This is a genomic window from Chlorobaculum parvum NCIB 8327, from assembly GCF_000020505.1.
Classification (GTDB): domain Bacteria; phylum Bacteroidota; class Chlorobiia; order Chlorobiales; family Chlorobiaceae; genus Chlorobaculum; species Chlorobaculum parvum_A.
Genome location: NC_011027.1, coordinates 120,001 through 175,164, shown reverse-complemented (window position 1 = coordinate 175,164; position 55,164 = coordinate 120,001). Strand labels below are relative to the sequence as shown.

The 55,164-nt window shown below is 55.9% G+C and carries 64 protein-coding genes, 1 tRNA gene and 1 pseudogene (2 of these 66 cut by a window edge); 22 read left to right on the top strand and 44 right to left on the bottom strand.

Annotation, left to right across the window (positions count from 1 at the left end; genetic code table 11):
- The 9 genes from CPAR_RS00860 to obgE all read right to left on the bottom strand — a co-directional run.
- Positions 1-8, bottom strand: partial view of a glycosyltransferase family protein gene (locus CPAR_RS00860; RefSeq protein WP_012501425.1) — the 5' end (the start) only. The gene continues 2,371 nt to the left of window position 1, outside the view; the window shows 8 of its 2,379 coding nt (coding positions 1-8); its start codon is at positions 6-8; its stop codon lies off the left edge, out of view.
- Positions 5-1,501, bottom strand: a complete 1,497-nt coding sequence (locus tag CPAR_RS00855) for a flippase (protein ID WP_012501424.1) — start codon at positions 1,499-1,501, stop codon at positions 5-7. Before CPAR_RS00855 ends, CPAR_RS00860 begins: the two co-directional genes overlap by 4 nt.
- A complete protein-coding gene (locus CPAR_RS11215; protein ID WP_232203920.1) occupies positions 1,498-2,841 on the bottom strand; it encodes a glycosyltransferase in 1,344 nt (447 codons plus the stop codon). Before CPAR_RS11215 ends, CPAR_RS00855 begins: the two co-directional genes overlap by 4 nt.
- Positions 2,801-3,382 (bottom strand): methyltransferase domain-containing protein, encoded by a 582-nt coding sequence (locus tag CPAR_RS00845; protein ID WP_012501422.1) that lies wholly within the window; start codon positions 3,380-3,382, stop codon positions 2,801-2,803. The genes CPAR_RS11215 and CPAR_RS00845 overlap by 41 nt, the downstream gene beginning before the upstream one ends.
- Positions 3,379-4,236 (bottom strand): glycosyltransferase family 2 protein, encoded by an 858-nt coding sequence (locus CPAR_RS00840; RefSeq protein ID WP_012501421.1) that lies wholly within the window; start codon positions 4,234-4,236, stop codon positions 3,379-3,381. Before CPAR_RS00840 ends, CPAR_RS00845 begins: the two co-directional genes overlap by 4 nt.
- Complete coding sequence (locus CPAR_RS00835; RefSeq protein ID WP_232203919.1) at positions 4,233-5,333, bottom strand: glycosyltransferase family 4 protein; 1,101 nt, start codon at positions 5,331-5,333, stop codon at positions 4,233-4,235. Before CPAR_RS00835 ends, CPAR_RS00840 begins: the two co-directional genes overlap by 4 nt.
- Positions 5,334-5,408: 75 nt before the next feature.
- Positions 5,409-5,675 carry an HPr family phosphocarrier protein gene (locus CPAR_RS00830; protein ID WP_012501419.1) on the bottom strand — a complete coding sequence of 89 codons (267 nt, stop codon included), beginning with the start codon at positions 5,673-5,675 and terminating at the stop codon, positions 5,409-5,411.
- Positions 5,676-5,690: 15 nt separating this feature from the next.
- Positions 5,691-6,164 (bottom strand): N-acetyltransferase, encoded by a 474-nt coding sequence (locus CPAR_RS00825; RefSeq protein WP_012501418.1) that lies wholly within the window; start codon positions 6,162-6,164, stop codon positions 5,691-5,693.
- Positions 6,151-7,158 (bottom strand): GTPase ObgE, encoded by a 1,008-nt coding sequence (gene obgE, locus CPAR_RS00820; protein ID WP_012501417.1) that lies wholly within the window; start codon positions 7,156-7,158, stop codon positions 6,151-6,153. The genes CPAR_RS00825 and obgE overlap by 14 nt, the downstream gene beginning before the upstream one ends.
- Before the next feature lie 83 nt (positions 7,159-7,241).
- On the opposite strand from obgE, the gene xseB reads away from it, so the two are divergent.
- Positions 7,242-7,544, top strand: a complete 303-nt coding sequence (gene xseB / locus CPAR_RS00815; RefSeq protein ID WP_012501416.1) for an exodeoxyribonuclease VII small subunit — start codon at positions 7,242-7,244, stop codon at positions 7,542-7,544.
- A gap of 6 nt (positions 7,545-7,550) precedes the next feature.
- Here the strand turns inward: xseB and gatB are convergent, their stop codons facing one another.
- From gatB to CPAR_RS00800, 3 genes are all read right to left on the bottom strand, one after another.
- Entirely contained in the window at positions 7,551-8,978 is a 1,428-nt protein-coding gene (gene gatB / locus CPAR_RS00810) for an Asp-tRNA(Asn)/Glu-tRNA(Gln) amidotransferase subunit GatB (protein WP_012501415.1), read from the bottom strand.
- A 50-nt stretch (positions 8,979-9,028) separates the two neighbouring features.
- Positions 9,029-9,556, bottom strand: coding sequence for a lipid-binding SYLF domain-containing protein (locus CPAR_RS00805; protein ID WP_012501414.1), 528 nt, complete (start codon positions 9,554-9,556; stop codon positions 9,029-9,031).
- Between the two features lie 298 nt (positions 9,557-9,854).
- Entirely contained in the window at positions 9,855-10,112 is a 258-nt protein-coding gene (locus CPAR_RS00800; protein ID WP_012501413.1) for an FmdB family zinc ribbon protein, read from the bottom strand.
- Between the two features lie 123 nt (positions 10,113-10,235).
- Between CPAR_RS00800 and recO the strand changes: the two genes are divergently transcribed.
- Together recO and hemL are read left to right on the top strand one after the other, a co-directional pair.
- Positions 10,236-11,018: a DNA repair protein RecO gene (gene recO / locus CPAR_RS00795; protein ID WP_012501412.1), complete on the top strand. Its 783-nt coding sequence runs from the start codon at positions 10,236-10,238 to the stop codon at positions 11,016-11,018.
- 105 nt (positions 11,019-11,123) lie between these two features.
- A complete protein-coding gene (gene hemL, locus CPAR_RS00790) occupies positions 11,124-12,419 on the top strand; it encodes a glutamate-1-semialdehyde 2,1-aminomutase (protein ID WP_012501411.1) in 1,296 nt (431 codons plus the stop codon).
- A gap of 106 nt (positions 12,420-12,525) precedes the next feature.
- Here hemL and CPAR_RS00785 read toward each other — a convergent pair whose 3' ends face one another.
- From CPAR_RS00785 to CPAR_RS00775, 3 genes are read right to left on the bottom strand one after another with little or no spacing between them, the layout of a single operon-like run.
- On the bottom strand, positions 12,526-13,482 hold the full coding sequence (locus CPAR_RS00785) for a HipA domain-containing protein (protein WP_012501410.1): 957 nt from the start codon (positions 13,480-13,482) through the stop codon (positions 12,526-12,528).
- Positions 13,483-13,485: 3 nt separating this feature from the next.
- Positions 13,486-13,809: a HipA N-terminal domain-containing protein gene (locus CPAR_RS00780; RefSeq protein ID WP_012501409.1), complete on the bottom strand. Its 324-nt coding sequence runs from the start codon at positions 13,807-13,809 to the stop codon at positions 13,486-13,488.
- A 3-nt stretch (positions 13,810-13,812) separates the two neighbouring features.
- The gene (locus tag CPAR_RS00775) at positions 13,813-14,019 is read right to left on the bottom strand and encodes a helix-turn-helix transcriptional regulator (RefSeq protein ID WP_012501408.1); all 207 of its coding nucleotides are present in this window, start codon (positions 14,017-14,019) and stop codon (positions 13,813-13,815) included.
- A gap of 146 nt (positions 14,020-14,165) precedes the next feature.
- Between CPAR_RS00775 and CPAR_RS10880 the strand changes: the two are divergent.
- Positions 14,166-14,309, top strand: a pseudogene (locus tag CPAR_RS10880) (aspartate aminotransferase family protein); the annotation flags it as partial.
- Between the two features lie 92 nt (positions 14,310-14,401).
- On the opposite strand, the gene CPAR_RS00770 reads toward CPAR_RS10880, so the two are convergent.
- The 11 genes from CPAR_RS00770 to CPAR_RS00720 all read right to left on the bottom strand — a co-directional run bounded on the left by CPAR_RS00770 (position 14,402) and on the right by CPAR_RS00720 (position 22,426).
- Complete coding sequence (locus CPAR_RS00770; RefSeq protein WP_041466084.1) at positions 14,402-15,220, bottom strand: SDH family Clp fold serine proteinase; 819 nt, start codon at positions 15,218-15,220, stop codon at positions 14,402-14,404.
- A gap of 337 nt (positions 15,221-15,557) precedes the next feature.
- The gene (locus CPAR_RS00765) at positions 15,558-15,893 is read right to left on the bottom strand and encodes a DUF190 domain-containing protein (protein ID WP_012501406.1); all 336 of its coding nucleotides are present in this window, start codon (positions 15,891-15,893) and stop codon (positions 15,558-15,560) included.
- Entirely contained in the window at positions 15,890-16,264 is a 375-nt protein-coding gene (gene crcB / locus CPAR_RS00760) for a fluoride efflux transporter CrcB (RefSeq protein WP_012501405.1), read from the bottom strand. Before crcB ends, CPAR_RS00765 begins: the two co-directional genes overlap by 4 nt.
- Before the next feature lie 13 nt (positions 16,265-16,277).
- On the bottom strand, positions 16,278-16,523 hold the full coding sequence (locus CPAR_RS00755; RefSeq protein ID WP_012501404.1) for a hypothetical protein: 246 nt from the start codon (positions 16,521-16,523) through the stop codon (positions 16,278-16,280).
- 88 nt (positions 16,524-16,611) lie between these two features.
- Positions 16,612-17,430, bottom strand: coding sequence for a metal ABC transporter permease (locus tag CPAR_RS00750; protein WP_012501403.1), 819 nt, complete (start codon positions 17,428-17,430; stop codon positions 16,612-16,614).
- Complete coding sequence (locus CPAR_RS00745) at positions 17,423-18,202, bottom strand: metal ABC transporter ATP-binding protein (protein ID WP_012501402.1); 780 nt, start codon at positions 18,200-18,202, stop codon at positions 17,423-17,425. Before CPAR_RS00745 ends, CPAR_RS00750 begins: the two co-directional genes overlap by 8 nt.
- Positions 18,199-19,065, bottom strand: a complete 867-nt coding sequence (locus tag CPAR_RS00740) for a metal ABC transporter solute-binding protein, Zn/Mn family (RefSeq protein WP_012501401.1) — start codon at positions 19,063-19,065, stop codon at positions 18,199-18,201. Before CPAR_RS00740 ends, CPAR_RS00745 begins: the two co-directional genes overlap by 4 nt.
- 193 nt (positions 19,066-19,258) lie before the next feature.
- A complete protein-coding gene (leuA, locus tag CPAR_RS00735) occupies positions 19,259-20,947 on the bottom strand; it encodes a 2-isopropylmalate synthase (protein ID WP_012501400.1) in 1,689 nt (562 codons plus the stop codon).
- Positions 20,948-21,285: 338 nt separating this feature from the next.
- Positions 21,286-21,723: an META domain-containing protein gene (locus tag CPAR_RS10580; protein WP_012501399.1), complete on the bottom strand. Its 438-nt coding sequence runs from the start codon at positions 21,721-21,723 to the stop codon at positions 21,286-21,288.
- 260 nt (positions 21,724-21,983) lie between these two features.
- Positions 21,984-22,298, bottom strand: a complete 315-nt coding sequence (locus CPAR_RS00725; RefSeq protein WP_232203915.1) for a GIY-YIG nuclease family protein — start codon at positions 22,296-22,298, stop codon at positions 21,984-21,986.
- A gap of 56 nt (positions 22,299-22,354) precedes the next feature.
- Positions 22,355-22,426 (bottom strand) — tRNA-Asn (locus CPAR_RS00720).
- A gap of 169 nt (positions 22,427-22,595) precedes the next feature.
- Here CPAR_RS00720 and CPAR_RS00715 point away from each other — a divergent pair.
- The 9 genes from CPAR_RS00715 to rnc all read left to right on the top strand — a co-directional run bounded on the left by CPAR_RS00715 (position 22,596) and on the right by rnc (position 29,770).
- Positions 22,596-23,114 (top strand): YceD family protein, encoded by a 519-nt coding sequence (locus tag CPAR_RS00715; protein WP_041466217.1) that lies wholly within the window; start codon positions 22,596-22,598, stop codon positions 23,112-23,114.
- 25 nt (positions 23,115-23,139) lie between these two features.
- Entirely contained in the window at positions 23,140-23,331 is a 192-nt protein-coding gene (gene rpmF / locus CPAR_RS00710) for a 50S ribosomal protein L32 (protein ID WP_012501396.1), read from the top strand.
- 28 nt (positions 23,332-23,359) lie between these two features.
- A complete protein-coding gene (gene plsX, locus CPAR_RS00705) occupies positions 23,360-24,379 on the top strand; it encodes a phosphate acyltransferase PlsX (RefSeq protein WP_041466216.1) in 1,020 nt (339 codons plus the stop codon).
- Between the two features lie 122 nt (positions 24,380-24,501).
- Positions 24,502-25,491 (top strand): beta-ketoacyl-ACP synthase III, encoded by a 990-nt coding sequence (locus CPAR_RS00700; RefSeq protein WP_012501394.1) that lies wholly within the window; start codon positions 24,502-24,504, stop codon positions 25,489-25,491.
- Positions 25,492-25,521: 30 nt separating this feature from the next.
- On the top strand, positions 25,522-26,433 hold the full coding sequence (gene fabD / locus CPAR_RS00695; protein WP_012501393.1) for an ACP S-malonyltransferase: 912 nt from the start codon (positions 25,522-25,524) through the stop codon (positions 26,431-26,433).
- A gap of 33 nt (positions 26,434-26,466) precedes the next feature.
- On the top strand, positions 26,467-27,204 hold the full coding sequence (fabG, locus tag CPAR_RS00690; protein ID WP_041466215.1) for a 3-oxoacyl-[acyl-carrier-protein] reductase: 738 nt from the start codon (positions 26,467-26,469) through the stop codon (positions 27,202-27,204).
- 162 nt (positions 27,205-27,366) lie between these two features.
- Positions 27,367-27,606 (top strand): acyl carrier protein, encoded by a 240-nt coding sequence (gene acpP / locus CPAR_RS00685; protein WP_012501391.1) that lies wholly within the window; start codon positions 27,367-27,369, stop codon positions 27,604-27,606.
- 62 nt (positions 27,607-27,668) lie between these two features.
- Complete coding sequence (gene fabF, locus CPAR_RS00680) at positions 27,669-28,922, top strand: beta-ketoacyl-ACP synthase II (RefSeq protein ID WP_012501390.1); 1,254 nt, start codon at positions 27,669-27,671, stop codon at positions 28,920-28,922.
- A 17-nt stretch (positions 28,923-28,939) separates the two neighbouring features.
- Positions 28,940-29,770, top strand: a complete 831-nt coding sequence (rnc, locus tag CPAR_RS00675) for a ribonuclease III (RefSeq protein ID WP_012501389.1) — start codon at positions 28,940-28,942, stop codon at positions 29,768-29,770.
- Between the two features lie 275 nt (positions 29,771-30,045).
- Here the strand turns inward: rnc and CPAR_RS00670 are convergent, their stop codons facing one another.
- Genes CPAR_RS00670 through CPAR_RS00655 form a run of 4 tightly spaced genes read right to left on the bottom strand, consistent with a single transcriptional unit; the run spans position 30,046 to position 32,881 of the window.
- Positions 30,046-30,429 carry a response regulator gene (locus CPAR_RS00670; RefSeq protein ID WP_012501388.1) on the bottom strand — a complete coding sequence of 128 codons (384 nt, stop codon included), beginning with the start codon at positions 30,427-30,429 and terminating at the stop codon, positions 30,046-30,048.
- A complete protein-coding gene (locus CPAR_RS00665; protein WP_012501387.1) occupies positions 30,410-31,027 on the bottom strand; it encodes a hypothetical protein in 618 nt (205 codons plus the stop codon). Before CPAR_RS00665 ends, CPAR_RS00670 begins: the two co-directional genes overlap by 20 nt.
- A gap of 2 nt (positions 31,028-31,029) precedes the next feature.
- Positions 31,030-32,112: a hypothetical protein gene (locus CPAR_RS00660; RefSeq protein WP_012501386.1), complete on the bottom strand. Its 1,083-nt coding sequence runs from the start codon at positions 32,110-32,112 to the stop codon at positions 31,030-31,032.
- Between the two features lies 1 nt (position 32,113).
- The gene (locus CPAR_RS00655) at positions 32,114-32,881 is read right to left on the bottom strand and encodes a hypothetical protein (RefSeq protein WP_012501385.1); all 768 of its coding nucleotides are present in this window, start codon (positions 32,879-32,881) and stop codon (positions 32,114-32,116) included.
- A 399-nt stretch (positions 32,882-33,280) separates the two neighbouring features.
- Between CPAR_RS00655 and gcvPB the strand changes: the two genes are divergently transcribed.
- The 8 genes from gcvPB to pheS all read left to right on the top strand — a co-directional run bounded on the left by gcvPB (position 33,281) and on the right by pheS (position 42,892).
- On the top strand, positions 33,281-34,741 hold the full coding sequence (gene gcvPB / locus CPAR_RS00650; protein WP_041466082.1) for an aminomethyl-transferring glycine dehydrogenase subunit GcvPB: 1,461 nt from the start codon (positions 33,281-33,283) through the stop codon (positions 34,739-34,741).
- A gap of 158 nt (positions 34,742-34,899) precedes the next feature.
- A complete protein-coding gene (locus CPAR_RS00645) occupies positions 34,900-36,705 on the top strand; it encodes a glycoside hydrolase family 3 protein (RefSeq protein ID WP_232203914.1) in 1,806 nt (601 codons plus the stop codon).
- Between the two features lie 99 nt (positions 36,706-36,804).
- Positions 36,805-38,211: a chlorophyllide a reductase subunit Z gene (bchZ, locus tag CPAR_RS00640; RefSeq protein WP_012501382.1), complete on the top strand. Its 1,407-nt coding sequence runs from the start codon at positions 36,805-36,807 to the stop codon at positions 38,209-38,211.
- A gap of 360 nt (positions 38,212-38,571) precedes the next feature.
- Positions 38,572-40,545: a threonine--tRNA ligase gene (thrS, locus tag CPAR_RS00630; protein WP_041466214.1), complete on the top strand. Its 1,974-nt coding sequence runs from the start codon at positions 38,572-38,574 to the stop codon at positions 40,543-40,545.
- Between the two features lie 33 nt (positions 40,546-40,578).
- Positions 40,579-41,217: a translation initiation factor IF-3 gene (gene infC / locus CPAR_RS00625; RefSeq protein WP_012501380.1), complete on the top strand. Its 639-nt coding sequence runs from the start codon at positions 40,579-40,581 to the stop codon at positions 41,215-41,217.
- 47 nt (positions 41,218-41,264) lie between these two features.
- Entirely contained in the window at positions 41,265-41,459 is a 195-nt protein-coding gene (gene rpmI / locus CPAR_RS00620) for a 50S ribosomal protein L35 (RefSeq protein WP_012501379.1), read from the top strand.
- A 32-nt stretch (positions 41,460-41,491) separates the two neighbouring features.
- Positions 41,492-41,839 carry a 50S ribosomal protein L20 gene (gene rplT / locus CPAR_RS00615; RefSeq protein ID WP_012501378.1) on the top strand — a complete coding sequence of 116 codons (348 nt, stop codon included), beginning with the start codon at positions 41,492-41,494 and terminating at the stop codon, positions 41,837-41,839.
- Between the two features lie 27 nt (positions 41,840-41,866).
- The gene (gene pheS / locus CPAR_RS00610; protein ID WP_012501377.1) at positions 41,867-42,892 is read left to right on the top strand and encodes a phenylalanine--tRNA ligase subunit alpha; all 1,026 of its coding nucleotides are present in this window, start codon (positions 41,867-41,869) and stop codon (positions 42,890-42,892) included.
- 141 nt (positions 42,893-43,033) lie between these two features.
- Here the strand turns inward: pheS and CPAR_RS00605 are convergent, their stop codons facing one another.
- The 8 genes from CPAR_RS00605 to CPAR_RS00570 all read right to left on the bottom strand — a co-directional run bounded on the left by CPAR_RS00605 (position 43,034) and on the right by CPAR_RS00570 (position 47,946).
- A complete protein-coding gene (locus CPAR_RS00605) occupies positions 43,034-43,435 on the bottom strand; it encodes a DUF6858 family protein (RefSeq protein ID WP_012501376.1) in 402 nt (133 codons plus the stop codon).
- Between the two features lie 202 nt (positions 43,436-43,637).
- Positions 43,638-44,126, bottom strand: a complete 489-nt coding sequence (gene rplI / locus CPAR_RS00600) for a 50S ribosomal protein L9 (RefSeq protein WP_012501375.1) — start codon at positions 44,124-44,126, stop codon at positions 43,638-43,640.
- Positions 44,127-44,173: 47 nt separating this feature from the next.
- Complete coding sequence (gene rpsR, locus CPAR_RS00595) at positions 44,174-44,437, bottom strand: 30S ribosomal protein S18 (RefSeq protein ID WP_012501374.1); 264 nt, start codon at positions 44,435-44,437, stop codon at positions 44,174-44,176.
- Positions 44,438-44,511: 74 nt separating this feature from the next.
- On the bottom strand, positions 44,512-44,985 hold the full coding sequence (locus CPAR_RS00590; protein WP_012501373.1) for a single-stranded DNA-binding protein: 474 nt from the start codon (positions 44,983-44,985) through the stop codon (positions 44,512-44,514).
- Positions 44,986-45,057: 72 nt separating this feature from the next.
- Positions 45,058-45,453, bottom strand: a complete 396-nt coding sequence (gene rpsF / locus CPAR_RS00585; protein WP_012501372.1) for a 30S ribosomal protein S6 — start codon at positions 45,451-45,453, stop codon at positions 45,058-45,060.
- A gap of 194 nt (positions 45,454-45,647) precedes the next feature.
- Positions 45,648-46,409: an exodeoxyribonuclease III gene (locus tag CPAR_RS00580; RefSeq protein WP_012501371.1), complete on the bottom strand. Its 762-nt coding sequence runs from the start codon at positions 46,407-46,409 to the stop codon at positions 45,648-45,650.
- Positions 46,406-47,443 carry a glycosyltransferase family 9 protein gene (locus tag CPAR_RS00575; RefSeq protein ID WP_156773334.1) on the bottom strand — a complete coding sequence of 346 codons (1,038 nt, stop codon included), beginning with the start codon at positions 47,441-47,443 and terminating at the stop codon, positions 46,406-46,408. The genes CPAR_RS00580 and CPAR_RS00575 overlap by 4 nt, the downstream gene beginning before the upstream one ends.
- Positions 47,422-47,946: a tetratricopeptide repeat protein gene (locus CPAR_RS00570; RefSeq protein ID WP_012501369.1), complete on the bottom strand. Its 525-nt coding sequence runs from the start codon at positions 47,944-47,946 to the stop codon at positions 47,422-47,424. The genes CPAR_RS00575 and CPAR_RS00570 overlap by 22 nt, the downstream gene beginning before the upstream one ends.
- 194 nt (positions 47,947-48,140) lie before the next feature.
- Between CPAR_RS00570 and CPAR_RS00565 the strand changes: the two genes are divergently transcribed.
- Positions 48,141-49,310 (top strand): Fic family protein, encoded by a 1,170-nt coding sequence (locus tag CPAR_RS00565; RefSeq protein WP_012501368.1) that lies wholly within the window; start codon positions 48,141-48,143, stop codon positions 49,308-49,310.
- Positions 49,311-49,320: 10 nt separating this feature from the next.
- Here CPAR_RS00565 and CPAR_RS00560 read toward each other — a convergent pair whose 3' ends face one another.
- The 6 genes from CPAR_RS00560 to CPAR_RS00535 all read right to left on the bottom strand — a co-directional run.
- The gene (locus CPAR_RS00560) at positions 49,321-49,734 is read right to left on the bottom strand and encodes an acyl-CoA thioesterase (RefSeq protein ID WP_012501367.1); all 414 of its coding nucleotides are present in this window, start codon (positions 49,732-49,734) and stop codon (positions 49,321-49,323) included.
- A gap of 29 nt (positions 49,735-49,763) precedes the next feature.
- Positions 49,764-50,675, bottom strand: a complete 912-nt coding sequence (locus CPAR_RS00555) for an electron transfer flavoprotein subunit alpha/FixB family protein (RefSeq protein ID WP_012501366.1) — start codon at positions 50,673-50,675, stop codon at positions 49,764-49,766.
- A complete protein-coding gene (locus tag CPAR_RS00550) occupies positions 50,672-51,463 on the bottom strand; it encodes an electron transfer flavoprotein subunit beta/FixA family protein (protein WP_012501365.1) in 792 nt (263 codons plus the stop codon). Before CPAR_RS00550 ends, CPAR_RS00555 begins: the two co-directional genes overlap by 4 nt.
- 27 nt (positions 51,464-51,490) lie before the next feature.
- Positions 51,491-52,657 (bottom strand): M24 family metallopeptidase, encoded by a 1,167-nt coding sequence (locus CPAR_RS00545; protein WP_041466213.1) that lies wholly within the window; start codon positions 52,655-52,657, stop codon positions 51,491-51,493.
- A 39-nt stretch (positions 52,658-52,696) separates the two neighbouring features.
- Positions 52,697-54,685: a (Fe-S)-binding protein gene (locus tag CPAR_RS00540; RefSeq protein ID WP_012501363.1), complete on the bottom strand. Its 1,989-nt coding sequence runs from the start codon at positions 54,683-54,685 to the stop codon at positions 52,697-52,699.
- 149 nt (positions 54,686-54,834) lie between these two features.
- Positions 54,835-55,164 carry the 3' end of a baeRF3 domain-containing protein gene (locus CPAR_RS00535; RefSeq protein WP_012501362.1) on the bottom strand. 816 nt of this gene lie beyond the right edge of the window, so the window shows 330 of its 1,146 coding nt (coding positions 817-1,146); the start codon falls outside the window, past its right edge; its stop codon occupies positions 54,835-54,837.

Sequence of the window (55,164 nt, the reverse complement as noted above, 5' to 3'; positions counted from 1 at the left end):
TGCTTCACGGGTTTTCGTTCTTGCTTTGAGTGTTCAGAAAAGGCATGAATTTGAAAATAACCTCCAGCTCCTCCTGTTCCAACCGGAACGCACGGATGAGCAACACATACACCGCCGCTCCCGTCAAGCCTGCCATGGCGAGCAGCATAAACAATGGCTGCGGAGAGAGGGCGGAGCTTACGGCAAGCATGGCTACGCCTGCCGCTACGCCTGCCGCAAGCGGCTTCCAAAGCTTGATGGAGAAAAATGGGATGTCGAGTACATAGCGCAATTCGACCATCCGCACGACGGTCAGCAGCGCCATGACGATCAGGGTCGAAAGTGCCGCGCCATTCAACCCGAAACGTGGAATCAGCAACCAGTGCAGCAGCACCTGCAAAAAGAGCGCCACGGCCTGATTGACCATGCTCAGACGCTCCCCGCCGCTCATGGCGAGCACCGTGCTGCCAAGCCCGAACGAGGCGTGCAGCAACGAAGCAGCGGCAAGCAGCACCAGCGCCGTCGATCCCGCGCCGAACCCTTTGCCGAACACCGAAAGCACCTCGGCGGGAAAAAGCGCAAGCAGCAGAAACGGCACCATGACAATCATCACGATCCAGCGATTGACCATCTCGTAGGTAGCCCGTATTCCGTCGTGTTCCTGCCGCCCGTAATACCCGGCGATCATCGGCGCGGCGATGCTGGAAAATGCCACCAACACGGAGCGCAGCAGCCCTGCCGTCCGGGCTGCGGGCTGGTAGATGCCCACGGTACGCACGTCGGTCAGCAAGCCCAGCATCACCACATCGATCCAGTGTGAAAGAATCGAGAAGAGCGCAATAGCAAGCAGCGGCAGGGCAAACCGGCTGAGCTCTCGGCTCCGTTCAGCCTGCAGCACCGTTGGCAGCCCGATGCCGGTCATCGATCTGAATCGCGGTACAATCCACAAAAGAGCAAGCAGCGGAGCCACAAGAAAAGGCAACGCCAGCGCGGCCTCGCGTCCCCAAAGATAGCGTGCAGCAAGCATGGTGAGCAAAAACAGTCCAGGCACGATGATCTGGGTCGCCATCATTTTGGGCATGAGACGCCGCTGGGCCTGAATGGCAAACCCGGCCATGCTGGTCGTCACCGACATCGGCAACGCCACAGCGACCGCGAGCAGGGTCATGCGCAGCACTCCGTCGCCGTGTAACAACGAGGTGAGCGATCCGGAGAAGAGCACGATCAGCAACCCAGCAACAAGGGATGCAAGCGAGGTTCGTTTTATAGCCGCAGCGATCACCTGGCGCTGCTCCTCACCCTCCCGCTGGTTGACGAAGCGCAGGAGTCCGGAATCGTAACCACCAATCGCCAACACTTCGGCCACCTGCTGCACCGCGACAACGAGCGCATAGGTGCCAAGCGCATCGACCCCGAGCAGCCGCGCAGCGAGCAGGTTGTAAGCGAAGCGCACCACCTGCCCAAACACGAAACCGACCATCGAAATACCGGCCTCCCGCGCAATCGTCACCTCGCGTTTCACGACCGCCTCCATTGCATGGCGTCACGCAACTCTCGCACCATCGCGGCAGCAAGCGCGTCCCAACTGTGCGCCCGGGCGAACGCATGTCGCTCACCCTTCCGACAATCGGCAAGCGCATCGGGTACGAGCCGGACAAACTCCTCAGATGTCGAGACGACGTGCACCACATCGCTCGCCTTCCGGACGGCATCGCAGTAATCGATGGCGAGAATCGGCACGCACGCCGCCGCGTACTCGTAGAGCTTGTTCGGATTGGAAGCCCGTTTCAAATCGCTCCGTTCGAGCGGCATCAGCGCCAGATCGAACTGCTGCACCCACGCCGGAAGCTCGTCGTAATCGATCTTGCCAACCCAGTGAACATTCGGCAAGCAGAGCAAATCGGCGTGACGCTCCGCCCAGTCGCTCGCATACGCCGGGCCAACGAGCACGACGCTGAACTCCGGCCACGCTTTGGCGACCGACGCGACGAGATCGGCGTCGAGCCAATCCATCGCGCCCGCGTAGCCCAGAATCGGCCTGGGCAACCCGGCAAGTTGCGACGGCGTTTCGCGACGAGGCGTTGCGAAGTGGTCGAACTCGACGCCGTTGCCGAGTTCGACGCATCGCTGCTCCGGTAGCGTGTCAAGCAAAAAATGACGGATATTCGTCATCGCGAGTCCCGACCTGTCGGTACGTGGCGATCCATCTTTTGTTGATTTCGCAGGGTTCGCATGGATTGCCGCGTCGCGATGCTCCTCGCAATGACGGGGAATACGCCAGACTGTTTGGTATTGACTTGACACTAGTCTCGGCATGAGTTTGTCGAGCAACGGATCACTCACGTAAAAAATCAGGTCGGCCTTTTCGACAAACCGGCGCATCGAGTCGTGCAGCCACGGCTGGCCGGGCGTAAAGGCGAGGTGGTCGTCGTTGGCGTCGTAGAACCGCAACCGGCAAGGCATCACAGCCGCCGCGTCGCCCCAGTAAATATTGCTCAGTCCGATGATCCGGTCGGCGGATGAAAATCCCAACAGACGAAACCAGAATGCGGCAAGCGTTCGACCGACAAGCGTAACAAACCAGCGGATAAGCGGGTTGTCGAAAAGCTGCGGCTTTCCGAGCGGAATGGTTTTGAGGAACGGCACCGTCACCACCGTTACACGCCCACGTTTGGCCGGCAGCCAGTGCTGCTTACGACCAAGCGTGAAGGGCTCGATGAAAAGGATCCGCCACTCCTCCGGAAAGCGGGCGAGCAACCGCTGCTTGCGGGTCGAAAGAAAGTCCCACTGGATTTCGGAGAACCAGATGAGGTCGATGTGTTCACCGCCGCGCCGCAAGCTCGTAAATCCTGATTTTTTCAAAGATGCAGCGCAGCATCGGCCTGATACCATGCAGACAGAAAAGCGGAGAGCGGATGCCGAACTCCGCGCTCCGCACCACCTCGAATCCGGCCCTCGCAACGAGCGCGTCAAGCGAGCGCTTCGGCATTTCGTGGAAATGATCGGGGCTTTGCAGGAAGCCCGGCTTCCACGCCGGAGTGGAGAGGAACAGGCGCGACGACGGCGCAGGATCGAGCGCGTCGCGAACCTGAAGCAACAGGTGAAGCGGATTGTAGAGGTGCTCGATAACCTCGAACGCCGTTACCACCGGATAGCGCGCAGCCACATCGAGCGGCTCGGTGTCGAGATCAACCGAGGTCGTGTCGAAGCGGCAGCCGAAGTGCGCTTCGAGCATCGCGGTCGCAGGCGTGCGGTCGCCGATGTCAAGTCCCGCCCGCGCCGGAAGCGAGATCGCGTCGGACGCTGCGACGAACGCAAGACTTTTCTCCCACCGCATCCGGTGCGCGGGATCGGCGCTCCACGTCTGGTCAACGACCGTCCGAAATGGTTGTCCGACCGTCATGCATCCTCCCGCTCTTGCGATGACGCTCGCCGGAACAGTTGGAAGCGCAACAGACCGAGCAGAGCCCGGAACGGCAGCAGCAGCGGATAGAGCACGAGGCTACTGAACATGCCGTGCTTTGCGAACAGCGTCATAGCTGCGCCGCTCTTTCGGAGCTGCTTTCCGAAGTTCATCTCCCCGCCGGACGAGGCTGACACACGATGCCAGATGCGCGACGCGGGCTGATACATGACGGCGAGGCCGCGCTCGCGCACCTTCATCGAGAGATCGACATCCTCGCCGTACATCCGGAACCGCTCGTCGAAACCACCGACCTCATCGAACACAGGGCACCTCATTGCCAGGCAGCAACCGGTGGCGTACCCGACCGGCTTCAGCGCGTCGAAACGCGGGCCATCGGACTGGCGGATGCCCGTGTGCTCGATCAGCCCCGTCGCAGGGTTGACCGCACCGCCCGCATACCAGATGCGCGCCGGATCGTCTATGTAGAGAATTTTCGGAGCGACGATGCCAACCCACGCATCGCGCAGGGTTTCGATGAGCGGCTGGAGGAAGCCGGGATCAACGATGGTGTCGTTGTTCAGGAACACCACGTTATCGAAGCCGCGCCCTCGCAGCGAACGGAATGCTGCGTTATTGCCTCCCGCAAAGCCGAGGTTGCGCCCAAGTTCGAGAATTTCGACCTCCGGAAAAGCCCGGCGGACGAGCGCGACCGAGCCGTCGGTCGAGCCGTTGTCGGCCATGATGACAGTGAACTCCGGCTGGCGCACCTTCCCGAGCGACGCCAGACAGACGAGCGTGTCAGCCGCACCGTTCCAGTTCAGCACGATGACTGCCGTTTTTTCGCCGTTCATGCCGACCTCCGGGAACATCGCTCAAGAAAAGTGGCCGATTCCGATGCGAACGCACTCCACGAAAGCTTGCGGCAAACTTCGGCGATCCCCTCCTCCAGCGGCAATTGGTCGCGCTCGCGGAAAAATTCAACGATCCCGTCGGCCAGTGCCGAAGCCCCCTCTTCGCGGACGATCCAACCGGTCTTCCCGTGCTCGACCTGTGCATCGAGACCTCCGGCGCTGCAAGCTATCACCGGCACGCCGTGGCCGAAAGCGAGCGGCGCAACGCCTGACTGCGTGGCCGAACGGTAAGGCAACACTACGGCATCGGCGGCGGCCATCAGCATGGCAACCTCACTGGCAGGCACGTACCCTTCGCGAAACTCGACAGCGCCGTCGATGCCGAGCTGCCGGGCCTCGTCACGGAAGCGCGCCGAATCGAGCATGAACTCCCCGGCAACAACCAGCTTCGCCGACGGCTGTTCGCGCACTACGGCAACCATCGCATTAAGCAGCGTATCGAGGCCTTTGTACTCACGAACGTAGCCGAAAAAGAGCAGCACCGGCGCATCCTCCGGCAAACCCAGCGTGCGCCGCGCTTCGATCTTGGCGGGAGCAGGCGTTTGCGACTCGTAGAGAGGATGAAACAGCGAACAGGTGCGCGCGTCAGGGCTGAAGCCGAGCAGCTCCGACTCGACGCTGCGGGAGAGGGTGATGAAACCGTCGGACGATGAAACCAGCAAGCGCTTCAGCATCGGTTCCCCCGGAATGGATTCATGAGAAGTGAAATTGTGTAGCAGCACCACGCTCGGCAGGCCGCTGATCCAGCGCAAGATCGTGATTAGTGGCGCAAGGACAGCACTCCAGTAGGCAACGAGCAGCACGTCAGGGCGGCTCTGGCGAAGCTGGCGAGCCACCGAAAACCAGGTGAAGGGATTCATCAGATCGATGGAGAACGGCGTCGATGCCGGTAGTTCGACGCCGGGTTCGACCGCCGGACGCCCCTTCAGCAGCCAGCGAGGCCAGAGGCGGCGGTAAGGCACGGCCGTCACATCGCAACCAGCCACGCCCAGCGCCTGCCGTAGGCTTTCGCTAAAGCGTGCAATCCCCCCTTTCAAGGGAGGAAACGGGCTGATCAGGGCTATCCGCAAAGGCTTCAAGGGAGCGGAGTCCGGCTTGGGGGCAACCGGGAGTTACTTCTCGCCGAACCCCTGTTCGAAAAATTCGATAAGCTGCCGCGCGGCTTCCGCCTCGTCCTCCCCTTCCAGGCGGAGCACAAGGCGCGAACCCTTGGGGGCAGCCAGGCTCATCACACCGATGATGGATTTGGCATTGATGGCAGAGCCCTCCATCTCGATGAAAAATTCGGACTTGAATTTGGAGGCGAGTTTGACGACAGCCGCCGCAGGCCGGGTATGGAGTCCCGCACTGTTGGTTATGGTCACTTCCTGGACGATCACGGATACTGGTCGGTTTTAATGGTTAAGAGTTCTTACCATCGCGATTTCATCGCACGCCATGAGTTTCGGGCAGTTGGTGCAATCGCGCCAGATTTTCTGAGGAAAATACTCTTTTTCAATCTGCTTATACCCCATTTTATCGAAAAATCCGGGACTGAGCGTCAGCACGAACACCTCCTTGACCCCCTCTTCGGTCAGCACAGATTCGGCTTTTCTGACCAGAAGACTTCCGATGCCTCTGCCGCGGAACTCATCAACCACGGCAAGCGAGCGGATTTCAGCCAGCTTGACCGAGTAGAAGGCCACCGCACAACAGCCGATAAGCTGTCCCTGGTATTCGGCCACAAAGAAATTACGAATATGCTCGATGATGCTCTCGACAGGCCGCTTGAGCATGATGCCCTTCCCGGCATAAGCGTCCGTCATCCGGGAAATCTGTTCAGCCTCATTCAGCCGCGCGTTGCGGATGATGGTCTCAGTTGCCGGCATCGTCAACGGTGATCTGGGTTGAAGTGGAAATCTGTCTCCACAATTCATCCTTGAGCGCTTTGAGCCCCTGACCGGCCACGCTTGAAATAGCGATAACCTTGATGCCCGGCTCAAGCTCCGGTATGGCAAAATCTTCCGGCGCGATGTCCATCTTGGTGATCACCGCAAGCCTCGGTTTGGAGAGCAGCGAGGCATCGAACTTCTCGAGCTCACGAAGCAGGGTTGCGTACTCGGCGGCAATATCGGCCGAATCGGACGGCACCATGACGAGCAGGGTTTTGGTGCGCTGGATATGGCGCAGAAACTGAATTCCAAGACCGCGCCCTTCGGCAGCCCCCTCGATAATGCCGGGAATGTCGGCCATCACGAACGACTTGTAGTCATCGTAACGTACGATGCCGAGATTGGGCACCAGCGTGGTGAAAGGATAATCGGCGATCTTCGGACGTGCGGCGCTGAACACCGAGATCAGGGTCGATTTACCCGCGTTCGGGAAGCCCACGAGGCCAACGTCGGCCATCAGCTTCAGTTCCATCTCAAGCTCGATCTCATCGCCCTTTTCACCGGGCTGTGCGAATCGCGGTGCCTGACGGGTGGCCGTGGCAAAATGCTGGTTGCCCTGGCCGCCACGTCCGCCCTTGGCGATCATGATCTCCTGGCCGTCTTCGACCATATCGCAGAGCACTTCACCGGTTTCGGCATTGCGCACCACCGTACCGCAGGGAACGCCGATCACGACGTCATTGCCGTTCTTGCCACTCTTGCGCGCGCCCATGCCGTGTTCGCCACGACCGGCGATGTAGGACTTGCGGTACTTGAAGTCGAGCAGAGTGGAGAGCTGCCGGTTGGCACGCAGATAAACATGGCCGCCGCGCCCGCCATCACCGCCATCGGGGCCTCCCTTGGGCACGAACTTTTCTCTTCTGAAACTCACGCATCCCCGTCCGCCGTCACCAGCCTTGACCGAGATTTTCGCACTATCGACAAACTTCACGCTTCCGTCCTTTTTGTAAGAATCCTTTTTGTAGGAATCGCCATCGTTACCTAAGTTATTCTGAACTTAACCCTGCACTAACAATGCCTGCTGCACGTAAAACCAAGAAGAATCAGACTTCGACCATCGAAGAGCTGATCCAGCGTCTCGAAGAGCTTACCGGCCAGATCGAAGATCCCGACACCGGGCTCGAGAACTCCATCGAACTTTACGAGGAGGGCCGCTCGGTTGCCGAAGAGTGCCGCAAGCGCTTGCAGGAGACCCGCAAGAAACTCGAAACAATCACTCCTGACAAGCCCGCTCAGGCCACACTGCCTGCTCAGTCCGAGAAGCCTGCCAAACCGGAGCCACCGAAAGCGGCCGGCCTGTTCGACATGGAGAGCTGAGAATTCTCAGGCGTCCAGCAGCTTTTTGAGAATTTCGTTGACCACCTTCGGGTTGGCCTTCCCCTTCATCTTCTGCATGCACTGACCGACAAAAAAGCCGAACAGCTGCGTCTTGCCGCTGCGGTACTGTTCGAGCTGCTTCTGGTTTGCGTCGAGAATCTCCTTGATCGCCGCCTCGATCGCACCCGTATCGGAGACCTGCGCCAGCCCTTCGCGCTTGACGATCTCCTCCGCCGTCGCTTCGTCCTGCTGCATGATCTCGAACACCTGCTTGGCGATGGTATTGCTGATCGCGCCCGCACCGATGAGCTTGATCAGGCCGCCGAGCCGCTCCGGCAAAATGGCGAATTCATGAATATCGAGGTACTTCTCTTTCAGCGTGCGCATCACCTCGCCCATCACCCAGTTCGACGAGGCTTTGGCGTCGCCTGAAACGTTCACGGTCGCCTCGAAATAGTCGGCCAGCTCGCGCTCCACGGTGATGACGCCAGCGTCATACGCAGGAATGCCGAACTCCGAAACGAAACGCGCCGCGCGATCTTCCGGAAACTCCGGCAGCTCTTCGCGCATCCTGTGCATCATGCCGTCATCGACCAGCACCGGCACGAGATCCGGATCGGGGAAATAGCGGTAGTCGTGGGCATGCTCCTTGCCGCGCATCGAGCGGGTTTCGAGCTTGTCAGCGTCCCACAGGCGCGTCTCCTGAACGATCACGCCACCGCCCTCGATCACCTCGATGTGGCGCTTGGCCTCGTACTCGATGGCGCGCTCGACGTTGCGGAACGAGTTCATGTTCTTGATCTCGGTGCGGGTGCCGTACTCGGTCGCGCCCACCGGCCTGACCGACACGTTGGCGTCGCAACGAAGGCTGCCCTCCTCCATGTTGCCATCGGAGATGCCGAGGTACTTGACGATCTGGCGCAGCTTCTGCAGATAGGCCGAGGCCTCTTTAGGCGTGCGCATGTCGGGGTAGCTCACGATCTCCAGCAGCGGCACGCCGCAACGGTTCACGTCGATGTAGGTGTCGTCACCGATGTCGTGAATCGACTTGCCCGCATCCTCTTCGATGTGAATTCGGACGAGACGAACATCCTTGCGCCCCTCTTCGAGTTCGACGTGAATCATACCCTCCGAGCAGATCGGCTCCTCGAACTGCGAAATCTGGTAGCCCTTCGGAAGGTCGGGATAGAAGTAGTTCTTGCGCGCCATGATGGAGTGGCGTGCAATGGTGCAGTTGGTGGCGAGGCCGAGCTTCACGGCGTCCTCCACCACACGGGCGTTCAGCACCGGCAGCGCGCCGGGCAACGCAAGGCAGACAGGGCAGACGTTGGTGTTGGCCGCCTTGCCGAAGGTTGCTGAACAGCCGCAAAAGGCCTTGCTTTCGGTATTGAGCTGACAGTGGACCTCAAGGCCCACGACAATTTCATAGTTCATTGAAGCAGAAACTGAAAAAGTGAAAAAACCTTATCGAAACCAGCTGGAGCTTACCGTCCCGGCTTGAAGCTGAACTTCTGGCCGCCAATGGTCGCCTCACCCATGATACCGGCATTCGGCATCGCAAACACGGCAACGCCATCCGAATAATCGGTATTGGTAGCCATGCCCGCCTGAACAAGCACCACGCCAGCCTGTGCGCTCAGCTCGAAATTGCCTTTCGTAAAATTGGCAAGTGCGGCCTGATCCTTGAAGAAAATGATCTCGGAAAACGCCTGTCCACCAAGCTGCGGACCAACATTGACCAGCGTCACCGTTGACCTGCCGATAGGCACGCCGTGCTCATAAACGATACCTTTACCGTGACCTCCACCGATCACCATAAAGCCGCCCTTGTAAATATCCGAAAAGACCGCGTAACCGTAAGCCCTTGAAAAGAAACGCTCAAGAGAAGGATCCTCTTTCCTGAACTTTCCGATTGTCCGCTCGGCATTCGCCTCGTCAGCCGGATCCCATCCGGCACGAGCCGTTCCGAACATCATCATAACCGCCGCCAAAGCAATCAGCAGCGTCCGCATCGTTTGTACCCTCTTCATCATGGCAACATATTTTTCGTTGGACAAATAAAACCAAACCGGCAACAAGTTGCAATGCAACGCCAGCCTGCAATGTACGATTTTCCCATCTGAAAACCCGCAGATGGCTGCACCTGAACGGTCTCAAGAAGTTGGACGCTGAAGCGGTCTGAATCTTTTGGCGTTCACAGAATCCTCAGGACAAGCTGGATGTCTTAAATTATACGTTACGGCTTGATGAGACAAAAAAGCCTCCCGGTTAGGGAGGCTTTTGATCTGCTGCTTTTGTGGACTCTGTCGCTTACTGCGCAAAGGGGCAGGAGCCGGTCGAGCAACCGCCGCTTGGTGCGGAGCCTTTGGACGATGACGATTTGCTGCCGCAGTAGTCGGTGCTGTAGAAGCCCGAACCTTTGAGCACAAAACCGCCGCCAGCACTGATGACGCGCTCGTAGCTCTCCTCTCCGCATTTGGAGCATTTGGTCAGGGCGTCTTCGGTCATGCGCTGAAAAATATCCTCTTCATGACCACACTTGCTGCAACGGTAATGGTAAGTTGGCATATCTCTTTTCCTCCGTTCTAACGTCTATTCTGGATATGTTGATCTGTTCTGCTCGGGTTGCAAAAACCCGGAAAATTGGATTGCATATATAACTATATTTAAATTCAAAAAAAAGTTTCACCGGTGATCGTAAAAACGCGGGCGGTCGTACTCCGCGACATCAAGTATCGCGACCAGTCCAAGATATGCCTGCTCCTGACAAGGGAGTACGGCCAGGTGTCGGTGATCCTGAAAGGCGGCCGAAGCGCGAAGAGCAAAACCGGAATGCTGTTTTCGCCAGGCAACCTCATCGATGCGGTACTCTATAAAAAAGGCAACCGCGACCTTCAGCTTGCCAGTGACGCCAGCCTGGTGAAAAGCCCCCTCTCCGAAACGCCCGACCTCGAACGCTTCAGCGTGCTCTACCGGGTGCTCGACCTCGTCCGCTACGCTTCCGGCCCCGAAGAGAAAAACGTGCCGCTCTTCACGCTTGTTGCCGCCACCATCGAACGGCTTTGCGACACCGAGCGGGACTTCCAGCCGATTCTCGCCGGCTTCCTGTTGCGTCTCGTCAGCGTGCTCGGTTTCACCCCGGCGCTGAAACGGTGCGTGTTCAGCAACTACGACCTACTGGGCAGCATCGAAGAGATGCAGCTCGACGAGCTGCTCTTTGTGCACGACCCCGGTGGCTTCGCCCTGCCGGGCAGCGCCGTACCGATGGGCGCGACGATCCAGCGCGTACCGGTGAGCCACTATCTCTTCATCCGTGCCCTTGCGGCAACCGGCAGCCAGGCGGCGTGCCCGGAAGCCTCGCCCGAGGAGGTCTCAGCGGTCACGGCACTTCTGCAGGAGTACTGCGCCTGCCACCTTGGCCGGATGCCTCACCGCAAGCACCTCGACATCGTCTCACGGCTGATCTCCGCCTGAGCCAACCCGTTAGGTTAACGGGTTTTCAATCTTCGGGACTATTTTCTATCTTGACCAGTTATTCATTAAATCACTCCTCGACAAATTCAAACCGAACGATTCGACATGCCTGTACTTACCCGTTCTGCCGAGCTTTTTGAAAAAGCCAAAAAGTTCATCCCCGGTGGCGTCAACTCCCCGGTTCGCGCCTTCAAATCTGTTGGCGGCACCCCGATCTACATGGCCAAAGGCCAGGGCGCTTACATGACCGACGTTGACGGAAACACCTACCTGGACTATGTCGGATCATGGGGCCCGTTCATTCTCGGCAGCATGCACCCCCGCCTGACCGCCGCAATTGAATACACCCTGCGCAACATCGGCACCAGCTTCGGCACGCCGATCGAAATCGAGATCGAAATCGCTGAGCTGCTTTGCCAGATCGTGCCGTCGCTAGAAATGGTTCGCATGGTCAACAGCGGCACCGAAGCCACCATGTCTGCTGTTCGCCTCGCTCGCGGCTACACCGGCAAGGACAAGATCATCAAATTCGAGGGCTGCTACCACGGCCACGGCGACAGCTTCCTCATCAAAGCCGGTTCCGGCGTGCTCACTCTCGGCGATCCCGATAGCCCGGGCGTCACCAAAGGCACCGCCAACGACACCCTCAACGCCACCTACAACGACATCGAGTCGGTCAAGGCCATCGTCAACGAGAACAAAGGCCAGGTCGCCGCAATCATCATCGAACCGGTCGCAGGCAACACTGGCGTCATTCCGGCCAAGAAAGAGTTCCTCGTCGCCCTTCGCGAGTTGTGCGACGCTGAAGGCATCGTGCTGATTTTCGACGAGGTGATGTGCGGTTTCCGCGTGGCCCTCGGCGGCGCTCAGGAGCTGTACGGCGTCACCCCCGACCTCACCACGATGGGCAAGATCATCGGCGGCGGACTGCCGGTCGGCGCATTCGGCGGCAAGCGCAAGATCATGGAAAACATCGCTCCGCTCGGCTCGGTCTATCAGGCAGGCACCCTCTCGGGCAACCCGCTCGCGCTGACCGCCGGTCTGGAAACCCTGAAAATCCTCATGGAGGAGAATCCCTATCCGGAACTCGAAAGAAAAGCCGCGTTCCTCGAAGCAGGATTCAAGGATAACATGAACAAGCTCGGCCTGAACTACACGCAGAACCGCGTCGGCTCGATGGCCTGCCTGTTCTTCACCGAGAACGAGGTGTACGACTACAACAGCGCCATTACCGCTGACACGGCCAAGTACGGCAAGTACTTCCACTCCATGCTCGACCAGGGCATCTACCTCGCCCCGTCGCAGTTCGAGGCCATGTTCACCAGCTTCGTCCACACCGACGAAGACCTGGAGAAGACCGTCAAGGCAAACTACAACGCCCTCGTCGCCGCTACCAAGTAAGCAGCAAGAGGACGCACAGAAACGCAAAAAGGGCTGCCCGAAAAGGCGGCCCTTTTTTGTTTGTGGATGATTTTGGGGATTGGGTTGAATGTGCAAGCGAACGCAGTTATGAAGCCAGCCCAATCTGCCGATATTTCTTTATGACAAGCTCTTTGTAGGCCAGCTTGAGTTCCGGGTCAAGGAAACTCTTGTCAATCAGGTTTTCCAGAGCTGGACGAGCCTTGCTGAATTTCCGGAACACTCGATCCTGCACCACCTCGTCAACCGACAATGTTTTCAACGCTGCTTGAAAATCCGTGAGCATCAGCCGTTTTTTCTTGCCGTTGAGCGTCAGGGCAAGCTCTTCATCGTCGGATGGCATCACGAGCGCGGTGGAGACGAGGTCATAAGCCGGGGCAAGGTTCACGCCCTCTTTTTCGGGAATATCGATCAAGGAAAAATTTTTCAGGTGCATATCGGCATTACCGGTCAGAAAGCAAAACAGCACCATCTCGAAAAAGTTGATGACATCGAAACCCGGATTGACCGAAAAACGGCGGATCGCTTTTGCGATCTGCTCATACGAACCGTCGTATTTGTTTTCCGTGAGACGTCCGGTAATCTGGCACATATCCTCCATGTGCAGCTTTCCCTTCTTCGTACGATCGATGCGGCGAGTCAGGTAGGCCAGCGTTCCCGATTTCATGCGAATCAGGCTGTGCGGAACGGTTGCAATCCGCAACTCCTCGGCCATGTGCATCGTCAAATCCTCGATTTCCGGCAATTGCGGGAAGCGCGGTGATGGCGGCTTGAGGATATAGCCGCCCCACAAGCCGACGATGGTGAAGCGTTGAGGCGAGCGGGTTTTTCCGTTGGACGCCAGGTGCAGCGAAAGTTTGGGCTGTACGCCGGTAATTGCGGTATGGCTCCGAACGACCTCCAACGCAAGCTCATCGAGCTGGTTTTCGTCGTAAGGCAACAGCGGCGGAGTGGCCGTTCCGAACATTTTCCGACTGCATTTCGGATGAAAATCCGTCTCACCGGATTCCAGCGGTTCATAGCAATAGAGACATCGCCGTTCCATAAGCTACTCCGAAAGAACAGGATGCACGTTGACCGCCCCGATGCAATCCGCGCAGCAGTTCATCAAAAGCCCCATGCGATCTCGCGGATTGATTTTCCAATTCCGTTCGGCAACATCGAGCAGCCAGCCTTCGGGAATCAGGCCGTCAAAAAACGGAAACATGGTTTTGCTCGAATACGCAGCAGCCTGCAACGGCAGCGTCAAACTGACCGGCTTGGGATTTTCCGATTCGAGGTACGCCTGATCGTACAGGAAATGATAGCCCTCCTCATCCTGCACAAGCCAGCCCGCTGTTCGGTCAAGATATTTCACCTCGGCTTTCCGCATGGCTTACTCCTCCCACTCCTGCCGAACAGGGCCAAGCTCGTAACCGAACAGGGCGAGCACCTGGTTCACCTTGTCCATCCGCAACGTCTTTTTCCCCTGTTCGAGATCACGGATAAACCGCAGCCCCGTGCCAGCCTTCTCCGCCAGCTCAGGCTGGGTCAAGCCCAAAGACTTGCGCCGATTACGAACAAATTCAGATAAAGCATTCATAAGCCTCGAGACACTGATCGGGTATAGTTGATATAACTTAGAAGGAAGCTATACCATTACGGGTATAAATGCAAGAGGTTTTGATGGATTTATACCCGATCTAATATAATTGCTTCAATAAAAACAGAATTATACCCGTTCAGGGATACTTCCACTCCATGCTCGACCAGGGCATCTACCTCGCCCCGTCGCAGTTCGAGGCCATGTTCACCAGCTTCGTCCACACCGACGAAGATCTGGAGAAGACGGTCAAGGCAAACTACAACGCCCTCATCGCCGCTACCAAATAAGCTGCAAGAGGACGCACAGAGACGAAAAAAGGGCTGCCCGAAAAGGCGGCCCTTTTTTGTTTTAATTCTCTTTCTTAGAATAAGATTTCTGTTTATCTAGAAATACTTAATACCTCTCCCTCAATCAGCCGCCCTAATCCTTTAGACTTAGTATCATAATCATAAAGGCAATAAAGAAGCCAAAGCTTTTTCCAGAGATCATCATCATGTTTCAAGTATTCAGCAGAAAGCCCAATATCTATAGCTTCATGGTAATCTATTACAGCTGCGTGAGAATTATATGAAGATGGATTTGATAGTTTTTTTAAGACAGCTTCAATCTCTTCATCTGACTTATCCTGCATCATCCCATTTTTCAGTAATAACTTGGCTAAAGATCGCATTCTGTTGACTGCCATTTCAGCAAGTTTTTTAAGGTGATGGGGTTGAGAAGGATCTTGACTAATTATTTCACAAGGGATTGAAAGCCCCCCTTGTTGTTGCCATTGAGGATCAATAGGGCCTAGCTCTGAGTTAATACCCATGACTATTTTTTCGGCAGATAATGCAATCACAGTCCCCGCTGATTTTGCCCAACTTGGAACAATTACTCGCCATTTCTTAAACTTATGACGCAAGATTCCAATGAGCTTTTCAGTTGCATCAACAACCCCTCCTGGGGTTTGAATCAACAAATCAACTTCCTCAGCACCAATGCCGGATATGATTTCCGACAAATCATCAGGGTCTGTAAAGTTGATTTGTTGATCTAACTGTGCAAAATAAACTATTAGAGGTCTATTTGTTAGCTCTTGGATATCCGAAATGAGCAACTGCCTTATATACCGATCCTTTTCCTTCGCCCAATATTTAGGCGATTGGGTGGGGGTAATCGACGTTCGCGGGAATTGATGGCTGACATTGTTGCTCATAACAATCTGCGCATTTTTGGGAGGATAAGTCCGGAAAGTGGGTGGAGCTCTTAAGATTTGGCTCTGACTTTGGTACCGAAAAATTGAACACAAGAGTGTCTGGAATGAGTACGCCATTCTCCATGAACCGAGAGGTAATATCAGCACTCATAGTTTCCTCCTCTAACAATTGGTTCGTTTTAGTGCACAAAAAAACACTAAACAGGATATTTGCTTGAGATGCGTCTAATTGAAGAAGTGAATTTACTTAAATCTTATGAAAAAACCAGAAAGACCTTTAATTAGTTCAGCTTTTTGACTTGGTATTCTTGCTGATTTTCAATTCTTTTCTCTAATCCTACGTCGTCCACTGCCGCACCGCTTCCCGCGTCACCAGCGCTTGCGCTCCGGACTCTTTCAGTAGGGTCTCCACTACCGGCAGGAATTCTTCGATCTTTTCGGTGATGTCCACGATTTCGATCACCATCGGCAGCTCTCCGGCGAGTTCGAAAATCTTTGAGGTGTGCACTTTGTGGCGCAAGCCGAAGGAGAGGAGGCCGCGGAAAACCGTTGCGCCGGCCATGCCGCGTTCGAGGGCTTCGCTGACGAGGAGTTCGTAGAGCGGGCGGTGGTGCAGCTTTTCCTGCTCACCGACGAAGATCCGCAGAAGTTCCGATTCGATGAAGTTCATCATTGCCAGAGTTTTGCAAGAAGGGTTCCGGAAAAAAGACAGGCAAGGCCACCGACGAGACTACCCGCAACGTACAGGCTGGCGTAAAGCGCCTCGCCGTCGCGCATGAGGCCGCCGGTTTCGTACATGGCGGTCGAAAAGGTGGTGAAGCCCCCGCAGAAGCCGGTCGTCAGAAGCAGGCGGGCTTCGGGCGAGAGCAGCGTGGTCGAAAGCGCCAGTTCGCTGATGAAGCCGATCAGGAACGAACCGAGCAGATTGACCGCAAAGGTTGCAAAGGGAAATCCCGTACCCGAAAACGGCACGGCGAGCGCCACGAGGTAGCGCGCCACCGACCCGGCAAATCCTCCCGCACCAACCAGCAAGACATTTTTCATCGCTCCGGCTCCATCAGCGGCTACAGCAATTGCCGTCGTCATTGCCGGTCTGCCGACCCTCGATGCGCTTGTGGGCGCAGCACATCTCGTCGTGGATGTTCATGAGAATATTGAAAATGCCGAGACAGATAATGGTCGGCGCCCAGAGGCCGATAAAGATCGCCATGAGCTGGCTGTTGGCCGCCGTGCCGAAAATGAACACGTAAATCGAGAGGATGATCGACAGCGCAGCGGCTATGAGGTAGTAGGTCGGCTTCATAACGGATGGTCCTTGAATGAAAATGAGGTGTTTTCTGAATGTAAACATTTTGGGCTGTCTCCATAAACCCGCAGAGCAAACGATCCGTTCAGCAGGCGGCCTGCCGTGCGTTTCGGAGATTGAGAAACGCATTGAGAAGGAACACCACCGATGCGGCGAGGATGATGGTCGCGCCCGAAGCCAGGTCGAACACCCACGACAACCAGAGCCCGGCGATGCTGAACACAATCGAGAGCAGTGCGGCAATCGCCATCATGCGCGGCAGACTGCTGCTGTAACTCCGCGCGACGGCAGCGGGAATGGTGAGCAGGGCGATCACCATCACGATGCCGACCACCCGCACCATAATCACCACGGTCAGGGCGATGAGGCAGAGCATGAGCAGATCGAGCGCGAGCGTTTTCAGGCCCGAAATCCGCGCGTGCTCCTCGTCGAACGAGACGGCGAGGAACTCCTTGTTCAGCGCGAAAACCATCAGGCCGATCAACAGATCGAGCAGCGTGATGAGCCAGAGGTCGGAGGTCGGCACGGTTAGAATGTTGCCGAACAGGTAGCTGAAGAGGTTGGGCGCGTAGCCTGGCGTGAGGCCGATCAGGATGACGCCGATCGACATGCCCGCCGCCCAGAACGCGCCGATGGCCGTGTCCTCGGAGACTTTCGCTTTGCGCGTCAACAGGCCGATGCCGATGGCCGCCGCGAGGCTGAACGGAATGATGCCCACCAGCGGATTGAGACCGAGGTAGTAGCCGAGTCCGATGCCGCCGAAGGCCGTGTGGGCGATGCCGCCGCTGATGAAGCCGATTTTGCGCACCACCACGTAGGAGCCGATGATGCCGCAGGCAATGCTCGACAGGATTGCCGCGAGCAGCGCGTTGCGCATAAATTCGTAGTGCAGGAAGTCAGGCATGGCGGTGTCCGGATGTGGGTGACGAGGAGACGGGTGCGGACGGGGCGCGGTGCTCGACGATATCGACCGGGTAGCCGTACAGGTTCTCAAGCGATACGCGACCGAGCGTGGAGCCCTCTTCGTGCATGTCGAGCGTGCAGTTCAGGCAGGCGATGCGCGTGACGTGGTGCGCAATGGTGCCGGTGTCGTGCGTGACCAGCACGATGGTGTGGTCGGCCTTGAGCCGGTCGAGGAGGTCGTAAATCGTGGTCTTCATCTCCGGATCGACGCTGGCGGTCGGTTCGTCGAGCAGCAGCAGGTCGGGTTCGCCAGCCAGCGCCCGCGCGATAAGCACGCGCTGCAACTCGCCACCCGACAAGCTGCCGATCCGCCGGTTGGCGAGTGCCGTCAGCCCGGTGATCTCCATCGCCTCGGCGGCCTTCGTGCGATCATCCTTGCTGTAGCGCAGGAACAGCTTCGATTTGGAGAGCCGCCCCATCAACACCACCTCGCGCACGCTGATCGGAAAGGTGCGGTCGAATTGCAGGCTCTGCGGTACGTAACCGATCCGGCCCACGATCTCGCCCGGCGCCTTGCCGAACACCGTCACCGTGCCTGATGTTGGCTGAATCAAGCCGAGCATTACCTTGAGCAGCGTGGTCTTGCCGCCGCCGTTCGGTCCGAGCACGGCCAGAAAATCACCCTTATGCACCGAGAGGGAAAGCCCCTTCAGCACCGGCGCGCCGTCACGATCGACGCACAGCTTCTCGCAGACGACAATCGGCTCGCTCATTGCATCCCCCGCGCAAAGGCCGCTGCCGCCTGGTGAAGATTCTGAAGATAGTCGCGAGCCAGCGGATCGACCGTCACCGTCGCGCCGCCGATGTCCTGCGCGATAGCGTTGGCCTGCGCCGTGCTGAACTCGGGCGAAACGAACACCGCTTTGATGCCCTCGCGCCGCGCCTCTTCGATCACCCGCTCCATCTGGCGCGGCGTCAGCGTCTTGCCCTCCTCTTCGGCGGCGATCTGCGTCAGTCCATAGTCATGGGCAAAGTAGCCCCAGGCGGGATGGAACACAAGAAAGCTGCGGTTTTGCAGTCCGGCTAGTTGCTTGCGAATCTGTTCGTCAAGCTGTTGCAACTCCTGATCAACTGCGGTCCGGTTGGCTGCGTAATACGCCTTGCCATCCGGATCGATAGCCACGAGCGAGCGCTCGACGTTCTTCGCAATCAGTCGGGCATTTTTCGGAGAGAGCCAGAAGTGAGGATCGAGGTGGCCGTGCTGATGCTGGTCGGCCGGTTCAACTGCGGCGTCTTGCTCCGTCTCGCCCATCGGCAGCAGCGCGACCCCCTCGGAGGCATTGCACACTGCCATGCTTTTGTTGAGATCGATCAGGCGCTGCATCCAGTCAAGTTCGAACTCGACGCCCGAACCGGCCTTTACGAACAGTGCCGCATGGCTGACCTGGGCCATCTGCTTCGGCGTCGGCTCGTAGGTGTGCGGATTGCCACCGGAAGGCACCATAACCGAAACCGACACCCTGTCACCGCCGATGCGCTCCGTGAACCACGCCAGCGGCTCGATGGAGGCCACGACCTGCAACTTGTTCGACTCTGTTTTGCCGGCGCATCCATTCAGCAATGGTATGAGCAGCAACAACAAGAGAGCAAGAGGTCGGATGGGACAAAAAAAAGGAAGAGATGAAGCGGCCTTGTCTGGTCGTCATGTCTGGATTCCCGGTTGATTGAAAACAGTGTCTCTTTTGTAAAGATAGGGTAACGGCAGAGAATCCAAAACGTTGGAGGGGGTCAGGCTTCCCCATCATCGGGAAGCCTGACGAGAAAAACGATCAAGCCTTTTTGTAGCGGTTCAGCGCACTGACGATCGCTTTGATGGAGGCGAGGCTGATGTTCGAGTCGATGCCCGATCCGCACACCAGCGCCACGTCATCGAACGAGAGGCGGATGTAGGCGATAGCCATCGCGTCGGAGCTGTGGCCTATGGCGTGCTCCGTGTATTCATCGACATGGAAATCGATGCCGGTGTGGCTCACCATGCCGCGCACAAACGCATCCAGCGGCCCGTTGCCCTTCGCCTTGAAGGTGAACTCGCCCTTGGGGCCGACCATCGAGGCGCTGACGATAGTGGCGACCTCGTCGTTGCGATCCGGATCTTCGTCGCTCCAGCTGATAGTGCACTTCTTCATCAGATAGGGCTCGGTTGCGCCGATGTACTCCTTCTGGAACAGCTCGTGAATCTGTTCGGCGCTCAGCTCCTCGCCGGTGCGGTCGGTCACCTCCTGCACGGCCGTACCGAAATCGGGCTGCATCCACTTCGGAATCTGGATGCCGTACTGTTTTTCCAGAAGATAAGCGATGCCACCCTTGCCCGACTGACTGTTGATTCTCACGATCGCCTCGTAGTTGCAGCCAACATCCTGCGGGTCGATCGGCAGATAGGGCACATCCCAGATGCCTTCGGGAGCGCGCTTGTGCATTTTCATGCCCTTGCTGATGGCATCCTGGTGCGAGCCAGAGAAGGCCGTATAGACCAGATCGCCCGAGTAAGGGTGGCGCGGATGCACAGTCATGCGGGTGCAGCGGGAGTAGACCTGCTTGATATGCGGCAGGTTGGAGAAATCGAGCTCCGGATCGACACCTTGCGTCATCAGGTTCAGCGCCATGATGATGATGTCCATGTTGCCGCACCGCTCACCATTGCCGAACAGCGCGCCCTCGATGCGATCCGCGCCCGCCATCACGGCCAGCTCGGAGGTTGCCACCGCCGTGCCGCGGTCGTTGTGAGCGTGCACGCTGAAGAGTACCGCATCGCGATCCTTGATGTTGCGGCAAAACCACTCGATGCGGTCGGCGTAGACGTTCGGAGTCGAAAGCTCGACCGTGGAGGGCAGGTTCAGGATCACCTTGTTCTCCGCCGATGCGCCCCACTCGTCCATTACCGCGTGGCACACGTCCAGCGCGTAGTCCAGCTCGGTGCCGGTGAAGCTTTCGGGGCTGTACTCGAAGCGGATGCCCGGATTGCCACTTTCCTCTTTCAGCTCGCGAACCAGGCGCGTGCCGGCCACAGCGATGGAGATAATCTCCTCGCGGCTCATGCGGAACACCACGTCACGCTGCTGGCGTGAGGTCGAGTTGTAGAGGTGCACGATAGCGTTTTTCGCCCCCTTGATTGCCTCGAAGGTGCGGCGGATCAGATGTTCGCGCGACTGGGTCAGCACCTGAATGCTCACATCATCCGGGATGATATTTTCCTCGATCAACCGGCGCACGAACGCGAACTCCGTAGCCGAAGCTGACGGAAAGCCGACTTCGATCTCCTTGAAGCCGACAGAGACCAGCAGCTTGAAAAATTCGACCTTCTCTTCGACGCTCATGGGAATCGGCAGTGCCTGGTTGCCGTCACGCAGATCCACGCTGCACCAGATCGGCGCTTTGGTAATGATTTTGTCGGGCCAGGTACGGTCTTTCAGGCCGACCGGCGTATAGGATGCATATTTCCGGTAATTCATCGTACTCATGACTGAGTCTCCATTTATTCTCAATTGAAAGGTAAAGTCCTGTAAAGTAAAAAAGCCGCTTACCCTGAGAGGATTGCGGCTTTAAACTTGAATTTCATGCAGTCAACGAAACTACAACGCACGCCCCCTCAGGCAGGTAAGACCTGTAAGCAATAGAGCGAGTAGAAGCATGTTGTTGACTTTTTTCATACAAAATGACGTACCGTTGAATCGTCTTGACGAAAGTGGAATAATATACACAATTCTTTTGCCTCTGCAACACCATTGCGGCTGCATCATGTCACTGTGAACAATGCGCTATTTCCAGCAGTTCCCCGGTGCGCTTCGGCATGAGCGCCTTACCTCTGCTTCACTGCCATGAAGCGTAAAACCTCGTGCCCAGACTGGTCATACAGCTTCAGATGCGGTCCATTGATTCTGTAACTGCGGCTTTTGCGCAATGCTTTAACAAACGCCCTGTCGCGCGCCATTACCCCGGATTGGCACATCATCTTCGTTGATGCGATCGGCCCGAAACGGATGAAGCCCGGCGATTGCTTGAACGAACCGTTGATCTGGTTGCAGCCGCCAGAACCGACCATCTTCTTCGATGAATACAGGATGATATGCATATCCCGCCGCTGTCCGCGAATGAACTCCGCTTTCTCTCCCTCGATCCGCTCAACCCGCCACCACGTTCTGAACAGTTTCGGCGTTCCCGAATCCGATTGCGAAGCATAGCGAGGCGCGCAAGCGGTAAGCACCGCGAAGAGGAGAACGAAAAGGTATCTAAGCATAACGCAGCAATTTCGATAGTGATCGGAGGATGTGGCTGTAGAGGGATAATATATAATAATAGCCGGAAATTTGGGGAGAGGAAGAATCCGACGAATAATCCACGGTTTCTATGGATCAGAGGCTGGCGGAGTGGACAAAAACAAAAAAAAAGGAAGCGCCGCATACTCAAGCACTTCCTTTTTTTAAGTTCGATGCTCCGCGAGTAGGATTCGAACCTACATCCCGACGAGTCGGGATAACAGCCGAATGCTCATAACCATTACAAAAGCACCGCCTCGCCAGCGATTAACCGTTCAATCATCTTGCTGCTTTTCCAAGCCTTAACGGTTGTTTCGGCTACAAGAGCTTGAGCTTTTGATGGATACTTTCTGGTGAAGACAATTGCCCATGGTCGGTAACGGGAGGTAAAGCCTTTCTCGAAACCATTGTGATACTCCAAACGACGTTGCGGGTTCGACGAGACACCAACGTAATAGCGATCAGCCACTTCGGATTTGAGGATATAAAGGAAGTACGGGATCGGGTTATCCACGAAATCAGGGGTAACGGTGGACAAGGCGGACAGATCGGACACAAACAAAAAAAAGGAAGCGCCGCATACTCAAGCACTTCCTTTTTTTAAGTTCGATGCTCCGCGAGTAGGATTCGAACCTACAACCCTTCGGTTAACAGCCGAATGCTCTACCATTGAGCTATCGCGGAATCTATAGGCTCTCCGGGATCGAAGAGATGCAAATATACGATGGACATCTGAAAATCCAAACCGCGAACGTCATTTTTTTATAAATTTTCTTCCTGACACAAGGTGCCGTTTTTCTTTTTCGATGATAATTTTTTTACATTAATGCTCTTTTATGGAAAAGAGGGTATTATGGCCAGGGAAAAAGCGCTGATCGGGATTCGCCTTGCCGGGCTCTCAGAGGGAGTCCATGAGTTTGAATTCAACTGCATGGCGGCTGAATTCGGCGATCCGGCCCTTTCCGAGGCCGGGTTTTCAGAAGAGGTTTCGGTCAACGTAACCGTCGAGAAAATGGAGGGCGAGATGATCGTCACCCTGAAGACGTTTGCTGTTGCCGACCTGACCTGTGACCTGTGCCTTGCACCAATCACAGCTGAGCTGAACGGTTCGTACCGCATCTTTTACAGCTATGAGCAGGCAAATGAGCGAGATGAGGAGTACCGCCTCATCGACAGAAACACTGTTTCGCTCGACCTGACCGAAGATGTCCGCGAGACTCTGCTGCTTTCTGTCCCGATGAAAGTAACCTGCACGGACAATCCCGATTGTCGGGTTTTCCATCAGGAAGAGCTGGGCGAACCGGGTGAAGACAGAAAGCCCGACAGCGACTGGCAGGAATCGCTCGAAAAACTGAAAAACAAGTATCGTTAACCGTTGATTCTAAACTGAATAGATTATGGCCAACCCGAAAGCCAAGATGTCCAAGTCCAGAAGGGACAAAAGGAGAGCACAGTTCAACGCCCGCACCAAGGCAGCTGTAACCGTCGTTTGCCCGAACTGCGGCGAGCCGACCCTTCCGCATCGCGCCTGCCGTCACTGCGGCCACTACAAAGGTCGTCAGGTTACCGGCAAAGTTGTCGTCGCTTAAGCAGTTTAATAAATAAGACAGCATGGCCATGTTGACCATTGTCGTGGATGCCATGGGTGGCGACAATGCCCCGGCTTGCGTTGTCGAAGGCACCGTAGAGGCTCTTCGTGAAAGCGGAAACCGGTTCGAAATCCTGCTGATCGGGCAGGAAGACAAAGTCACCCCGCTCCTGAAGGAGTATGAGTCAGAGTCGCTGAACATGCGGTTCATGCATGCTCCCGAGGTCATCACCATGGAGGATGTTCCTGCTATCGCTGTCAAGTCGAAGCAGGAGTCGTCGCTTGTGCAGGGCCTGAAGCTCTGCAAAGCCAAAGAGGCCGACGCTTTCGTGAGCGCCGGAAACACCGGCGCAATGATGGCGGCATCCCTGTTCGTGCTCGGCAGGCTTCCCGGCGTGCAGCGCCCGACCATTTACGCTTACTTCCCCAGACTGGGCGAAGGACTCACCAACATCGTCGATGTCGGTGCCAACGTGGACTGCAAGCCGGAGCACCTGGTGCAGTTCGCCGAAATGCTGACGATTTACCAGCGCTACGCGGCCTCGATCGACAATCCGACCGTCGGCCTGCTCAATATCGGCGAAGAGGAGGGCAAAGGCCCTGAATATCTCAAGCAGACCTGGAATCTCCTGAAAGCGGCTGCCGAAGAAAAGAAGATCAACTTCATCGGCAACGTCGAAGGTCACGATATCCTTGCTGGAAAAGCCTCAATTGTCGTTTGCGACGGGCTTGTTGGCAACACTATTCTCAAATTCGGCGAAAGCATTCCGCACTTCCTCGGCTCGCTGTTCAAACCGGCGCTCGAAAAGATGGTGGTGTCTGGTAAGCTCGACCAGAGTGCTGCCGCACTGGCAGGCCAGGCTTTCAAGCAGATCTTCGAGCCGTTCGATGTAGAGACGTTCGGCGGTGTGCCGTTCCTCGGCGTCGACGGCATCTCGATCGTCGGCCACGGCCGTTCGTCGTCTCGCGCGATCAAGAATATGATTTATATGGCCGAGCACATGATCGAACAGCGCGTCAACGAGCGTATCGCAGCAATGCTCTCCTGAACCGGCCAAACTTCCATGCAGGCAGTGACGAACCGGAACGATCATCCCCTCTCTTTTGGGCTCGCTCAAAAAATCCGGCACCGTAACGCATTTCCCGTTTGCTCATCAATGGATCCCATACTATGAAAGCAGCCATAACGACGACCGCCAAGTATCTGCCTGAAGAGGTGCTCACCAACAAAGATCTGGAGCGCATTCTCGATACCAACGACGAGTGGATCACCACGCGTACCGGAATCAGGGAGCGAAGAATCCTCCGCGATCCGAAGAAGGCAACCGCTTACATGGCTACCGAGGTCGCTAACAGCCTGCTTGAAAAGCGCGGTATTTCTGCCGACGAGATCGACCTGATCATCGTGGCGACCATGACCCCCGATATGATCTTCCCCTCGACCGCCTGCCTGGTACAGGGCAATATCGGAGCGACCAACGCCTGGGGCTTCGACCTTTCCGCCGCCTGCTCAGGCTTCGTTTACGGGCTGCACACCGGCGCGCAGTTCATCGAATCGGGCAACTGCAAAAAGGTGATGGTGATCGGCGCGGACAAGATGTCCTCCATTCTCGATTACGAAGACCGGACGACCGCCATCCTGTTCGGTGACGGCGCGGGCGGCGTGATTCTGGAAGCGGCAAAAGAGGATGGGTATGGAGTTCTCGACGCGCGGCTCTATTCGGACGGCCTCAATGGCCCGAACCATCTCCTGATGTCAGGTGGTGGCAGTCTCCATCCGGCCTCGCACGAAACGGTCGATCAGAGGATGCACTTCATCCGCCAGGATGGCCGCCAGGTATTCAAGGCTGCCGTGACCGCGATGGCCGACGTGGCCGTGGAGATGATGGAGCGCAACGGCCTCACCTCCGACACCATCGACTGGCTGGTGCCGCATCAGGCAAACCAGCGCATCATGCACGCCACCGCCGAGCGCATGGGCCTACCGGAAGAGAAGGTGATGATGAATATCCAGAACTACGGCAACACCACCGCAGGCACTATCCCGATCTGCCTGGCGGAGCTGGACGAACAGAAGAAAATCCAGACCGGCTCGAACCTCGTGCTGGTGAGCTTCGGAGCAGGCTACACCTGGGGCGGCGTTTACGTCCGCTGGCAGTAAGCCGAACCACTCATTTTCGACACACACGATATGAAAGCATTTGTTTTTCCCGGACAGGGCTCGCAGTACTGCGGCATGGGGCGCGATCTTTACGAACGCTTCCCCGAAGTCAAGGCGCTGATGGACAAGGCCGACGAGATTCTCGGCTTTTCGATCACCAATATCATGTTCAACGGCAGCGAAGAGGAGCTGAAGCAGACACGCTACACCCAGCTCGCCATTTTCCTGCACAGCTATGCGGCGGCAACGCTGCTGGGCCGCGAAGGCGTGGAGATGGCGGCGGGGCACAGCCTCGGTGAATACACCGCACTCTGCTTTGCCGGAGCGCTCGATTTCGAGGATGCCGTCAGGCTCGTTGCCAAGCGCGGCGAACTGATGCAGAACGCCGGGCAGCAGAATCCCGGTACGATGGCCGCCATCATCGGTATGGCCGACGAGGCACTCGACGGACTTCTGCAGGAAGCTGGATCGGCAGGTATCGTGCAGGCGGCGAACTTCAACTCGCCCGGCCAGATCGTCATTTCCGGTGACGTCGATGCGGTCAGAAAAGCGGTCGAACTCGCTCCGTCGAAAGGCGCGCGCATGGCCAAGGAGCTGGTTGTCTCGGGCGCGTTCCACTCACCGTTGATGAAGCCTGCCGAAAAGGAGCTTGCCGAAACGCTCGATACCATCGCAATCCGCGACGCTGAAATTCCGGTCTGCATGAACGTGGTGGCCAAGCCGGTCACAGCGGCGGCGGAGATTCGCGCGAACCTCATCAGCCAGCTCACCAGCTCGGTGCTCTGGAGCCAGTCGGTGCAGGCGATGGTCGATGCCGGCGTCACCGAATTTGTCGAAGTCGGCCCCCAGAAGGTGCTTCAGGGACTCATCAAAAGAATCAGCAAGGCAGCCTCGATTGCAGGCGTCGATACCGCCGATCAGGTGGACGCCGCGCGCAATTAAGCCTAAGCAAAACGAAAGAATACCATTATGACCATGTTTGAAGGAAAAACGGCGATCATCACCGGCGCAGCCCGCGGAATCGGTCAGGCGATCGCCCTCGACCTGGCTGCCAAAGGCGCCGACATCGTGATCGGTGACGTCAAGGCCGAATGGCTGAGCGAAACCGAAGAGGCGCTCAAGCAGCTTGGCGCGAAGGTCACCTGCAAGGAGCTCGACGTCACCAGCGCCGAAGCCTGCCAGAACGTCTTCAACGACGTTGCCAAGGAGAACGGCCGTATCGACATTCTCGTCAACAACGCCGGCATCACCCGCGACGGCCTTCTGATGCGCATGAGCGAAGAGGACTGGGACGCCGTGCTGACAGTCAACCTCAAGGGTACCTTCAACTGCACCAAAGCCGCCACGCGCACCATGATGAAGCAGCGTTCCGGCTCGATCATCAACATCGCCTCGATCATCGGCCTGATGGGCAACGCCGGACAGGCAAACTACGCGGCCTCGAAAGGCGGCGTGATCGCCTTCACCAAATCGGTCGCCAAAGAGCTCGCCTCGCGCAATGTCCGCGCCAATGCCATCGCCCCTGGCTTCATCTCCTCAAAGATGACCGACGCACTCTCCGAAGAGGTGCAGCAGCAGATGCTCGCAGCCATTCCGCTGGGCGTGTTCGGCTCGCCACAGAACGTCGCCGATGCCGTGACCTTCCTCGCCAGTGACCAGTCTGCCTACATCACCGGGCAGGTGCTGAGCGTGAACGGTGGCATGTACATGTAAGCTAACATTTTGCCCAACGGCGACTTAGCAACGCATTCAATTGCATGTGCAGGCCGCCGTTGATGCCTCCGAGCGCCAGTTTGCCCGGTGGCGTTTTCTTCGTATATTAACGAACGTGCTTTTTTGTAATCGACATCAACCATTAATCCGGAGAACAGTGCTATGAGCGCAGCCGAAATCAAAGATAAAGTGTACGACATCATCGTCAGCAAAATGGGTGTCAACAAAGATCAGATCACCCCTGAGTCCAAGTTTGCCGATGATCTCGGTGCAGACTCGCTCGATACCGTTGAGCTGATCATGGAACTCGAGAACGAGTTCGGCGTGCAGATTCCTGACGAAGATGCCGAGAAGATCGGTACCGTTCAGCAGGCGATTGACTACATCGTCAACAAGAAGTAAGAACAGCGGCATTCTTTTCAGGCAGGGCATACCCCTGCCTGAATAACGTAAAATCTGAACAGATGGGTCTGGAACTCAAACGAATCGTCGTTACCGGAATTGGAGTGTTGTCGCCTGTCGGCCATTCGGCAGCGGACTTCTGGAACGCCCTCATGGCGGGCAAAAGCGGCGCTGCACCGATCACCTATTTCGACGCGACCGATTTTGCCACTCAGTTCGCCTGCGAGCTGAAAGATTTCAATGTCGAAGATTTCATCGACAGGAAATCAGCCTCTCGCATGGATCCATACTGCCAGTACGGTGTCATCTCCGCCGAACAGGCCCTCAAGGACTCCGGGCTTGACCTGCCATCGATCGATCCAACCCGTATCGGCGTGGTACACGGTTCGGGCACAGGCGGCATGACTATTTACGATCAGCAGTTCAGGCAATACCTGGAAAGAGGCCCCCGAAGGGTAAGCCCCTTCTTCATCCCGATGCTGATCTCCGATATCGCTGCAGGACAGATTTCCATGAGAAATACCCTCATGGGCCCCAACTACGCAACCGCCTCGGCCTGTGCGACCTCCCTGCACGCCATCATGGACGCGGTGATGATTCTGCAGATGGGCATGGCCGACTACATGGTATGCGGCGGCTCCGAAGCAGCGATCACACCGATGAGCGTAGCGGGTTTCAACTCGGCCAAGGCACTCTCGACCCGAAACGACGATCCGACAACAGCTTCACGTCCCTACGATGCTGATCGCGACGGCTTCGTAATGGGTGAAGGCGCCGGCTCGCTGGTGATCGAAACTTACGAATCGGCCGTCAAGCGCGGCGCGAAAATCTATGCTGAAATCGCCGGCATGGGCGCATCCGCCGATGCGTATCACCTGACCGCTCCTCACCCGGAAGGCCTTGGAGCACTCAGCGCGATGAAGACAGCCCTGAACATGGCTGGTATCACGCCGGACAAAATCGACTACATCAACACGCACGGCACAGCCACTCCGCTGGGCGACCTTGCTGAAATCAAGGCTGTCAAGAAGCTGTTCGGCGATCACGCCTACAAGCTCAGCATCAGCTCGACCAAGTCGATGACCGGTCACCTGCTTGGCGCGGCTGGCGTCGTTGAATCGATCGCCTGCATCCTGGCCCTGCAGAACCAGACCGTGCCTCCGACCATCAACATCGACAATCTCGATCCGGAGATCGATGTGGACGTGACCCCGAACACGCCGAAAGAGCGGCAGATCGAGTACGCGCTCAACAACGGCTTCGGCTTTGGCGGGCACAACGGCTGCCTGATCTTCAGGAAAGCCCCGGCGGCCTGACCGCAAATGGCTCGACGATGGGGAACCTGTGGCAAAAGTTAACGTCACTGCCGCTCCTTCGTTCAGAGGCGTCCAATGAACCCTATGGGGGCACAACGGACGCCAACAGCCCTGACCTCGCTGCCGCAACCCTCAGCCATCTGGAGCACCTCACCGGACGCCCCTGCAGCCGTCGCCAGATCTACCGTATCGCTCTTACTCACCGTTCCTTACTGCACGACCATCAAGGCGAAAGCGAGCGCCCCGAATCAAACCAGCGGCTTGAATTCCTCGGCGACGCCGTGCTCGACCTGCTGATTTCCGAACACCTGTTCAGGCTTTACCCCGAAAGCGACGAGGGGCACCTCTCCAGCAACCGCGCTAAAATTGTTAACCGCAAGGCACTGGCCGCCTTTGCACGCGAGCTCAAACTCGGCGAGCATCTCATTATCGGCGAATCAGCCAACCTGCAGAAAATCCGCACCAGCGACTCGGCGCTTGCCGATGCCTTCGAGGCGCTTGTCGGAGCGATCTATCTCGACCAGGGGCTCGACGGAGCGAAGCGCTTCATCATGAACCACGTCATCACCATGGTCGATCTGAACCGGATCGTCGAAGCGGAATTCAACTACAAAAGCCGACTGATCGAGTTCAGCCAGTCTCACCAGCTCCCGCAACCGGTCTATACCGTGGTTGCCGAAGAGGGCGCGGAGCACGAAAAGACCTTCGTCATCGAAGTCTCCTGCAACGACATACCGCTCGGCAAGGGCACCGCACCACGAAAAAAGGATGCTGAACAGCTCGCCGCCAGAGAAGCTATGAAGAGGCTGGAAAACGAGAATCCGTTCCATCAGGCTACAGAGTCATGAAAATACCAGCGCCCCCTCTGTGTAAATCGACGACGAAATCGCTTGATAACCCTTCCAACCTCAAGCGCTACTTATCGACACAAGGAGCAACCGCCAGATTCATGCATGAAAGTATGTTCCTAAAACTTCAGCTGGGTTGCGTTAAGAAAATGTAATCCGAATAGCACTGCTTTGAACAAAGTCTTAAGATTTCATTCTAAACTATAAAGTTATTTAAGATTAAGGACCCATTTCTTCGGATAACAGAAAACGCTTTATATTTTTCCACATATAGGTTATAGCTCATTTCCCCCATTCAATGCATAATAAACCTCATCCATATCAATTGGTTTTGATAAAATCTGTAGCGCAGGAAGTCCCTTGATCTTTAATTCTTCATGTATCTTATTATGACCTGTCATAACTATGATATTGCCTGAAGAAACACCATAGTCATAAATAAGGTCAAAAATAACCCCATAGCCATCTTTTGCACTATTTACAGATAAATCTATATCGACAAATATATAGTCATAATAAGTGACGCCGATATAATCTTTCAGGTGCTGCGACAGGCCGCAAACATCGTATTGTAGTTTTGATTCAAAGTAATATAAACTTGCCGCCTCAAATACATTTTTTAACTCTGCAAATTCGTTCTCAACGATTAGTACTCTCATGTGAAACAGGAATGATTATCTTAAAAATGAAAAATCCATCCATACAATCAATCTCACTTTTTATTGACATATTGGATAGCAATTCGTAGATGATGCTTAAGCCTGAAGAACTCCTTTTCATTATCTCAGAGCGAACTCCTTGATTATATCCTTTAATCATGGCCTTGTCCTCATCACGACAATTTGCCATATTTTTCACTCTTAATGTTAAATAGCCATTTTCGCATGATGCATCAACGACAGGCTCGCCCTTACCACTTTTTTTTGCATTATATAATATATCATATAATGCTGTACGCATAACGTCTGCGTCATATTGTATTAAGCAAAAATCATCTGCCTCGCAAACATTCACAGAAGGAACTCTTCCAAAGATTGATTGATAGACAAAACGACAAGTGGCTAGCAAGTGATCCAAATCATAATTATCAATCGCATTTGGCAGAAAAGGATTCCTCGATTTCTCCAACACTCTCGTCACCAACGTGTGTATTTCACCCATTTCTCTCCTAGCATTGATTTCCTCTTCAATAAGTAGATTTCTGAAATCATTCTTTCTTGGATCACTATCAGATATAGCCGTATACTTTTCCTGCATTGTTATATAGTTTTTATCGGGGAAAGTCGCTGCCTTATAGAGTGCATTGATTTTATGGCAGTCATCACATACGAATACTTATCAGCGACTTTTTTCATCATATCAACCCTCATTATAGATATTTCTCGATTGAGGTCGATATAATTTATGGCCCTATCCAAAACTGGCCGAAGCAAGCTATACAGCACAACTGGGCGCAAAACTTTAAAAGCGTATTTATAATCAAGAAGAATTAAGAAGATATATTTTTTATCATGAATTGCAGAAAGAAATACAGAATTATTAGCGCAAAGCTCTCCATTAATGGAAACCGGATGATCAAAGGAAACGGGAAATGGGTCTTCTAAGCTGGCAAGAACCTTGTCCGGATTGTCAAACTTTATGTCACTTACAAGCTTTGAGGCATTTAAAAAAATAAAATCTTGCTCTTTTAAATAAAAGCAATATATGGCCCTCATCTTCAAGACGTAACGAAGTGGAGAATTATTGATTTTTTGCATTAATTCGGAGTATATCTGAATAGAGCTTTTTCCAATATAACTTCTTAATGCAAAGCCCTCAGCAACTTCAACAAAATCATCAATAAAGTCCCTCTCTATAGAGCGCAATACACTCATTTCAGCCAATATTACCAAGGCTAAATACGATAAAATAATGGAAGTAAAGCCTAGTCGGGTAAACGCTATCTCACAATTGTTGACATAAAAGAGCAAAAGCAAAAAAAAGAAGTTATAAACATACAGGAGGGGATTTCTAAATCTTCCGGAATGATTGACCGAGTTTATTACCGGCATTACAGCATAAACGTAATTTACGGGCAATTCCATATTCCTGCCATACAAAACTAAGAATATTAAAAGATAGTCATTTAAAAGTCTCAAGTGAGAACGAAATTGATCTTGGCGGCCTGATGATTTTATAAAAATAAAAACATAGAATGCCAAAAAATAAAGATAATAATACCAATCAAAAACATACCCATAAAGCATTAGAAGAGCAGCGCCATAAAAAACCAGTATTAATCTAAAAAACACTGAGACAAAATACTTTGTCACTTTTTCAAGTATTCGCACGTCTTTAACCATATTATAAATACCTCTCCTCTATTTCTTTAATTAAATACTTGACAACAATTACCCAAAAGAGCACCCTCTCAAGGACCAACAAAAAAATACCCCAAAAACTTAAAGGAGAAACATCCACCTTATCGCTTAAAGAAAAAAATAAAACTATAACATTTAACGCATGATTTATAAGCCAGTTTGATGAGTATGCATTTTTGTCAAAAGCGAAAACTGCGCACTCTTGGCAGACATTATTTGGCAAAAGAAAAAATATTGATAAAACCAACAAAGATAATAAGCCAAAAAATAAACCATAAATATCTTTAGTAATCCATGCAACAATCAACCTACCAAGCCGTCGCAAATTATGCCAAGAATTGAGATACTCACTAAAAGCACACTCGTACTGCTTCTTTTTTATCTTATTTATCAGAACAACAACTTCTTCAGAAAAGCCCTTATCAACCAGCTTTCTTTTAAAGAATCGCAATAACTCTAGAGACTCTCTGCACTTTAGAGTAGAGATTGCATTAAATATTTTATCAAAATTTAAAAAATCATAACCATAATCCCGTCTCTCAACACATGTGACATATATCGAAATAAAGTCTTTCACTAAAAGATATAGATTTTTTTTATTTTCACTCTTTTTGAGCATGCAAATTAAGCTGTATAGCCGTTCTACATCAGACCACTCATAAAGAGTTGAGTCGCTTAATCTATTTATTCGTCCCTTTTTATAATTCTCATACAAAGAAGCAACAAGTTTTTCAAATTCCTCTTTTGCCATCAATAATCATATTTAGCTTATCGATACAGATTCTCATATGTATGAGAAAAAAACTCGTTACACATTCTGAGGTGAATCATAATGCGTAACTATGATTTAAGCAGCCCGACGACATTCCTCTCTGGGTTATTTCAAAGATTACGTCTAATTTTCAAACTTGCTAAAAATCCGAGATCAATCCAATTTCTATTCAATACTATTGAACATTCGTCCTCTCCATGCGACATGATGGCATTGTAACTGTTTCATGCCCTCCCCCCTCTTTACACACGCCCCAAAATGCGTATATTGTGAACCTTCCGGCCTGAGCGATTTCGACCGGGAACATCGTTAATTTATGCAGGTCGTTCTGCTCTCGTGCGCAGCGACCCGATGAAGCCTCTCAATCAAGGCCTGTCCATGAAAGAACAACTGATCTTTGACCTTTCCCGCAGCGGTCGCAAGGGCTACTGCCTCTCTCCGCTTGATATTGACGAACGCCCGGCGGATGAACTGCTGCCGTCGAAATTCCTGCGCAAGGAGCCGGCTGAACTTCCGGAGATGCCGGAGAGCGAGGTGGTGCGCCACTTCGTGCGGCTGTCGAACCTGAACTACCACGTTGACAAGAACATGTACCCGCTCGGGAGCTGTACCATGAAGTACAATCCCAAGATCAACGACTACACCAGCGACCTGCCGGGTTTCGCGTCGATGCATCCGTTGCAGCCGGAATCGACGTCGCAGGGCGCGTTGCAGCTCATGTACGAGCTGGCCGAGATGCTCAAGGAGATCGCGGGCATGAAGGCGGTGACGCTGCAACCGGCGGCGGGCGCGCATGGCGAGCTGACCGGCATTCTGCTCATCAAGAAGTATCACGAAAAGCTCGGCAACTCGCGCCACAAGCTGCTCGTGGTCGATTCGGCGCACGGCACCAATCCGGCGTCGGCGGCGCTCGGCGGCTACGAGTGCGTGTCGGTCAAGTGCGATGAATCGGGCTGCACCGACATGGCCGACCTTCGCGCCAAGCTCGATGGCGAGGTGGCCGCGCTGATGCTCACCAATCCGAACACGGTCGGCATTTTCGAGAAGCAGATGCCGAAGATCGAAAAGCTGGTGCACGGCAACGGCAGTCTGCTCTACATGGACGGCGCGAACATGAACGCCTTGCTCGGCATCACCCGCCCCGGCGACATGGGCTTCGACGTGATGCACTACAACCTGCACAAAACCTTCTCCGCGCCTCACGGCGGTGGCGGCCCCGGCAGCGGCCCGGTCGGCGTCAGCGAGCGGCTCGTGGAGTTCCTGCCGGTTCCGGTGGTCGAGAAGGTCGAGGAGAACGGCGAGACGCGCTACCGCCTGAACTCCGGCAAGCCCGACACGATTGGCCGCATGATGAACTTCTACGGCAACTTCTCGGTGCTGGTGCGCGCTTACACCTACATCCGGATGCTCGGTGCCGAGGGTCTGCGCCGCGTGTCGGAAAATGCGATCATCAACGCCAACTACCTGCTCCAGCGGCTCGTCGAGCACTACGCGCTTCCGTATCCGCGCCCGGTGATGCACGAGTTCTGCCTGTCGGGCGACCACCAGAAAAAGGAGCACGGCGTCCGCACGCTCGACATCGCCAAGCGGCTGCTCGACTACGGCTATCATGCGCCGACGGTCTATTTCCCGCTCATCGTCAGCGAGGCGCTCATGATCGAGCCGACCGAAACCGAGGCCAAGGAGACGCTCGACGCCTTCGGCGATGCCATGATCGCCATCGCCGAGGAGGCCAAGTCGAATCCGGACATCATCAAGTCAGCGCCAGTCACCACGCCGGTCAAGCGGCTCGATGAAGCGCAGGCCTCGCGCCAGCTCAACATCTGCTGCCCGCTCTGATTTGCCATTCAGCAGAAGCCATTCCAGATCGAGGCTGTTCCGGAGAGACTACCGGGGCAGCCTCTTTTTTTGTCACCATTCCAACCTCCCCGCCGCGATTTCCCGTTTCTTCCTCAGGGATATGTTTCATAGATTTCCCACACAGTAATCAGTACCGTTTGCCCGAACAGAACAACCGTGTTCAGAAGCTCTGCCAAACCATGCGTTTCCGACTCGCCTCTGCCGTAGCGCTTTTTCTGCTTTTTGCGTCCATGCTGCAACCCGGTCAGGCCACGGCCAAAACCACCACTGTTGCGCCCTACACGCCTGAAGAGACCGACATCAAGCAGCTTTTCAATCTTGAACTGCCGTGGGTCGAACAGACCTTGCAAGGCATGAGCATCCGGCAAAAGGTGGGGCAGATGATCGTGGCGAAGGTCTATGCCCGTTATACAGGCGACAACGATCCAGAGTACCGGCTCATCTCCCGCCTCGCGACAGAGGGCAAAATCGGCGGCATCATGTTCCTCAAGGGCGACCTCGAAAGCGCCGCCAGGCTGGCAAACCGTTTCCAGAACCTGTCGGCCGTGCCGCTGCTGGTGAGCGCCGACATGGAGCGAGGCCTTGCCATGAGGCTTGACGGCGCGACGGAGTTCCCGGCGGCGATGGCCGTCTCCGCAGCCGGAGATCCCGAACTGGCACGCAGCATGGGCGAAATCATCGCCCGGGAGGCGCGGGCTGTCGGCATCCAGCAGAACTATGCGCCCACGGTCGATCTGAATATCAACCCGGCCAATCCGGTGATTAACACCCGTTCGTTCGGAGACCGCATTCCGCTGGTCAACACCATGTCGGCGGCCTTCATCGACGGAATGCAGTCCAACGGACTGGTGGCTACGGCCAAGCACTTTCCGGGGCATGGCGACGTCACGGTTGACAGCCACTTGGCCCTGCCGGTGCTCGAAGGCGATCGCAAACGGCTCGAACGCTACGAGCTGCAACCATTCCGGTCAGCCATTTCGCAGGGCGTAATGAGCGTGATGGTGGGCCATCTGGCCGTGCCGAAACTGACCGGATCGCTCGAACCTGCCTCGCTTTCCAGAAAGATCGTCACCGGTCTGTTGCGCAAGGATCTCGGCTTCAACGGCCTCATCGTCACCGATGCCCTGAACATGAAGGCGCTGCAAAGCGGCGGCCTGACGCCCGAGGAGGTCGCCGTCAAGGCGGTGGAGGCGGGCAACGACATTCTGCTCTATCCCGAAGATCCCGAGCGGACGTTCGAGGCGGTCTGCGCCGCGGTGGAAAGCGGCAAAATCTCCGAACGCCGCATCGACCAATCGGTGCGCCGGATTCTGCTGGTCAAGCACTGGGTCGGCCTCGACCGCCAGAAGCTGGTCGATCCCTCCCGGCTGCATGAACTGATCGGCACTTCGCAAAGCGCCAAGGTTGCCGAACGGTTGGCCGAGAAATCGCTCACTCTGGTTCGCGACCGCGACAGGATGCTGCCGCTCAGCCTGCCGGACAGCGCCCGGGTCGTCAATATCATGCTCAATGATCGCCCTGGCGAAACGTTTGGCAGCAGCTTCGCCAAAAGGCTTGGCAGGGAGTATGCAGTTTCCAGCATACGGCTCACTCCGGCAAGCGGGGCGAAGACGTTCCGGGAAGCCTCGATGCTGCTTTCGAAAGCCGACGCGGTTGTCCTGACCACCGGCATCCAGGCTTGGTCGAGCACCACGTCCTCCAGACTCACCGAGCTGCAACGCGACTTTGTGCGCAGCCTCCCGGCCATCCTGCAGCAGGGGACACCGATTATCTTTGTCTCGTTCGGCACGCCCTACATCTTCACGGCATTCCCTGAAATCGGCACAGCGCTGTGCGCTTACAGCTCGAACGACTATTCGGAAGCCGCTGTCATCAAAACGCTCAAAGGTGAACTCGTGCCGAGCGGCAAACTTCCGGTTTCACTTGAACGCCCTGAACCTTGATTCTTAGGCACATAATTACCTACCTTTCAAGTCTATCTTTCTTGTTGTTCCGCTACCCGTCCGCTGAGCCGGGTGGCGCCTGAAATCATTCTACCGATCATGGCAAAAACCGTCAGGGACGAATCCACCGCCAGCGCCTACTGGGCCGCGGTCAACACCTTCTGCGCGCTCGACGACGTGCACGTCATCGCCGACGCGCCGGTTGGCTGCTACAATCTGACCGGCGTGGCCGTCATGGACTACACCGACGCCATTCCCTACCTCGAAAACCTCACGCCCACCAGCCTCACCGAGCGCGAAATCTCCTCGTCCGGCAGCTCCGAAATCGTGCAGGAGACCATCGACAAGCTGAAGGGTTCCGGCAAGCAGCTCATCCTCGTCTCCAGCGCCGAGAGCGAAATGATCGGCAGCGACCACCAGAACATGCTCGCCATGAAGTACCCGTCGGTGCGCTTCTTCGCCTCCGACTCGCTCGGCCAGAACGAGTGGCAGGGGCGCGACCGGGCGCTGGCGTGGCTCTTCGACCAGTTCGACGACGGCCAACCGGCACAGATCGAACCGGGCACGGTGAGCATCATCGGCCCGACCTACGGCTGCTTCAACAGCCCCGCCGATCTCGCGGAACTCAAACGCCTCGTCGCGGGCGCAGGAGGCACGGTGCGGCACGTCTATCCGTTCGAGTCAAAAGCGGCGGACATCGCGAAGCTGAAAAACTCGGCGGCGGTCGTGGTGATGTACCGCGAATTCGGCGCGGCGCTCGCCGAAAAGCTGGGCAGGCCGGTGCTCTACGCGCCGTTCGGCATCGAGGAGACCGACCGCTTCATCGAGGAAGTTGGACGCCTTTGCGGGACGGAGGAAGAGGCGGTGCAGTTCATCGAGGAGGAGAAGCGCACCACGCTCAGCCCGCTATGGGACTTGTGGCGCGGGCCGCAGTCGGAGTGGTTCCCGACCATCCGCTTCGGCGTCGTGGCCAGCAAAAGCTACGCCGACGGCATCAAGCGCGTGCTCGCGGACGAACTCGGAATGCAGTGCCTCTTCAGCCACGACTCGGCGACGGCGGATAACAACGCCGTGCGCGAAGAGATCAAAGCGAAGCAGCCGCAATTCCTCTACGGACGGATGCCCGACAAGATTTACCTCGCCGAACTCGACGCCAAAACCCGTTTCATCCCGGCAGGCTTCCCCGGCCCCATCGTGCGCCGTGCGCTCGGCACCCCCTTCATGGGCCACAGCGGTGTGGTCTGGCTGGTCCAGGAGATTGTCAACGCCCTCTACGACACGCTTTTCAACTTCCTGCCGATCACCCGGCGGCAGCAGGCGGCGGCCCCCGCAAAACCGCTCAAATGGACGCCCGAAGCCAATGCCATCCTCGACGGTATCGTCAAAAAAGCCCCGTTCATCAGCCAGATCTCCTTTGGCCGCGAACTCAAACGCAAAGCCGAAAATCTGGCAGCCTCGCGAGGCGCAGACACCGTCACCCCGGATATTCTGCAACAGTTGGGATAAGCTTTCAACAACTCTGCTAATCCACAATTTCTCCCGTAGGGGCGGGCCTCGCGCTCGCCCTCTTGTCCACCCTGTCGACTTTCGCCCATCGCATTTCCATCAGGGTAACCGCAAGGGTTGCCCCTACAGCAAAATCCCGTCCAGCCAAATCTCTTTTGGAGATTTCAATAATTTTTCGCATTATGCCCAACTTCTTATCGGTACGGGGAACAGACACGCCGCTGATTTTCAGCTCGGCGTCAATAACAGCCCTCCCGTCCGGCGAATACTGACTAAAAGCGGCTGTTTAGATTTTCCTCCTTGACGGGAGAGGGTGACGCTCGATCGCTCACCCTGATAACACGATTTATGGACAACTCAATGTCTGATAGCAGCGAGAGCCGCCAGCAGGTGACCATCACCCTGCCCGACGGTTCTGAACGAACCTTTCCGTTCGGCGTGACCGGGCTGGAAATCGCCTCATCCATCGGCAACAAGCTCGCCAAGGCGGCCCTCGGTTTCACCATCGACGGCAGGCCCTGCGACCTCGACACGCCCGTCACTCGCGACGCGGCGGTCTCGATTGTCACCTTCGACTCTCCGGAGGGCAAGGAGATTTTCTGGCACAGTTCGAGCCACCTGATGGCCCACGCCATCGAGGAGCTGTTCCCCGGCGCGAAGTTCGGCGCTGGCCCGGCCATCGAGCAGGGCTTCTACTACGACATCGCCTGCGAGCACCGCTTTAACGAAGACGATCTCCGCGCCATCGAGGCGAAGATGCTGGAGATCAGCCAGCGCAACCTCAGCATCACCCGCGAGGAGATGCCGCGCGAACAGGCCATCGAATACTTCGCCAACGAGCGCAAGGATCCGTACAAGGTCGAGATTCTCGAAGATACGCTGAAGGAGGTTCCGACGGTTTCGGTCTATTATCAGGACGGATTCGCCGACCTGTGCAGCGGCCCGCACCTGCCCTCAACCGGCAAGGTCAAGGCGGTGCTGCTCACCAATATTTCGTCATCGTACTGGCGTGGCGACTCGTCGCGCGAAACGATGCAGCGCATCTACGGCATCACCTTCCCGAGTGACAAGCTGCTCAAGGAGCACGTCGCCCGCATGGAGGAGGCCCGCAAGCGTGACCACCGCAAGCTCGGCGCGGAGCTGGGGCTGTTCATGCTGACCCCGGAGGTCGGTAGCGGCCTGCCGATCTGGCTGCCGAACGGCGCGATCATCCGCAACGAACTCGAAACCTTCCTGAAAGCCGAGCAGCGCAAGCGCGGCTACGTGCCGGTTTACACGCCGCACATCGGCAACATCGAGCTGTACAAGCGTTCGGGCCACTACCCGTACTACAGCGATTCGCAGTTCCCGCCGCTCACCTACAAGGACGAGACGGGCCGCGAAGAGCAGTACCTGCTCAAGCCGATGAACTGCCCGCACCACCACCTGATCTACAGCCAGACGCTGCGCAGCTACCGCGACCTGCCGATCCGGCTGACCGAGTTCGGCACCGTCTATCGCCACGAGCAGTCCGGCGAGCTGAACGGCCTGGTGCGCGCGCGCGGCTTCACGCAGGACGACTCGCACATCTACTGCCGTCCCGACCAGCTCGTTGACGAAATCTGCAACGCCATCGATCTGACCCGCTTCGTCTTCAATACGCTCGGCTTCGACGACGTCGAAACGCGCCTGTCGCTGCACGATCCGGAGAACCAGTCCAAGTACGGCGGCACCGCCGAGGTGTGGGAGCAGGCCGAGAAGGATGTGAAGGAAGCCGCCGACCGCATGGGCATCAAGTACTTCATCGGCATCGGCGAGGCGAGTTTCTACGGGCCGAAAATCGACTTCATCGTGCGCGATGCGATTGGCCGCAAGTGGCAGCTCGGCACCGTGCAGGTCGATTACGTCATGCCGGAGCGCTTCGATTTGAGCTACATCGGCAGCGACGGCCAGAAGCATCGCCCGGTGGTGATTCACCGCGCGCCGTTCGGCTCGATGGAGCGCTTCATCGGCGTCCTGATCGAGCACACGGCAGGCAACTTCCCGCTCTGGCTCGCGCCGGTGCAGGTCGCCGTCCTCCCGATTGCCGAGGACGTGCACGACTACGCTCGCGAGGTGTACGCCAAGCTGCACGCAGCAGGCATCCGCGCTGAACTCGACCTGCGCAGCGAGAAGATCGGCAAGAAAATCCGCGAGGCGGAAGTCTCGAAAATTCCCGCCATGCTCATCATCGGCAGGAACGAGCAGGAGAAGGGCGAGGTATCGCTGCGCCGTCACCGTAAAGGCGACGAAGGCAGCTTCGGCGTTGACGAGCTGATCGCCAGGCTCCGTGAAGAAATTGACCAGCGAAGCTAAATCATCCCGGTTTTAACAACCAACCATGATCGAATGAGAAAAAAGAGAACAGCACCCCAGAAATCGAAACCTTCCTACAGGGTCAACGAGCAGATTCGCGTGCCTGAAGTGCGCGTCGTCCTGCCCGAAGGAGGCATGCAGATCATGAAAACGCAGGACGCACGCCGCCTGGCCCAGGATCGCAACCTCGACCTCATTGAAGTGCAGCCGAATGCTCAGCCGCCCGTTTGCAAGCTTGAGAACTACGGAAAGCTGATCTACAAGATGGACAAGAAGGACAAGGACCTCAAGAAAAAGCAGAAGACCACGTCGCTCAAAGAGCTGAGGTTCCATCCCAATACCGACAAGCACGATTTCGATTTCAAGACCGCGCACCTCGAAGAGTTTCTCCGCAAGGGCAACCGCGTCAGGGCAACCATCGTGTTCCTCGGCCGTTCGATCATCTACAAGGACAAAGGTTTCGAACTTGCCAATCGTCTGACCGAACGGCTCAGCACGGTCGCCAACCGGGATGGCGAGCCCAAGTTCGAGGGCAAAAAGCTCTTCGTCTATTTCGAACCCGACAAGAAAAAAATCGAGCAGTTCGAAAAGCAGAGGGCTATGGCTGAAAAGATTGCGTCATTGCCACCGCTACCGCCGGATAATTCCGGAGAGCCGGAAGACGACGAATAAACGAACAATACTGATAAGCACGACTTTTATCATTTAAACTGACGATCATGCCTAAAATGAAATCACACCGCGGTGCCTGCAAGCGATTCAAGGCCACCGGTTCCGGAAAAGTCAAACGCGAGCGTATGAATGGCTCTCATAACCTGGAGCACAAGAACCGCAAACGTACCCGCCGTCTCCACCAGTCAACGCTGGTCGATTCGACAAAAGAGAAGCAGATCAAGAGAATGATCCTCGCCTGAGACAAGTCTATAAACATTAATTCGATACCACGATGCCTAAATCAACCAATTCCGTCGCCTCGAAAGCCAGAAGGAAGAGGATTCTCAATAAAGCCAAAGGATACTGGGGTTCACGCGGCAACGTGCTGACCGTCGTCAAGCACGCCGTTGACAAAGCCGAGCAGTACGCCTACCGCGACCGCCGCGTCAAGAAAAGAACGTTCCGTTCGCTCTGGATCATGCGCATCAACGCTGCTGCCCGCCAGAATGGCGTGTCGTACTCGCGCCTGATGGATGCCATCCACAAAAAGAACATCGAGATCGACCGCAAAGCGCTGGCCGAAATCGCCGTAAAGGATCCGGAAGCATTTGCGATGATCGTCAAATCGGCTCTCGATTAATTATTTGGTAATGATGTAACGCACCCTATGGAGTCACAAATTCAACAACTGCAGCAGGAGATCGACGAATACCAGATCCGGAACGCCGGTGAACTCGAAGCCTTCAAGCTTGAGTTCACCGTGCGCAAGGGGAAAATCGCCGGCCTGTTCGGCCAGCTCAAAACCGTCGATTCCGCTGACAGACCTCGCATAGGGCAGTTGCTCAACGCGCTCAAGCAGGCTGCTGAGAAGAAGATAGAAGAAGCTGAAAGCTGCTTTGCGCAGAAAGCTGACGCTGACGCGCCGTCAATCGACCTCTCCCTGCCGGGACGCCGCTCGTTCTGCGGCTCTGAACATCCGGCGCAGAAGGTGCTGGGCGACATGAAGCGAATCTTCACCGCGATGGGGTTCAGCATTGCTACTGGGCCGGAGCTTGAACTCGACGAGTACAACTTCGACCGACTGAACTTTCCGCCGAACCATCCGGCGCGCGACATGCAGGACACTTTTTTCATCACCCGCGGCCAGCCCGATGGTGACGTTCTGCTCCGTACGCACACCTCGCCGGTACAGGTTCGGGTGATGCTCGACGAGAAACCGCCGATCAGGGTGATCTGCCCCGGCAAGGTTTATCGCAACGAAGCCATCAGCGCCAGAAGCTACTGCGTCTTCCACCAGCTCGAAGGTCTGTACATCGATAAGAACGTGTCGTTCGCCGACCTGAAAGCCACCATCTACTCGTTCGCCCGCCAGATGTTCGGCAGCGACGTGAAGCTCCGGTTCCGTCCAAGCTTTTTCCCCTTCACCGAGCCATCGGCCGAGGTGGACGTCACCTGCTACCTGTGTGGCGGCAAAGGATGCCGTGTCTGCAAGAAGTCGGGCTGGCTTGAAATCATGGGCTGCGGCATGGTGCACCCGAACGTGATGAAGAACTGCGGCATCGATCCCGAAGAGTGGACCGGCTACGCTTTCGGCATGGGTGTTGATCGCACAGCGCTCTTGCGCTACAAGATCGACGACATCCGGCTCCTGTTTGAAAACGATGTCCGGATGCTCAGCCAGTTTACAGCCTGACAACTTCCCGGACTGGATTGTTGCGAAGGTGTCTTTTCGATACCTGAACAGCCAAGCGCGGAATTGCCCGCGGGACTAAAGTGAAAAAGCCTCATGAACACCGTGCTCATGAGGCTTTTTTATTGCTTACTGGTTCCGGAATCAGGCGGGGACCGGGTTTCTCAATGCCAACGTCCACTCCTCCATCGATGCGTTGGCCACCGGATTGGGAGCTTCCAGGAAGCTTATCACGAAATGGCCATCCATTTCAGCCACTCCGATCGAGCGGGGGCGAACGGCGAGCATTTTGGGACTCATCAGCTCTTTTCCAAAACAGAACACAATATTTTTTCCGCCGCTGATCCCTTCGCCTATTTTCCCATCTTCCAGCGATGAGGTGTGGGCATAATGATCAAATTCACCAATGAGCACCGCTACCGGATGCTCTTCGATTTTCTGACGGAAGTAGGCTATGATGTCATCGACGCCGCGACAACTCGTCTCTTCTTTGTCAAGCTCCAGAATGTAGATGGGATATTTTTCCTGAAGAAGAGTTTGTTTCATAATGCTCTCCCTTGTTTGGATGGGTAAATACTACGCAATGCACGGCTTGAGCGGAAGAGAGGCCGTCTAATTAAATGGTACACCAGCCCCGATGATTTTACAACAACCGAACAGAAAAAAGCCTCATGACCGGCGGGCCATGAGGCTTTTTGTTTCCAGATTTTTCGGAAATGTTTTACCGAAAAAAACTGAAAGGATCCGATTACTCTCCAGCTTCAGGAGCTTCGGCAGTTTCCACTGCTTCGGCACCCTCGGCGCCAACCACGATGTTCAGCTTTGCAGCAATGTCCATATAGATTTTCGCTACAGCCTCGTATTTACCGAGCGCCTTGATCGGAGCTTCGAGCTGGATTTTACGGCGGTCGATCTCGACGCCCTGCGCCTTGAGCGCATCGGCAATGTCGCCAGAAGTTACCGTACCGAACAGCTTGCCCGACTCACCAGCCTTGGTGGAAATGTTGAGCGTCATCTGCTCAATTTTGGCTGACAGTTCGCGAGCCTCTTTGCGACGCTGTTCGATTTTGTGCGCCTGCTGCTTCTTTTCGGTTTCAAGCGCTTTGAGGGTGCCTTCGGTAGCTCTGATGGCAAAGCCCTGGGGAATCAGGTAGTTATTGGCATACCCGTTCTTGACGGTGACCACTTCACCGGCATCGCCAAGGGTTGCCACATCTTTTCTTAAAATTATTTTCACGGTCAGTTTCCTCGTTCTGAATAATTAAAACTTTTGTGGACAACCACTTATTTGTACTCGTCTGCCACGTAGGGGATGATGGCCAGGAACCTTGCCCATTTGATCGAATGGGTCAACAGGCTCTGCTCTTTTGCCGACAGACCGGTAATACGGCGGGGAATGATTTTTCCCTGGTCGTTGATAAAGCGCTTCAGCTTTCTTTCGTCACGATAGTCAAAAAACACAACCTGATTTTTCGACACTTTCTTTTTTGATGCCAGGGCATTGCCAAGCGATTTGTTGCCCTTTGCCTTATGTGGTTTCTGTCTCATTGATCTTGTTCAGAATTTAACTTGCATGATCACGTGCTTCGTTGCAGCCTTACGGCATCGAAGCGCGACTTGTCTCAGTCGGAAGTGAGGTATTTGTACTCATACATGTGTCCTTCGTCGTCCACATGCCTGTGATGCGTTTCATGCGCATCATCTTCGATGAAGCCTTCGTCGTCGTAGTCTCCCTCGTCGCTCTTCTTCCTTTTGTTGAGGAACTGGATCCTCCGTGCCTTGATTTCGACCACGGTTCTCGATGTACCATCCTGGGCTTTCCAGGTGCGGCTCTGCAACTCTCCGTCAACCAGGACAGCCGAGCTTTTTCTCAGGTTGTCACGGCAGCTTTCAGCGAGCTTGTTCCAGGCGACGACACCGACGTAGCAGACATCTTCCTGCCACTGATGGTTGCTGTCCCTGAAACGGCGATTGCACGCAATGGAAAAATTCACAACTGGCGTTCCACCTGAATTGGTCTGTCTGAAGACCGGGTCTTTGGTAAGGTTGCCGGCAATAATGACGCTGTTGATTTCAGGCATTTTCAGTTCCGCCATAGCATCTTCTCCTTTTTGTTCTCAAATGGTATCGTAATCATCATTCATTCAAAAACCGTCATCGATCTGCGGTCAGCTTTTGGCTGTCGATTCGGATTCAGGCTCAGCCTGGTCTTCCGGGCTGCCAAGCATGACGCTGTACTTCTCGACGCGCTTGCGCATTTCGAGCAGCGGGGAGCTCAGCTGGATGATGAGGAACCGCAGGATGTTTTCTTCGTAGCGGAACACACGCTCGATTTCGGCGATTGCAGACGGAGCTGCGTCGAACTCGATGTGCGCATAGTATCCAACGGATGACTTGCCGATGAGGTAGGCCATTTTTCTTCTTCCGACTTCCAGAACATTGTTGATCACGCTGCCCTGGTCGGTGATGGTCTTTTTGACCAGCTCCATGGCTGCGGCAATGGCATCGTCCTGAAGGCCGCCGTCAATGATGACGGTGCATTCGTACTGCTTGAGTTTGTTCATAGCGCAATGGTTCTTGAGTGATGTCAAACTGCGCAAATGGCGGAAAGCAGGTATTGCGCATCCCTGCTTTCGCGGCTTCATGCCACGCATGAACACCGTTTGCGTTTTAGGACATCCAAAGTAAGAATATTAATTCAGTTTTCCAACGCGCAACTGACGAGCGATGGCTGCCGGATGGAAGGGCTGAAAACCGATCAGAACGCAAGCTCCACCGACACCGGAGCGTGGTCGGAACTCTTCTCGTCGAGATCGACCGAAACGCCGGAAACCTTGCCGGCAAGCGCGGGGGAGAGGTAGATGCAGTCGATGCGCCAGCCGAGGTTGCGCTCGCGGGCGAACTTCCAGTTGGGCCACCAGGTGAACAGGTCCTTCTTGTCGGGATTCAGCTCGCGGACAATGTCGTGCAGGCCGAGTTCGAGATGCGCCTCGATGGCCGAGCGCTCCTCGGGGCGCAGGCCGGTTGCGCCGGGCTTGTTTTGCGAACGATGCACGTCGATCTCCGTGAGCGCCACGTTCATGTCGCCGGCCAGAATGACCTCCTGCCCCTCAGCAATGAGGCTGGCGATATATTCCTTCAGATCCGCAAGATAGCGAAGCTTCACCGCGTAGTGCTCCGCGCCGTTGCCACGAGGAACATAGGTGCCGATCAGGGTGAATTGCGGAGCGTGCAGCACGAGCGTGCGGTTCTCCACATCGAACGGCGGTACTTCGCAACTGACATCGCCGAGACTCTCCTCGCGGACCAGCAGGCCGACGCCGCTGTACCCTTTTTTGAACGACGAGCCGTTCCAGAATTTCCTGTAACCGGCAAAATCTGTGATCGTTTCGGGAATCTCCTCCTCGCGCGCCTTCACCTCTTCGAGCACGACGAAGTCCGGCTTGCGGCTGTCGAGCCACGCAGCGAGCGCCTCCTGCCGGGCGCGGATACCATTGATATTCCAGGTATAGATATTCATGCTGAGTTCTTGTTGAGCGTTTCGACGATGCGTGCCGCAATGGGCTCTGGCGCGATCTCCATCATGCAGCGGAAGTGCCGTTTCGGGCATTTGCTTCGACCAATATGCGAGCAAGGTCGGCAAGAAAGTCCCGGCGTCTCGAACAGCTCGTACTCCGTACCCCACGGCATGAAACCGAACTCTTTGACCGAGGAACCGAAAATGACGAAGAGCTTTTTGCCGAATGCCGAGGCGATGTGCATCAGCCCGGTGTCGTTGGTGAGCACCGCATCAACTCTGGAGAGCAACGCGGCAGATTGCATGAGACTGGCCTTTCCGGCGAGCGACAGCACGCGGCTTCGCACCGTGTCGGGAAGCATCGCAATTAATTTCTTGGCCTCCGGTTCGTCCTCCTTGCCACCGAGCAGCAACACGCGCGCCGGGGTTTCGGAGGTGACGATTTCGATGATCCGGGCGAAGCGTTCGAGTGGATAGCGCTTGGTGAAGTGGTTCGCCCCGAAGCAGACTGCAAGCACCGGGCCGTCCGCACCGAGGACATCGGCGGCAAAGGCGCGATCCTCCGGCGACGGATAGAGGCTGCACGGCGCGGTGACTTTTGGCGCAAGAACCGCAAGACCGTCGAGCGCCTCGCCATACCGTTCGACAACCGACTGGTAGCCATCCGAAACGTTGATCTTGAACTGCACTAGGAAGAGCTTTTTCCAGTTGCGCTTGTGGTAGCGAGTGACCTTGCCCACCCGGAGTTTTCGGACGAGGGCGCGCGAGCGCCGATTGTTTTGCAGATCGACCACCAGCTCGTACGACGCGCCGGGCGTAAGCGACTCCGGCGTCACGACCGATGACACGGCTGGATTCGACGCGACGAGTGGCGCGAAGGGCGCCTTGGTGCAGTAGTCGATCCGCGCATCCGGAAGCGCACGATGCAGCTCGGACAGGACGGGCGTCGTCAGCACGATGTCACCGATGGCGCTGAGCCGCACAACGAGCACACGCCGGATCGCGCCGGGTTCGGTCACGACCAGAACTCCCACCAGGCTTTGTAGCCCGGCTTTTTGTGCTGATTCGACGCGCCGATTTTGGTGATGCGTTCAGAGGCGACCTCTTTCATCCGCTCCTTACCGGGGGTTTCGCCCTTGCGCTCTTCGATCATCTCGACCACCTTCTTGAACTCCGGAAGCGCCTCTGAGCCCCGTCCGAGGCCGTCGAGCGCCAGCGCGCGGCTATAGACCGCCGAAATCCAGAGTTTGCCTTCGTCCTGATTCAACTCCCCGCGGCGATTGAAGTGGTGCAACGCTTTGTCGGCGGATTCGAGCGCTTCGCCGAACGAGCCAAGCCCTGCCAGCGCCTCGGCCAGCCCGGCATGGCAGAACGCATCGAACCCGGCGTGATCGAACGCCTCTTCAGGTGGCATCGTATGCGAAATCTCCATCGCCTTGCGGCAGTTGGACGCTGCTTCGTCATACGCGCCTGCGACCAACTGCCGCTGCGCCTCCGAAAGCGCCAGATACGCCCCGGCAACCTCTTTGAGTGGTTTCATAAGCAGATAAAAAAATGAAAACAGTATGGCAAATCATAGAACGAAAGGAAGGAGTTAAATCCCTACTGAAGATTGCCTGAAGTTTCTTTAACGATTCTCTAACATTTTGTTAACAAAAATGAACGGCCATCTCAAGCTAATAGTTTATACTGCATAGTGTTGAGTGTAACAAAATCACTAACATTTCTGGTGACATGAAAGAGGTTATGACCTTTAAAGCTGGCAAATTCGTCTTTTGCGACCAGTACGACAAGCCCCGGATCGAGAAGCTGCTTGTCGAAGCGAAAACGCTGAGCGACGCTATCCATGACCTGCCAATTCTGCCAAAGTGGGCGTCGAAGATTGATCCGGAACTTCTTTACAGTTCGGTCGCCGGAACCGCCGCTATCGAAGGAAATTCCCTCAACGCCGAGGAGGTCAGAGAACTTGATGAGGGGAAAATACCCGATGAAGGCCATACGGCAAAAGACAGACTTGAGATTACCAACCTGATCGACGCTTACAAGATGATTGACCAGCAAACAACAAAACCATCGAAGACGAATGCTCTTGCCGTTGCATTGTTTTTAAATCCAAATATTCTTGCTGAATCTCACATTCGTGATCTGCACCGGCAGATTACAAGCGGCTTGCCGTATGAGGACAACATTCCCGGTACGTACCGCAACGGCATGGTCAAGATTGGCGACAAAGCGCATGGCGGCATTTATACGCCGCCAAAAATCATCGAGGATATCGAGATGCTCATGCGGGAGTTCATCGACTGGATCAACAGCGACGAACTCCTCAACGAACACGTGTTTGTCCGGGCGGCGCTGGCCCATTACCATTTTTCTTTGATTCACCCCTTTTGGGATGGCAACGGGCGTGTAGCTCGTTTGATCGAAGCCAAGCTGCTTCAGTCAGCGGGAATCCGCTACGTCCCCAAGATGCTCTCGAACTACTACTACCGGAATGTGGATGACTATTACAGTGCCTTTTCGGACAGCATCAAAGCAAAAAAGGATGTTACGCCATTTATTGAATTCAACCTGCGCGGAGTGATCGAATCGTTACAGCAGATGCAAAGTCGTATCGCACTACTCATACGAGGACTCGTGATGCGAGATTATCTCCATTTTCTCAGCAGCAAAAAATCGATTTCCAAAAGGCAGAACGATCTGATCACGCTTCTGCTCGATGACTCATCCGGCAAACCGTTCACGCTTCACGATCTTCAAACTGCCTTGCCCTATTCGATTCTTTATCGAAAAGTCTCCGAGATGACAGCGCGGCGTGACCTGAAAAATCTGCTCGAACGGAAACTGCTCACCGTCGATGCCGACGGGCGTTACTCGCTGAACCTGCGCAGCTTCGACTCGTAATCATCGTCCTTCATCCTCCCGCCTGCATCAGCCGGTCGAGCTCTGCGGGAATTTGCGGGCGGCCCCTTTCGTTGAGCGCAGTGCCGATAATTTTAGCTTTGATGGCAGGCTTCATGTCCGGCAGGCGCAGAATGTCCTGATAAAATGCGAAGCGCAACGGCGACTCGCGCACCATCGTCAGGCCAACCATGAAACGGTCGCCGCTTTGTAGCGGGGATTTGTAGTCAAGCTCGGCGCGTACGACCACGAGGTTGATGCCTTGTTCGGTGAACTCTTTGAAATCGATTCCGACCGTTTTGAGATACACGTGCCGAGCATGTTCAAGGTAATTCTGATAAACGCTGTTGTTGACGATGCCCTGCATGTCACACTCGTAGTCGCGCACCTCCATCTCATAGGTGAAGGCGTAGTGTCCTGATTTCATCCGATGTTGCGTTACTGTTGATACAAAAATCACCGTTTCTCCAGCGCCTCGACGAGGGCGGGCAGAAACTCCGCCACGTCGGCCACTACGAGTACATCCGCCACGCTGGCGATGGGCGCATCGCGGTCGGTGTTGACGGCGAGCACGATGCCGGAGCCTTTCATGCCGGCAAGATGCTGGATCGCGCCGGAGATGCCGCACGCCACGTAGAGTGCAGGCGAGACGCTCTGGCCGCTCGTGCCGATCTGTCGGCTTCGGTCGAGCCATCCGGCATCGACCGCCTGGCGGCTCGCGCCAACCTCACCGCCGAGCGCCGAAGCGAGCGCTTCGACCAGCGCGACCTGATCGGCGCTGCCCACGCCACGCCCGGCGCTGACGATCACCTCGGCGCGAGTGAGATCAACGCCCGCTTCCGGCTGACGGCAACCGACGAACTTGATCGCGCTTTCCGATGAGGTGTCAAGCTTGATCACTTCGGGTTGGGCGTCCATTTTCAGAGCCTCGAACGCTCCGGGCTGAAGGGTCAGCACGGCAACCGGCGTCTCCGGGTGCACCGTACGGAGCATCTTGCCGTTGCAGCTCTCGACCACGTAGCCACCATCGTCGATGCCGACGACTCCGGAAACCTGTGCCGTCTGCATTGCAGCAGCGATCCTCGGAGCTAAATCCCAGCCATAGGACGAGTGGAGAAAAACGACGACGTCCGGTTGCTCGCCTTCGATGGCCTCAAACACCAGTCGTTTATGCACGTCGGGCTGGTATTCGCCATACGTTTCGAGATCGGCAAGATAGAACCGTCCATCGAAAGCGGGAAGATCGTCAGCCGATCCAACCAGAACCATGCTCACTTCTGCATCGAGCCGGGCAGCAAATCCGAACAGCTCAGCGGTTTCGGCGGCAAGCCGTCCGTCGCGGTACTCGCCAACAAGCAGCAGCTTCATCGCGCGCCTCCCTTGCCGAGCACAGCGGTTTTCGTTTCGAGAATTTCGCGCACCTGAACAGCAAGCATCTGGACATCTCCCTCCAGCACCACACCGGCGGTTTTTCGTTCGTGAAGTCGGAATTTCGTTGAGCGAGTCTTCGGTTTTTCAAGCCCGAGCTCTTCCGGAGTGAGGATAGTCAATGCCTTCCGTTTGGCCTTCATGATGCTGGGCAGATTCGGGTAACGCGGCGAATTGAGACCCTGCTGACAGGTGAGTAGAGCCGGTGACTTCAGGCGAATCGAGCAATTTCTTCCGCCCTCGATTTCGCGTTCGACGGTGATTTCACCGTCCCGCCATCCGAAGGCCGTGATGCCGGTCACGCAGGGGACGCCGAGCCGCTCAGCGATGAGTACGCCGACCTGCGCCGAGCTGCGGTCTTCGGACTGCATTCCGGTGAAAACGAGGTCGAAGCCGCGCCCGGCGGCAAACCCGGCAATCATCGAAGCGATCTGCCAGGGATCGCGCTCCGGAGCATCGGCATCGTCGATGTGTACGCCCTCGTCGCACCCCATCGCGATGGCTTTGCGAATCGTCTCAACTACCCTTGCCGGGCCGATCGAGAGCACCGTCACCTCGGCCTCACCGCCGAGCTGCTCCTTCAGCCGCACGGCCTCTTCGACTGCAAAAGTGTCGTACTCGTTCATCCTCCAGGCATGTCCGGCCTCATCGAACCAGGTGGCGGCCTCATTCGGTTCGAAGTGCCCGGCCATGTCTGGCACCTGTTTGATACAGACAAGAATATTCATGACAACATCATACAAATTTCCTTGAACTTAAAGCTGAACCAAGTCATCGGCCAGTTCCGTCAGCCGCTCGCCACCCGTTTCGGTTACGGCAAAAGTGTTTTCGATACCGATCGCCCCTTTGCCGGGAAACACGAATTTCGGTTCAACGGCCACCACCTGCCCCTTCTGCAACGGAAAGGCGAAGCCCTGTGCCAGCACCGGCAGCTCGTCAAGTTCGAGCCCTACGCCGTGGCCGACAAAGCGTGACTGCTCGCCCGGCATTCCCATAAAGTTGCCACCAAGCCCGGTATCTTCAGCCATTGCAGCGGCTTGCTGATACACCTCCTCGCAGATCGCTCCAGGCACCATCGCGTTGCGCACGGCCTCCTGAATCTGAAGCGAAACCTCGAACGCACGCCGCAATTCCGCGTCGAGCTTGCCGATTACGAACATGCGGGTCATATCGACGAGATAGCCGTCGAACAAGCCAACAAAATCGAGAAGCACCGGAATATTCTCCCGGATCACCTCAAACGAAGCCCCCTGCGGCGCAGCGCTCGACAACCCTTTGCCGGTAACAGCTCCATCGAAAAAGCCGTAGCTTGCCGCGCCGCCCGACACGGCCATGCCACCGAACAACTCCTGATTGAACGCCCGCATCCGCACGAATCCCTCGTGACCAAGACGGCGCAACCGGTACTCCATTTCAGCGGCAAGGTCAAGCTCGCGCATACCTGCCTTCAGGAATGAGGGCACTTCCCGGAAAACCGAAATGAGCTTGTCCGCACTCCGCCGAATCAGCTCGATCTCGGCTGGGGATTTAACGGAACGCTGATCCCGGACAATCATGGAACAATCCACGAAGCGGCGGCCCGGCAGTACTTTCGAATACCAGCCATGCTGCTGCACCGGAACGGCATCGAAAGTCATACCGACCGTGTCGCCTTCGCCACCGAGCAGTGCGGACAACTCCTTGCTCTTCGGAAACGGGCGAATATCATCGATCAGCCCTTCGGCACGTGCGCGCTCAAGGCTTTTGCGCACCAGCAGCACGGGCTCGCCCTCCACGGGAACCCAGAGCGCCGAGTTCTGCCGCGTGCCGGTGAAGTAATAGATGTCGGACGGCATCAGAAGCAGCGCAGCCTGCATGCCGCCCGCTGCAAGACGCGCTTGCAGGCGCGTGGTGCGTTCTTTGATTTCGGTGCGAGTAACCAACATGCGTCTCATTTTAACGTTGGAAAAACAGCTGATCCCTCATTTTCGATCGATGCTGCGCGCGACGATTTCGGCAAGATCGTATGCCTTGATTGGTTCACGGCTATCCGCGCGTTTGAGACCATCTTCGAACATGCTCAGGCAGAACGGACAGGCCGAAACGAGGCTCTTGGCGCCAGTTTGACGTGCCTGCCGCAACCGCTCATCGACAATCGGCGTGCCGAGCTTCTCTTCGGCGAGAATGCGCCCGCCGCCAGCCCCGCAGCAGAAGCCATTCTTGCCGAATGCTGCCATCTCGACGAGCTTGATACCGGCAGCACGAACAACCTCACGCGGCTCTTCGGCAATCTCCTGATAACGGGCAAGATAGCAGGAATCGTGGAAAGTCGCCGTAAAGCGCTCAGGCTTCAGCTTGAGCTTTCCGTCATTGATCAATCGCGCAATGAAAGTCGAGTGGTGCTCAACCGGCAGATCGAGGCCGAGTTCACGGTAATCCCGCGCGAGGGTGTTGAAGCAGTGCGGGCAGGCGGTCACGATGCGCCGCGCTCCGGATGCCCGGATGGCCTCGATGTTGCTGTCGGCCACCATCCGGTAGAGGTACTCGTTGCCAAGCTTCCTCGCTGGCTCGCCGCAGCAGCGCTCCGCACCACCGAGAATAGCCACCGTCACACCCGCCGCCTCGCAGATTCGTACAAAGCTTTCAGCCACCTTGCGATTGCGCGGGTCGTGCGAAGCGTAGCAGCCGGTGAAATAGAGAATATCCGCATCGCACTTCCCTTTGATGATACTCACTGGTAGGCCTTTGGCCCAGTCACCCCGCGACGTGGCGGAGAGGCCGAAGGGATTGCCGTTCACCTCGATCGCCTCGCAGGCTCGACGGGCTTCGTCGCCGGGGAACTCGCCCTCCATGAGCGCAAGGCTGCGCCGCATTTCGATGATCTTGCCGATATGCTCGATGCTTGCCGGACAAATCTGCTCGCAAGCGCGGCAGGTCGTGCACGACCAGAGAGCATCGCGAGAGACTTTTTCTACCAGCCCTTTGCCGTTTTCGTTGCCGGCCAGCTCGCCGATGTCCGTAATCACCTTCATCGGCGAAAGCGGCTTGCCGGTCAGGTGGGCCGGGCAACGCTGCTGGCAGCGGCCACACTGCATGCAGGCATCGGTATCGAACAGATCTTTCCAGCTGAGATCGCTGACCACCGATGCACCGAACTGCTCGATATGCTCATCTTCCAGATCGATCGCGGAATAGGTCCCCGTCGGCTCATGCGGTTCGAGCAAGCTACCACCGCTCGTGGTGGCAAGGTGGCGCAGCTTCGTGCGGGGAATGACGGCCAGGAAGCCAAGTCCGAACAGCAGATGAAGCAGCCAGAAGCCTTTATGCGCCCCTCTGACAAGGTGCTCATCCATACCGAGAAACGGACGGGCGAACACCGCACCGACCGGCGACCATGCCGCCAGCGCCGGATTGTCACGCACTTCGGTGACGGCCATCCGGGCGCCTTCGATCAGAAAGCCGGAAAAAAGGATAGCGAACAGCAGCAGGTGAATGGCAACATCAGCAGAAGAAGTTTCCAGCCCGGCAGGCTTGATGATGAATCGCCGAACAGCCAGCGCTGCGAGCGCCAGCATGGCCGCAAGCCCGGCAAGGTCGAGCACAAACGAATAGAGCCGGTAGAAGTCGCCGGAGAGCAGGTTCACGCTGAAAAGAGGAGCCAGCAGGTCGGCCTGCAGCATCACCAGCACGGTGCCGATGAAGAGCAGCAGAAAGCCCCAGAACAGCAACGCATGAGGCAACCCACCCTGCATCACGTTCAGCACCTTTCGCTGGCTCAGGGCGTCGGTAATGAAGTGTGCCAAACGCTGCTGAAGATGATCAAAGCGATCCAGCGACTTTCCTTTTTGCCAGAGGGCGATCCGCTCCCTGAATCCATAAACCATCACGGCAACAGCCGCCAACGCCATCAGGTACATGAGAGCAACCGTCCCGTGATCGATATTCCAGTAGATTTCTCTGGTTGCTTCCATTCAGTCAGGAATAGCTTGATGGGGTTGAACAATCCGGATGAGCAAGCCCATCCCTGAATCGCCAATATAAAAGTTAAGGGCGGAAACCGGAACGTCCCGCCCTTTTGGTCTGGCATTCACCAATCAGATAATTTGATGATATGAGAAGATCAGGCGTGCCGGAAGATGGCCGCAGCCCCCGATTCGGTGGGCATCCGTTCAGGCAGCAGCACAATGACTTCGCCACCTCGGGCAAGCACGGCAGCGCCCATTTCTTCGAGCACATCGCGGCCTGAAGCCTGTGAAGCCTCATCGAGCAGGATGTCGCCGGATGCCGGGTCGATCTGGCCTGGCCAGAATTTCCGGCCATCGAGCAGCAGGAGAGAAACGTTCCCCGCAACGGCAGCAGTTGCGATGGCATACGGATTGTCTGAGCCAAGATTCTTGCCTTCAGCTTCTCTGAACCGGGCGATCATCTGATCGATCTTCTGCTCCCGATA

Bases quoted from the DNA above. Each gene is read 5' to 3' on its own strand.
- CPAR_RS00845 (WP_012501422.1), bottom strand. From the start codon at position 3,382: ATGACGGTCGGACAACCATTTCGGACGGTCGTTGACCAGACGTGGAGC.
- CPAR_RS00840 (WP_012501421.1), bottom strand. From the start codon at position 4,236: ATGAACGGCGAAAAAACGGCAGTCATCGTGCTGAACTGGAACGGTGCG.
- CPAR_RS00825 (WP_012501418.1), bottom strand. From the start codon at position 6,164: ATGCCGGCAACTGAGACCATCATCCGCAACGCGCGGCTGAATGAGGCT.
- xseB (WP_012501416.1), top strand. From the start codon at position 7,242: ATGCCTGCTGCACGTAAAACCAAGAAGAATCAGACTTCGACCATCGAA.
- gatB (WP_012501415.1), bottom strand. From the start codon at position 8,978: ATGAACTATGAAATTGTCGTGGGCCTTGAGGTCCACTGTCAGCTCAAT.
- CPAR_RS00805 (WP_012501414.1), bottom strand. From the start codon at position 9,556: ATGCGGACGCTGCTGATTGCTTTGGCGGCGGTTATGATGATGTTCGGA.
- CPAR_RS00800 (WP_012501413.1), bottom strand. From the start codon at position 10,112: ATGCCAACTTACCATTACCGTTGCAGCAAGTGTGGTCATGAAGAGGAT.
- hemL (WP_012501411.1), top strand. From the start codon at position 11,124: ATGCCTGTACTTACCCGTTCTGCCGAGCTTTTTGAAAAAGCCAAAAAG.
- CPAR_RS00785 (WP_012501410.1), bottom strand. From the start codon at position 13,482: ATGGAACGGCGATGTCTCTATTGCTATGAACCGCTGGAATCCGGTGAG.
- CPAR_RS00780 (WP_012501409.1), bottom strand. From the start codon at position 13,809: ATGCGGAAAGCCGAGGTGAAATATCTTGACCGAACAGCGGGCTGGCTT.
- CPAR_RS00775 (WP_012501408.1), bottom strand. From the start codon at position 14,019: ATGAATGCTTTATCTGAATTTGTTCGTAATCGGCGCAAGTCTTTGGGC.
- CPAR_RS00770 (WP_041466084.1), bottom strand. From the start codon at position 15,220: ATGAGCAACAATGTCAGCCATCAATTCCCGCGAACGTCGATTACCCCC.
- CPAR_RS00765 (WP_012501406.1), bottom strand. From the start codon at position 15,893: ATGATGAACTTCATCGAATCGGAACTTCTGCGGATCTTCGTCGGTGAG.
- crcB (WP_012501405.1), bottom strand. From the start codon at position 16,264: ATGAAAAATGTCTTGCTGGTTGGTGCGGGAGGATTTGCCGGGTCGGTG.
- CPAR_RS00755 (WP_012501404.1), bottom strand. From the start codon at position 16,523: ATGAAGCCGACCTACTACCTCATAGCCGCTGCGCTGTCGATCATCCTC.
- CPAR_RS00750 (WP_012501403.1), bottom strand. From the start codon at position 17,430: ATGCCTGACTTCCTGCACTACGAATTTATGCGCAACGCGCTGCTCGCG.
- CPAR_RS00745 (WP_012501402.1), bottom strand. From the start codon at position 18,202: ATGAGCGAGCCGATTGTCGTCTGCGAGAAGCTGTGCGTCGATCGTGAC.
- leuA (WP_012501400.1), bottom strand. From the start codon at position 20,947: ATGAGTACGATGAATTACCGGAAATATGCATCCTATACGCCGGTCGGC.
- CPAR_RS10580 (WP_012501399.1), bottom strand. From the start codon at position 21,723: ATGCTTAGATACCTTTTCGTTCTCCTCTTCGCGGTGCTTACCGCTTGC.
- CPAR_RS00715 (WP_041466217.1), top strand. From the start codon at position 22,596: ATGGCCAGGGAAAAAGCGCTGATCGGGATTCGCCTTGCCGGGCTCTCA.
- rpmF (WP_012501396.1), top strand. From the start codon at position 23,140: ATGGCCAACCCGAAAGCCAAGATGTCCAAGTCCAGAAGGGACAAAAGG.
- plsX (WP_041466216.1), top strand. From the start codon at position 23,360: ATGTTGACCATTGTCGTGGATGCCATGGGTGGCGACAATGCCCCGGCT.
- CPAR_RS00700 (WP_012501394.1), top strand. From the start codon at position 24,502: ATGAAAGCAGCCATAACGACGACCGCCAAGTATCTGCCTGAAGAGGTG.
- fabD (WP_012501393.1), top strand. From the start codon at position 25,522: ATGAAAGCATTTGTTTTTCCCGGACAGGGCTCGCAGTACTGCGGCATG.
- fabG (WP_041466215.1), top strand. From the start codon at position 26,467: ATGTTTGAAGGAAAAACGGCGATCATCACCGGCGCAGCCCGCGGAATC.
- acpP (WP_012501391.1), top strand. From the start codon at position 27,367: ATGAGCGCAGCCGAAATCAAAGATAAAGTGTACGACATCATCGTCAGC.
- fabF (WP_012501390.1), top strand. From the start codon at position 27,669: ATGGGTCTGGAACTCAAACGAATCGTCGTTACCGGAATTGGAGTGTTG.
- rnc (WP_012501389.1), top strand. From the start codon at position 28,940: ATGGGGAACCTGTGGCAAAAGTTAACGTCACTGCCGCTCCTTCGTTCA.
- CPAR_RS00670 (WP_012501388.1), bottom strand. From the start codon at position 30,429: ATGAGAGTACTAATCGTTGAGAACGAATTTGCAGAGTTAAAAAATGTA.
- CPAR_RS00665 (WP_012501387.1), bottom strand. From the start codon at position 31,027: ATGCAGGAAAAGTATACGGCTATATCTGATAGTGATCCAAGAAAGAAT.
- CPAR_RS00660 (WP_012501386.1), bottom strand. From the start codon at position 32,112: ATGGTTAAAGACGTGCGAATACTTGAAAAAGTGACAAAGTATTTTGTC.
- CPAR_RS00655 (WP_012501385.1), bottom strand. From the start codon at position 32,881: ATGGCAAAAGAGGAATTTGAAAAACTTGTTGCTTCTTTGTATGAGAAT.
- gcvPB (WP_041466082.1), top strand. From the start codon at position 33,281: ATGAAAGAACAACTGATCTTTGACCTTTCCCGCAGCGGTCGCAAGGGC.
- bchZ (WP_012501382.1), top strand. From the start codon at position 36,805: ATGGCAAAAACCGTCAGGGACGAATCCACCGCCAGCGCCTACTGGGCC.
- thrS (WP_041466214.1), top strand. From the start codon at position 38,572: ATGTCTGATAGCAGCGAGAGCCGCCAGCAGGTGACCATCACCCTGCCC.
- infC (WP_012501380.1), top strand. From the start codon at position 40,579: ATGAGAAAAAAGAGAACAGCACCCCAGAAATCGAAACCTTCCTACAGG.
- rpmI (WP_012501379.1), top strand. From the start codon at position 41,265: ATGCCTAAAATGAAATCACACCGCGGTGCCTGCAAGCGATTCAAGGCC.
- rplT (WP_012501378.1), top strand. From the start codon at position 41,492: ATGCCTAAATCAACCAATTCCGTCGCCTCGAAAGCCAGAAGGAAGAGG.
- pheS (WP_012501377.1), top strand. From the start codon at position 41,867: ATGGAGTCACAAATTCAACAACTGCAGCAGGAGATCGACGAATACCAG.
- CPAR_RS00605 (WP_012501376.1), bottom strand. From the start codon at position 43,435: ATGAAACAAACTCTTCTTCAGGAAAAATATCCCATCTACATTCTGGAG.
- rpsR (WP_012501374.1), bottom strand. From the start codon at position 44,437: ATGAGACAGAAACCACATAAGGCAAAGGGCAACAAATCGCTTGGCAAT.
- CPAR_RS00590 (WP_012501373.1), bottom strand. From the start codon at position 44,985: ATGGCGGAACTGAAAATGCCTGAAATCAACAGCGTCATTATTGCCGGC.
- rpsF (WP_012501372.1), bottom strand. From the start codon at position 45,453: ATGAACAAACTCAAGCAGTACGAATGCACCGTCATCATTGACGGCGGC.
- CPAR_RS00580 (WP_012501371.1), bottom strand. From the start codon at position 46,409: ATGAATATCTATACCTGGAATATCAATGGTATCCGCGCCCGGCAGGAG.
- CPAR_RS00570 (WP_012501369.1), bottom strand. From the start codon at position 47,946: ATGAAACCACTCAAAGAGGTTGCCGGGGCGTATCTGGCGCTTTCGGAG.
- CPAR_RS00565 (WP_012501368.1), top strand. From the start codon at position 48,141: ATGAAAGAGGTTATGACCTTTAAAGCTGGCAAATTCGTCTTTTGCGAC.
- CPAR_RS00560 (WP_012501367.1), bottom strand. From the start codon at position 49,734: ATGAAATCAGGACACTACGCCTTCACCTATGAGATGGAGGTGCGCGAC.
- CPAR_RS00555 (WP_012501366.1), bottom strand. From the start codon at position 50,675: ATGAAGCTGCTGCTTGTTGGCGAGTACCGCGACGGACGGCTTGCCGCC.
- CPAR_RS00550 (WP_012501365.1), bottom strand. From the start codon at position 51,463: ATGAATATTCTTGTCTGTATCAAACAGGTGCCAGACATGGCCGGGCAC.
- CPAR_RS00540 (WP_012501363.1), bottom strand. From the start codon at position 54,685: ATGGAAGCAACCAGAGAAATCTACTGGAATATCGATCACGGGACGGTT.